This is a genomic window from Pseudomonas sp. Pseusp21 (assembly GCF_059492145.1).
Genome location: NZ_CP168520.1, coordinates 6,224,057 through 6,277,979, shown reverse-complemented (window position 1 = coordinate 6,277,979; position 53,923 = coordinate 6,224,057). Strand labels below are relative to the sequence as shown.

The following is a 53,923-nucleotide window of genomic DNA, read 5'->3' as shown; positions in this document are numbered from 1 at the left end:
TTTGAATTCAATCACTTGCGCTAGAAGCAACTCAAGTTGCTCGCTAGCGGGAGGCGAATAATACAGGATCAAAACAGGTGGTCAACCCCCGTGTGAAAATTCTTTTCCATACTCAACAGGCCAGGTCGCGTTTGCGAAAACTACCCCCCGTACCGGCTATATAAGGTAGCAATCATCCAATCACCCCCGCATAGATCGCTCGATCAACATTTCCCCCGGATAGAATCACACCGACCGTTTTCCCCTCCCGCCTTTCATGCTCCTGCATCAAGGCCGCCAACGCGGACGCGCCCGCCCCTTCAGCAAGGTTATGGGTATCGGTGTAATACACGCGCATGGCCTCGGCGATTTCATCTTCGCTTACCGAGACGATCCGCGCTGCCCCCTTCCTATAAATGTCGAACGCCTCGGCAACAGGCCTGCGCACGGCAAGGCCGTCGGCAAAAGTGTTGGCCGACGCGGTTTCACAGATCGTTTTCGCTTCGAAAGACAGTTTGGCGGCCATTGCTTCCGTCGACACCACCCCTACTACCTCGGTACTCAGGCCCAACACATCCCGGGCAGCAATCACACCGCAGATTCCCGAACCACAGCCGATGGGTACATAGACGGTGTCCAGCTCTGGCGCTGCACTGAACAGCTCAAGCGCATACGTCGCAACGCCCTTGACCAGTTCGGCATGAAATGGCGGCACCAGGTACAAGTCATGTTCCTGCGCCAGGCGAGCAGCCTCTTCGCGAGCTTCATCGAAGTCACGCCCGTACTCGACCACCTCACCGCCGAACCCGCGCATGGCGTTGTTCTTTTCCTGCGAGTTGCCCTGTGGCACAACGATCAATGCCCTCAGCCCCACGGCACTGGCTGCCAGTGCAAGACTTTGGCCATGATTGCCACGCGTCGCAGAAACGATGCCTTTGACGCTCGGGTACTCACGGCGCAGCCAGTTCATGAAGGTAATGCCGCCGCGCACCTTGAAGGCACCGGTCGGCGTGTGGTTTTCGTGCTTGACCCAAACGGTGCATCCCAATCGCTCGGCCAGCAGAGGCCAGCGATACTGGGCGGTAGCTGGCATCACCTGGTAAACCTGGCGAGCAGCGTGTTCGAGGTCATCGCGACTGAGTGTATGCATGAGCGTCTCCTTGGCTTTGCCCCAGTCTAGGCACGCAGGCGGCGCGTCGGCTTTCAAAAAACGAACCTGACTTTTATGCCATCCCTTCACTACTATGACGCTCATGAGTCATCGAAACCGTCAGCACATCACACCCCTTGCGGAACCGGTCCGTCGCATCGAGGCAGGTTCGTGGACGATCGAATTGCTGCCCGGCGCAGCCTACTCGGCACGCTACGTGGCGACCCAGTCAGCGATTGGCTTTGCCTTCGACAGCCAACGCGGCCTGCATGCCATCGGTACTGACCGGGTACGTCCCTTCGACGCGATGCCCAATGGCCTGGCGTTTGTCCCGGTCGGCTGTGATGTGTTGTCCGAGTCCCCCGTGGGCGGTGAATACCTGCGGGTCATCCGCACCAAAGGGGGTGTGTTGGCCGGAGATCGGCCATTCAACAACCGCATCGACCCGCAGGCCATTCTTCTTGCCCAGCGAATGCGCAGCGCGCTGTTGCAGCCCAAATGGGACGATGACTTGGAAACCTGGGCGCTTGCGCTGGCTGAGCGCGCCGCAGTTCAGGACGTGCCAGTGCACCGCGGCTCGATCACCGACAGCCGAATGCGAAGGCTGGATGAGTTCATTGACGCAGGTCTCAATGGCCCGCTCGATGTACTGTCGATGGCACACCTGCTCGAATTGTCCGAAGGCTATTTCACTCGCGCCTTCAAACAAGCCACGGGCAAAAGCCCCCATAGCTATTTGATCGACCGGCGCCTGGCCAGGGCTCGGGCGATGATATGCGACGGGAAAACGGCCTTGTCGCAGGTCGCCCTGGCCTGTGGATTCAATTCCCAGGCGCACCTGGCAAGCGCCTTCAAACAACGACTTGGCGTGAGTCCGGCACAATTACGCAAAAGTACTTGCCACAGCGCCAGCACCGGTAAAAAACATCCGTCGTGATCGCTGTCTTCTGATCCGAAAAATCACGCCCACAACCCTTCGGGTCGTGTTCTGCAATGCCGATTGCACGTCGTTCATGCAGGCTGCACGACCTCCCTCAGCCCTGCTATCGCACAACCCCTGATCCAGACGCCTTTGGCCGAGACGCGCGACTGGCATGGCAAATGCGTTGTTCTTCGGGAATCCACGGCGCCGAGAGACATCGGACTGTGTTCTAACCCTGAATAGCAGAGGCAACCAACATGAACGCGATCGACCTTCTGAAAGCCGACCACGAGAAAGTCAAAGGGATTCTGAGCCAACTCAGCGAATCGACGGACCGGGCCCTGAAAAAACGTGTCGAGCTACTGGGCAAACTGGAAATGGAGATCTCGATCCACACCCGACTCGAAGAGGAAATCCTTTATCCGGCCTTCAAGGAAGCCGGCACCAAGGAACAGGACATCATGTACTTCGAAGCCAAGGAAGAGCACCGCACCGTGGATTCGCTGGTACTGCCAGACCTCAAACTGACTGATCCGGGTACGCCCGAGTTCGCTGGCCGGGTCAAAGTGGTCAAGGAGCTTCTGGAGCATCACATCGAAGAGGAAGAAACCGAGATGTTTCCGCAGGCAAAAAAACTCCTCGGCAAAGCGAAGCTCGATGAACTGGGCGAACAAATGGAAGCAATGAAAGCCAGCTACAAAAAAGAAATGATGGCCGGCAACGTGGCGGCGTGATGCTCCCGAAACCCAGAAAGCCCGGCATCTGCCGGGCTTTTCTTTGGGTTGATATCACGCTCGAGTCCCGCGAATTTTCATCCGCCCGCCGGTGGCATTCAAACGCCGTTGTGTGGTGTGCTGTTCGTCATGAGCCCGCTGTTCCCATTCGGGCTCACAACATTCCGGCCATTAACCGATGAGGTCCGTTTCATGAGCAATACGTCTTACGTGCCACCCAAGGTCTGGAAACACAGCGCGCCTTCCGGCGGCCAATTCGCCAATATCAATCGCCCGATTGCCGGGCCGACGCATGAAAAAAAGCTGCCGATCGGCAAGCATCCGCTGCAGCTCTACTCGCTGGCCACGCCCAATGGTGTGAAGGTGACCATTCTGCTCGAGGAATTACTGGCGCTTGGCTACACCGACGCTGAATACGATGCCTGGCTGATCCGCATCAACGAAGGAGACCAGTTCTCCAGCGGTTTTGTCGAGATCAACCCCAACTCGAAAATTCCGGCTTTACTGGACCGCAGCGTGGAGCCGGCCATTCGCGTGTTCGAATCTGGCTCGATCCTGTTGTATCTGGCGGAGAAATTCGGCGCCTTCCTGCCCTCCGATCCGGCGGGTCGCACCGAAACCCTGAACTGGCTGTTCTGGCAAATGGGTGCTGCGCCGTATCTGGGCGGTGGCTTCGGGCATTTCTATGCGTATGCGCCGGAAAAACTCGAATACCCGATCAATCGATTCACCATGGAAGCCAAGCGTCAGCTGGATGTACTCGATCGCCGCCTGAGCGAAAGCCCTTACCTTGCCGGCAACGACTACACCATCGCCGACATAGCGGTCTGGCCGTGGTACGGACAACTGGTGCGCAACAATGTGTACTCCGCCGCCGAGTTTCTGAGCGCCCATGAATACACCCACGTGCAGCGCTGGGCGCAAGAGATTGCCGAACGACCTGCGGTTATTCGCGGCCAGCGCGTCAACCGGACGTGGGGCGATGAAGCGAGCCAGGTTCCGGAGCGACATCAGGCGAGCGATCTGGATTGACATTGGCCTTATCCGATACAGCGCCTGTAGCCTCCGGCATCAGGCGTTGTGTCTGATAAATCGCTCCCACCGCCCCACGGACCGCTACGCTTTATTTCCAGGTGTCAGCGGCCCAGCGATGAAAGTGCGACACCCGACCTCGAACAACAACGGAGGGTCGTCCACCCGCATGAACATTCTCTACGACGAACAGGTCGATGGCGCCTTGCCCGACGTCGACAAAGTCGCGCTTCTGCAAGCCCTGCAGCACCAATGGCCAGACCTGGACGTGCTGCATCAGCGCGAGGAACTGAAACCGTACGAGTGCGATGGCCTCTCGGCCTACCGCACCACGCCGCTGCTGGTGGTACTGCCACGGCATATCGATGAAGTTCAGGGCGTGTTGCAGATCTGCCATGAACGACGGGTGCCGGTGGTGGCCAGGGGCGCGGGGACCGGTTTGTCCGGCGGTGCTTTGCCGCTGGAAAAAGGCGTGCTGCTGGTGATGGCGCGCTTCAACAACATCCTGCAGATCGACCCAAAGGCCCGCACTGCACGGGTTCAACCCGGTGTGCGCAACCTGGCGATTTCCCAGGCCGCCGCGCCGTTCGGGCTGTATTACGCACCTGACCCTTCCTCGCAAATCGCCTGCTCAATCGGCGGCAACGTGGCGGAGAACGCCGGTGGTGTGCATTGCCTCAAGTACGGCTTGACCGTGCACAACCTGCTCAAGGTCGAGATCCTCACCGTCGATGGCGAACGCCTGACGCTGGGGGCGGACGCACTGGATTCCCCCGGTTTCGACCTGTTGGCGCTGTTCACCGGTTCCGAAGGCCTGCTCGGGGTCATCACCGAAGTCACGGTCAAACTTTTACCCAAACCGCAGACGGCCAAAGTGCTGCTGGCGGCGTTCGACTCCGTGGAAAAGGCTGGCCGCGCCGTGGCGGATATCATCGCGGCCGGCATCATTCCCGGTGGCCTGGAAATGATGGACAACCTGGCGATCCGCGCTGCCGAAGACTTCATCCACGCCGGTTATCCGGTGGATGCCGAGGCCATTCTGCTTTGTGAACTCGATGGCGTTGAAGCCGATGTCCACGATGATTGCGCGCGGGTCCGGCAAGTGCTCGAACACGCCGGCGCCACCGAACTGCGCCAGGCCCGAGACGAGGCCGAGCGCGTGCGATTCTGGGCCGGGCGCAAGAATGCCTTCCCTGCCGTGGGCCGGTTGTCGCCGGACTATTACTGCATGGACGGCACCATCCCGCGCCGCGAGTTGCCTGGCGTACTGCATGCGATTGCACAGCTTTCAGCCGAATACGGCCTGCGAGTCGCCAACGTATTCCATGCCGGCGACGGCAACATGCATCCACTGATTCTGTTCGACGCCAACCTGCCCGGCGAGCTGGAGCGTGCCGAAGCGCTGGGTGGCAAGATCCTCGAACTGTGCGTCAAGGTCGGCGGCAGCATCACCGGAGAACACGGCGTGGGCCGGGAAAAAATCAACCAGATGTGCGCGCAGTTCAACAGCGATGAGCTGACCCTGTTCCACGCCGTCAAAGCCGCGTTCGATCCCGGCGGCCTGCTCAACCCCGGCAAAAACATTCCGACCCTGCACCGCTGCGCCGAATTCGGCGCCCTGCACGTACACCACGGGCAACTGCCCTTCCCCGAACTGGAGCGGTTCTGATGGGCGACGCGATGGATTTCGATGACAGCGCCGCGCTGCTCGAACAGGTCAACCGGGCACTGGAAAACGCTACCCCGCTGCGCATCCAGGGCGCCAACAGCAAGGCGTTTCTCGGGCGCATCGTCGGTGGCGAGATTCTCGACACTCGCGCCCATCGCGGCATCGTCAGCTACGACCCGACCGAACTGGTGATCACCGCACGCTGCGGCACTCCACTAGTGGAACTGCTGGCCGTGCTGGACGCTTCGCAACAGATGCTGGCGTGCGAACCACCCGCCTTCGCCGACGATGCCACGGTCGGCGGCATGGTCGCCACGGGCCTGTCCGGGCCGCGTAGGCCCTGGTCGGGATCGGTGCGCGATTTCGTGCTGGGCACGCGAATCATCACCGGTCATGGCAAACACCTGCGCTTCGGCGGCGAAGTCATGAAGAACGTCGCCGGTTATGACCTGTCACGCCTGATGGCCGGCAGTTACGGCTCGCTCGGGGTGATCACCGAAGTCTCGCTCAAGGTGCTGCCCAAACCGCGAGCGTGCCTGAGCCTCAGCCTGGAAATGACCGGTGATCAAGCTTTGCAGCGTCTGGCCGAATGGGGCCAACAACCGTTGCCGATCAGCGCCGCGTGTCACGATGGCCGGCAATTGCACTTGCGCCTGGAGGGTGGCGAAGGTTCGGTGGCGGCCGCCCATGATCGCCTTGGCGGCGAGCCGCTCAACAGTTCGTTCTGGGCCGATCTCAACGAACAACACCTGGGCTTCTTCGACGAAGACCAACCGCTCTGGCGTCTGTCCGTGCCGCTGAACACGCCGCCGCTGAACCTGCCCGGCGAGCAGTGGCTTGACTGGGGAGGCGCGCAACGCTGGCTCAAATCGACGGCCGAAGCTGCGGTCATTCGCAAAGTGGTCGACGAAGTCGGCGGGCATGCGACCTGTTATAGCCACGGTCTGATCGACGAGCCGTTCCATCCTCTGGCGCCCGCCCTGCTGCACTATCACCGCCAACTCAAACGACAACTCGACCCCCGGGGCATTTTCAATCCCGGGCGTCTGTACGCGGAGCTTTGAGCCATGCAGACCACCCTCAGCCCGCAAGCCCGGCAACTGCCCCGCGCCGAAGAGGCCGAAAGCATCCTGCGCACGTGCGTTCATTGCGGATTCTGCAATGCGACCTGTCCGACTTATCAATTGCTCGGCGATGAACTGGACGGCCCGCGCGGACGCATTTACTTGATCAAGCAAGTGCTTGAGGGCAACGAAGTCACGGCGAAAACCCAGCAACATCTGGATCGCTGCCTGTCATGCCGCAACTGTGAAACCACCTGCCCTTCCGGCGTGGACTATCACAACCTGCTCGACATCGGCCGAGCGGTGGTGGACGCCGCCGTCCCGCGTCCGCTCGGGCAGCGCCTGTTACGTGAAGGGCTGCGAAATATCGTGCCCAATCCACGGTTGTTCAAAGGGTTGATCAACGGCGGTCAGATGTTGCGCAGATGGTTGCCCGACGCCTTGCAAGACAAGCTGCCACGCAACGCGGTAATGCCTGCATCAGATCCTGGCATCCGCCATGCCCGGCAGGTGCTGATGCTGGAGGGTTGCGTGCAACCGGGCCTGTCACCCAACACCAATGCCGCAGCGGCGCGGGTGCTGGATCGTCTGGGCATCAGCGTGATTCCTGCCCGCGAGGCTGGCTGTTGCGGCGCGGTGGATTATCACCTTGACGCCCAGGCCACCGGCCTTGAGCGCGCCCGCCACAACATTGATGCGTGGTGGCCGGCCATCGAACAGGGTGCCGAGGCGATCGTGCAGACCGCCAGCGGTTGTGGTGCGTTCATCAAGGATTACGGGCATTTGCTTCGCGCCGATCCAACTTATGCCGAAAAGGCCAAAGCCGTCAGCGCGCTGGCAAAAGATCTGGTTGAGGTGCTGCGCGAAGAGCCGCTCGAATCCTTAGGCATTCACGCCAATCAACGTGTGGCTTTCCATTGCCCCTGCACTTTGCAGCACGCGCAGAAACTTGGCGGTGTGGTGGAGTCGGTGCTGGTCCGACTGGGCTTCGACCTGACTGCCGTCCCCGACGCTCATCTGTGCTGCGGCTCGGCAGGTACTTACTCGATCACCCAACCGGCGCTGGCCAGGTCACTGCGCGACAACAAACTCGCTGCGCTGGAGAGTGGTCATCCCGAGATCATCGCCACCGCCAACATCGGCTGTCAGGCACACCTCGACGGCGCCGGCCGCACGCCCGTCAGGCACTGGATCGAACTGGTGGACGCGCATTGCCGCTGTATGTCCGGAGTGCCTGCTACCCTTCAAGCGGTGGCGCAGACAAGTCTTCCTGACGGATAAAGATGTGGCCTGCATCGCGCACCAACTGCCGCCACTCGGAAGCGTTGATAAGTCCCTGCTCCAGCATCTCGTCGGCCCCCTTGAGCAACTCATCGTATTGATCCTGAGGGTCGAGCTGCTCCCGGGACTGTGTTGCCAGATTGCGCCAGGCCGACAGGGACTCTTTTTTGCGTTGATCAAACATATCGAATGCCTCGCGAAGATGACATCGGGTAGAGCCGGTTCGGTTCTGCGTCGTTCGATACATGCGACGAGTGGAAGGCAATGCGGTTGCGGCACTCAATGTTCGTTATGAGCTAATAACCCCTTCATTAAACGGTCGCTCAAACGTTGTACTAGGATAGGATCCAAATTTCCCGATTTGAGGTCGCCGGCCAAGGATATCCGCAGGAGACTCGGGAAAGCGCAATTCCCCCATTGCTACTCATGGATGAAACACATGAACTCACACCTGTTCCCTCACATCGGCAAAGTCATCGCCAGCACCGGCAGCCGGCATTTTCCGCGGATGCTGCACGACCTGATCCTCACCCAACTGGCCGTGGATGCCACACACATCCGGCAGATGCGCGTGGAGCCGGTCGCACGTACGCAACCGCGCACCGAGCCGGAATGCCCCAAAGAGGCAACCCTGACGGCCGAGACGGTGTATTCCGAACTGAGCACCGATCCCGGCAACAGTGACGTGCCCGCCCCCGAACCCTCCACGGTCACCGATGCTTCGCAGTTGCACCTGACCCGGCGCAAGGACGGTTACCGTTATGTGATTTCCGTGTACCGCTGCGGACCGTCGAAGCGCTTCTCCGCGCGCGAGCGCAGTCTGTTGCAGGACATCTCCCCGGTGTTGCTGCCGATGGTGGAAAAGCACATCCACGCGCTGCAACCGGCGAGTGCGGATCCCGAGGCGCAAGCCGCAGCGACCGAAGCATCGCTGCAAGGACTGGAAACCCTGCGCCTGCGTTTTTGCGAACGCGTGCAGCAACTGGGCCTGAGCCTGTCCAACCGTGAACTGGAAGTGTGCGTCGGTCTGCTGGCCGGGCGCACCGCGCCTGAACTGGCCGAGCAATTGCAACTGAAGGTCAATACCGTCGAGAGCTACCTCAAACGTGCTGCCATCAAACTGGGAATCAGCGGCCGCCATTCGCTGATGCGCTGGATGTATTCACCTGAAGACTGCCCGGCCGCCTGCGACCCGTCCAACGCGGCCTGATCGATCACACGCCGGTAAAAAACCGCCGTCCTGCCAGGGACGGCGGTTTTTTTCATGTCCGGCCCTCAGTCCCGCGCCAACGCCTCGATCGGGTCGAGCCGCGATGCATTGCGCGCCGGCACAAAGCCGAACACGATGCCGATCAGCGTCGAGCAGATCACCGCCGTCAACACCGAGCTCAACGAGAACACCATTTCCCATTCCTTGATGAACAGCGAAAACAGGTGGCCGATGGCGTAACTCAACGAGATTCCAATCGCCCCGCCCAGCAGACAGACCATCACCGCCTCCACCAGAAACTGCTGACGAATGTCCGACTGCCGCGCCCCGACCGCCATTCGGATACCGATCTCGCGGGTCCGTTCGGTGACCGACACCAGCATGATGTTCATCACCCCGATGCCGCCGACCACCAGCGAAATCACTGCAATCAGCGATAGCAATAGCGCCAGTGAGCGGCTGGTTTTCTGCACCGTCTGCATGACACTGTCGAGGTTGTTGGTGAAGAAATCCTTGGTGCCGTGGCGCTGCAGCATCAGCTTGTTGACGTTGTCCTCCACGACCTTGCTCGGTTGGCCGTCCTTGATCCGCACGCTGATGCTGTCCAGGTAGCGCTGGCCCAACAGTCGACCGGCTGCGGTTTCGTAAGGCACCCAGACATTGAGCGACTTGCTCGACGAGAAAATGTTCTTCTTTTCTGCTGCCACACCGATCACGGTGCACGGCAGGTTGCCGATCAGGATCACCTGTCCCAGCGGATCGACTCCCTCGCCGAATAACCGTTGGCGGGTGTTGTGATCGATCACCACCACCTGCGCCTGGCGTCGGGCATCGTTTTCGCTGAACGCAATGCCCGACTCCATCTTGATTCCGCGCACCTGGAAGTACAGATCGCTGACCCCGTTGACCTGCGCATCGAGGTCGATATTGCGATAGCGCAGCAACAGATTGCGCCCGACCACCGGCGTGGCGCTGTCGACGTAGTACAGCTGGTTGAGCGCCGTTACATCCGCCGGCACCAGGGTTTCGATGGCCGCCGAACGGCTGTCGCCGAAACTGGTGCCGGAATAGATATCGATGGTGTTGCTGCCGATGGCCTGAATGTCCTTGAGTACATAGCGCTTGGCTCCTTCGCCGATGGCCGAAATCGACACCACCGAGGTGATGCCGATGACGATCCCGAGCATGGTCAGCAGTGTGCGCATCCGATGGGAAATCAGCGCGACCCAGGCCATGTTGAAGGCCTCCTTGAACAACCCGAGGCTGGCCACCAGACGCCGCGCCCCCGTGGATTTGGGGACCGCGTCCTCATTGCTCAATGCCGTGCTGTCGCGCTCGTTGCGACGGTCGCTAAGGATTTCGCCGTCACTGACCTCAATGATGCGCTCGGCATTGGCCGCGACCTTGGGGTCATGGGTCACCAGAATCACCGTGTGCCCGGCCGCGTGCAGCTCCAGCAGGATGCGCATCACCTCCTTGCCACTGGTGGTGTCGAGGGCGCCGGTCGGCTCGTCCGCGAGGATCACTTCGCCGCCGTTCATCAGGGCCCGGGCGATACTGACCCGCTGCTGCTGACCGCCCGACAGCTGGCTCGGGCGATGGGTCAGGTGCCCTTCCAGCCCAAGGCGCGCCAACAATTCACGGGCTCGCGCATGACGTTGTGGTTCCGGCGTGCCGGCGTAGATTGCCGGCATCTCGACGTTGTGCATCGCGCTCAAGTGCGGCAGCAAGTGGTAGCGCTGGAAGATGAAGCCGAAATAGTCGCGACGCAGTTCGGCCAGCGCCTGACTGTCCAGATCGCGGGTTTCCCGGCCGTTGATCCTGTAGCTGCCGGCCGTAGCGTAATCGAGGCAGCCGAGGATGTTCATCAGGGTCGATTTGCCGGAACCCGAGGCGCCGATGATCGCGACCATTTCCCCGGCATTGATCGTCAGGTTGATGTTCTTCAGCGCGAGGAATTCGCGATCGCCAGCCGTGAAGCTGCGGCTGATGCCGGTCAGTTGCAGCAGAGGTTCGCTCATGCTCATGCCCCTGCCACTTTCGTCACCGGATCACCGATCACCACCCGGTCGCCTTCGGCCAGGCCTTCGTTGACCTGCACCTTGACGTTGTTGTTGATCCCGGTCTGCACATTGCGCGACTGCGCCTGGCCCTTGGCGTCCAGCACCCGCACCGGGAAGCTGCCATCGCTGTTGCGTGGGCCCAGCGCGGCGACCGGAATCGTCAGCACCGATTTGGCGGTGTCGAGCACCACCCGCACCTGAGCGGTCATGGAAATACGCAAACGGTGATCGGGATTCGGCACCTCGAACAGCGCGTTATAGAACACCGCGGTGTTCTGCTTCGGCGTGCCGGCGGGCGGGGTTTCGAGGAAGTTCTGCGGCGCAGGCTCAGTGCCGCGCAGTTTGCCGTAATAACGTTTGTCCTCACCAAGAATGGTGAAGTACACCTCCTGCCCCGGTGCAATGTGAATGACATCGGCCTCCGACACCTGAGCCTTGACGGTCATGGTGTCCAGGTCCGCCAGTTTGAGCAGGATCGGCGCCAGCTGGTTGGCGATCACGGTCTGGCCTTCCTGGGTCACGATGCCCACCACATCGCCGTCGATGGGCGCGACGATCCGCGTGTAGGCCAGATTGACCTTGGCCGTGTCGATCTGGATATGCGCACTCTTGATCTGCGCGTCCAGCGACAACAGATTGGCCTGCTGCACTTCGTAGTTCGATTGCGCGGTTTCGAAATCCTGCCGCGAGATCGAGGCGTCTTCCTGCAGATTCTGATAGCGCTCGTAGATGGCCTTGGTCTGGCGCAGCTGAGCCTGCGTCGCCCGGCGCTGGGCTTGCAGATTCTCCTCATCGACCTGTGCCTGACGCAGGGTGTTCTGCAGCACCAACGGATCGATTTCCGCCAGCCACTGGCCCTTCTTGACCTTGTCGCCGACCTTGACCTTCAGCGACTTCAACTGCCCCGAAACCTGGGCACCGACGTCCACCTGCTTGATGCCCTCCAGCAAACCGGTGGCCAGCACTGCGTTTTCAATGTCAGCGCGTTCGACCGTGGCGGTCAGGTATTGCGGTGCCTCGGCCGGCGCCTGCACCGTGTAGAACACCAACCCGGCCACCAGCGTCAACGCGATTCCCAGACCGACTTTGCGCACCTTCGACTGTTCCATAAATGACCACAATTCCGTTCAGGGTTGAGCCCGGCCAGCGGCCGGGTTCCAGGATAAACACTTCAATCAGGACAACACTTGGCCCGCCGCCACCGTCAGCCCGTCATGCCACCACGCCGCAAGACTGAAGACGTTGGGCGCCTTGAGGATCGTGAAGTGGTTGCCTGGGCCGTACCACACCGCCAGATCCCTGGCCTCACGCTGCCAGCCTTCGAGCATCGCCGCCTGTTCGCGCTGGTTGCCCGAGGCGTCCAGCGTCGGGTCGTCCACCAGCGCCAGACGCACCGGACCGGTGTAGGCCAGCGCCGGCCGATAGACCGTGCGCAGTGCGGCGGCGAACGTGCGCACCGGGCCCTGCATCGCATCGAGTGACGCGCGCTCCGACAGCACACCCGCGCGCACCATCCCCTCGTGCAGCAGGCGCATTTGCGTGCTGTCGTCGGCTTCGGCGAAGGTCAGCGCATCGATGCCCAGGGACTTGCCGCTGGACAGTTGCAGCGACTCGATCAGCCGCAACAGCGCCGCCGTCGTGGTGTAAGGCTTGCCCACCACACTGTTGCCGCCCGGCGATTCACTGTCGATCAGCGTCAGGGATGCCACTTCGCGCCCCGCCGCCTGCAACTGCGCCGCCATGGCGTAGGCCACCCAACCACCGAACGAATGCCCGATCAAATGCACCGGTCCTTGCGGATACAGCTGTTCAAGCGCCCGCCGGTAGAACGTGGCGGCGCTTTCGACCCGGCTGTGCGGCACCGTCGCGCCGTCCAGGCCTCGGGGTTGCAGCCCATGAATCGGCCACTCCGGCCCCAGCGCCTCAGTCAGGTGGAGGAACCCGGTAACACTGTCGCCGGCACCCGGCACGCAGAAAATCGGTGCATGTCCGGTGTGACCGGTCTGAATGGTCAGGATCGGCTGATAGGCCGTTGGCGCTGGCGCAGTTGCCGTTTCCAGCGCCTGAGTCAGGGCCTGCCCCAGAGCCTGAACGTGCGGTGCTTTCATCATGCTCTGGTGATCGCCCGGTACGTCGATGCAGTGCAACTCGGCACCTGGCAATTCTTCAGCCCAACCGCGCGTGGCGCTGAGTCGTGACATTTGCGCCGAACGCTCCGTGGCACGCAGCAGATGCAACGGCAGGCCGATCGGGTTGATCCGGTAATGCGCCAACGCATGCCCGTGGGCCACTTCCCGGTCGAGGTAATGCCAGGCATCCGCCGACGAGACAGCCGCCAGTTCGGGCCTGAGCAACTGTTGTTCGTGACAATGGTTGAACAAATCGGCGAACGCCCACTGCTCAAGTTCGGTCTGCAACATGGCCAGACGCGCCAGTGCCTGCTGCCCCTGCGTCTCGCGTCCGGCCCAATGCGCCGTGCAATGCAGAAGCAATTGGCGCTTGTGTACATGTGCATCGTTCCACAGCGCCTTATCCGGATCGGCCAGACGTGGCACGTAGGAGTCGATCAGCCCGACGAACGCCACTGACTCGTCCATCCCGAGTAGTTGCGCCGCGATTTCATAAGCCAGCACGCCACCGAACGACCAGCCGGCAAGCCGATAGGGGCCGTGGGGTTGTGTGGCGCGGATCACCTCGACCAGCCGGGTTGCCAGGCATTCCATGGTGCGCAGTTGCGCCATACCGGGATCGATACCCGGCAAGCCGTAAATCGGGAACTCGCCGCCGATATGCAGGCCCAGCGCCGGAAAATACAGGTCCCGACCACTGAACTCATGCACCAGGAACAACGGCGTGCCCCGCTCGCTTGCTCGCACCACGACCACACCGTCATGGTGTTGCACAGCGTCATCGCGCTGGCACAACAGCGTGGCAGCAGACTCGACAGTTGGATGCTGGAACAGCTCGGCCAACGAAACCGGCATGTCGGCCTTTTGCATCAGATCGACGAGCCGCACCGCCAGCAGCGAATGCCCGCCCAGTTCGAAGAAGTTGTCATGGCGGCCTACCCGCCCGACTTGCAACACTTCAGCCCAGAGCCCGGCCAGTGATTCCTCAAGAGGATTGGCCGGCGCCTGATAGTCACGCATGACCAGCGCTTGGTGTGTCGGCGCGGGCAAGGCTTTGCGATCGACCTTGCCGTTGTTGTTCAGCGGCAGGCTCTCCAGCACCACCCAGGCGGTCGGCACCATGTACTCCGGTAACCTGGCTTGCAGCAGCGCGCGCAGAGTAGCGCTCTGCAATGCAGGATCGTGCGCCGTGTAATAGGCCACCAGCCGCGTTGGCTCCTGGCCGTCGCGTCGGGCCACGACCACCGCTTCCTTGACCCCCGGACAGCTCAACAGACGGTTTTCGATTTCTCCGAGTTCGATCCGGAAGCCGCGGATCTTCACCTGGTCATCATTGCGGCCGAGACATTCCAGTCGCCCCGGCGCCTGCCAGCGGACCAGGTCGCCCGTGCGATACATCAAGGCTTGCGGGTTATCGCTGAACGGATCCCGGAGGAATTTCTCGGCACTCAGTTGAGGCCGATTCAGATAGCCCAGCGCAACCCCCTGACCACCGATGTACAACTCGCCGGTGACGCCGAACGGCACCGGTTGTTGCCGGTTATCCAGCACATACACGCGGGTATTGCCGATGGGGCCGCCAATCGAGACGCTGTCGGCATCCGGCGCCACCTCACGCACTTCGAAGGTGGTGGCGTACGTCGTGGTTTCGGTCGGGCCATAACAATGCACCAGGCGCAGGTCCGGTGCTTCGGCGAGCAGCTTTCGAAACGCTGCCGGATCGCCACGCTCCCCACCGCACAGCAGGATGCGCAGCCCTTTGAGCACCTCGGGAATCAATTGCACATACTGATTGAACAATGCGGTGGTGACGAAGAGGATCGTGGCCCCGCACCGGCTCAGCTCCCGGCCGAATGCCTGTGGGTCGAGCAAAATCCCATGATCGATCACGGCCACCTGGCCACCGTTGAGCAAAGCGCCCCAGATATCCATGGTGCTCGCATCGAACGCCGGGTTCGAAGCGAATGCCACGCGATCACTCGGGTTGAAATCGGCGTAGCCGCAGTCGATCACAAGGCGGGTAATGCCGCGATGCGGCACCATGACCCCCTTCGGCGTGCCCGTGGAGCCCGAGGTGTACATGATGTACGCCAGCGCCTCCGAGGACTGAGGCAGATCCGGGTTGTGCGAAGGACTCCCGGCAAGCGCCAGGGTATCCAGATCCATTCGTCGCACCGGGTACTCGAAGGCCTGATCGCTGCCGGTCAACAGCGCGACCGCCTGACAATCCTGCACCATGAATGCCTGACGCTCGGCGGGTGCGTTGATGTCCAGCGGCACATAGGCCGCCGCACACTTGATGATCGCCAACTGCGCGATCAACAGTTCCAGCGAGCGTGGCAACAGAATCGCCACATGATCGCCGGGCTGCACACCTTGAGCGATGAGATGATGAGCCAGGCCGTTGGCGCTGCGGTTCAGTTCTGCGTAACTCAACACCTGCGTCCCGTGCACCGCGGCAACGGCTTGCGGATGCTCGGCGGCCTGCATCTCGAAGATCCGGTGCACGGTAAGCACTTGCGGACAATCCCGTGCGGTGGCGTTGAATTCGTCGAGCAACTGCGTGCGTTCCTGATCCTCGATTATCTGCGCGTGTTCCAGCACTGCCTGGTCGTTGTTGACCATGGCCTGCAACAAGCGCTGGAAATAACCGACATAACGCCGTGCCGTCGCCTCATCGAAGAGCGCTGTGGCGTACTCCATCCAGCCATTTATCCCGTTCGGCGATTCACCCAGGGTCAGGGTCAGGTCGAACTTGGCGAAGTGACTCGGCTCCGCCACCGCTTCCAGGGTCAGATCCCCCAGCGCCAATACCGGCCCGTCGCTGTTGCGCCAGTTGAACATGGTCTGGAACAGCGGGCTGTGGGCCAGGCTGCGGGCCGGTCGGGCGATTTCCACCACTTGCTCGAAGGGCAGGTCCTGATGGGCCTGGGCCTGCAGGGTCAGCGCCTTGACCCGCGCCAGCAGCGCTTCGGTGCTCAACTCACCGGAAGTATCAATGCGTAACGCCAGGGTATTGACGAACAACCCGATCAATCCGTCGATTTCGGCCCGGAAACGGTTGGCCACCGGCGAACCGACCACCACGTCCGATTGCCCGGCCAAACGACTGAGCAGCATCGCCCACGCGCTCAGCATCGTCATGTACAGCGTCACGCCATGGCGCTGGCTCAAGGCTTTGAGGCCGGCGCTCAAGCGCTCGTCCAGGCACACTTCGACGCTGCTGCCGGCGTAATCCTGTTGCGGTGGTCGCGGTCGGTCGGCAGGCAACGTCAGCAAGGCTGGCGCATCGGCCAGCGTGCGTTGCCAATAATCGCTCTGGCGCTGCAAAACCTCCCCGCTCAGCCAGCGTCGCTGCCAGACGGCATAGTCGGTGTATTGCAACGCCAGCGGCGGCAAAGGGTCCGCCAACCCCTGACTGAAAGCCTGATACAACGCCATCAGCTCGCGGGTCAGCACCTCCATCGACCAACCGTCGGAGATGATGTGATGCAAGGTGATCAGCAACACATGGTGATCGTCCGCCATACGCACCAGCCGTCCGCGAATCAACGGATCATCCTGCAAGTCGAACGGGCCGGAAGCTTCCCCCTGAATCAGCGCCTGCAAGGCTTCATCGGCCTGCGGGTGCTGGCGCAGGTCCTCGACCCGCAGCAGCACACCGCCGTCGGGCGGAGTAATCAGCACCTGGGCTTCGCCGTTGTACGGCGTGAAACGGCTGCGCAGGCTTTCGTGGCGGGCGACAATCCGGGCCAGCGCCCGCTGTAGCGCATCGGCGTCGAGCACACCGCGCAGACGCAGACCGATCGGAATGTTGTAAGCCGTGTTGGCACCTTCCATCTGCGCCAGAAACCAGAAGCGCTGCTGGGAAAACGACAGCGGCAATGCGCCTTCCCGTGGCACCGGCAGGATCGGTGGCTGCGTCGAGCGTCCGGCCCGGGCAAGCGACTGCGCCACCGACGCCAGGTCGGCATTGGCGAACAACTCGCCGAGCGCAAGCTCCACGCCCAGTCGCTGACGCACCTGCGCGACCATGCGCATGGCCAGCAACGAATGGCCGCCCAGCTCAAAGAAATGATCCTGTCGGCCTATCCGTTCAACCTGCAGAATTTCGGCCCAGATCTGCGCCAGCGTGCATTCCAATTCGCCTTGCGGCGCCTCGTATTCGCGTGTGAGCAGCGCCGTGCGCTCCGGCAACGGCAAGGCCTTGCGATCCAGTTTGCCATTGGCGGTCAGCGGCAGGCTGTCGAGTCTGACGAACGCGACCGGCACCATGTACTCGGGCAACTGGCCCAGCAGATGCTCGCGCAGTTGCGCCACAGCCAGTGGCTGCACCTGCGCCTGCTCGGTGAAATAGGCCACCAGCCGTGGTTGTCCGGGCTCGTCTTCACGGGCCAGCAGCACCACTTCCTGAATGCCGGGAAGTTGCTGCAGACGGCTTTCGATTTCCCCCAGTTCGATGCGCATGCCGCGGATTTTCACCTGGTCATCGTTGCGCCCCAGATATTCGATCGTCCCGTCCGGGCGCCAGCGAGCAAGGTCGCCAGTGCGATACATACGCGCATTCGGTCGTTCACTGAACGGGTCCGGCAGAAAGCGTTCGGCGGTCAGTTGCGCACGGTTCAAGTAACCACGCGCCACGCCTCGGCCACCGATATACAGCTCGCCGGGCACCCCGATCGGCACCGGACGTTGTTGGCCATCGAGCAGATACACCGAGGTATTGCTCACCGGTTTACCGATGTGTAGCGCCTCCCCCGCCTCGATCCGTCCGGACGTGGCAACGACGGTGGCTTCGGTCGGGCCATAGTTGTTGATCACATCGAAATGCTGATTGCGCGAAAACTGACGCAAGCGGTCGCCGCCGATCAGCAGGGTACGCAATGTCGGGTGCTCGAGATGCCGGCTGAAGGCGTATTCGGCGACGGGAGTCGGCAGGAAACTCACGTCCAGCGGTTGCGCGCACCACCAGGCCAGCAGCCCGTCGACGTCTTCACCGCCGTCCTGCGCAGGCGCCAGGTGCAGGGTCGCGCCGACGCACAGAGCTGGCCAGACTTCCCATGCCATTGCGTCGAAGCCGAACCCGGCCAGACTCGACGTATGGCGACCGGTACGCAGGTCAAAGGCGTTGCAGTGCCAGTCGACCAGATTGGCCAGTGTCTGGTGTTCGACCATCACCCCCTTGGGCAAACCGGTGGAGCCCGAGGTGTAGATCACATAAGCCAAGTTCGCCTCGGACAGACCTGCTACCACTGGGTTTGCGTCATTGCCTGAGCGCCAGGTGCGCGGGTCGAGATCGAGTACCGGCAGCTCCTGTCCCGGCAGCCGTGCGAGCAGGTCACTCGAGGTCAGAATCGCCACTGGCTCGCAATCGCTCAGCAGATAATTCAAGCGTTCGGCCGGATGCGCGGGGTCGATCGGCACATACCCGGCGCCTGCCTTGAGGACAGCGAGCAATCCGGCCAGGGTATCCAGCCCTCGCCGGGCGACGATGGCTACCCGGTCATCCGGCTGCACACCCAGATCGATCAAGCGATGCGCCAGAAGGTTGGCCTGGCGGTTCAGTTCGTGGAACGTCAGTTGCTTGTCCAGATGCACCGCCGCCAGCGCTTGCGGTCGCGCGACGACCTGCGCCTCGAAGCGTTGATGAATCGTCTGTCCGCGAGGGTATTCGACATCGCTGGCGTTGAACTCTTTCAACAGCTGTTCGCGCTCCAGGCCGGGCAACACCGACAGTTGACTCAACGGCGTATCCGCCGCGTGCTCCAGCGCCTGCAACAGGTTTTCCATGGCACACAACATATAGCCGCAGATGCGCTGCGCCTCGACTTCACGGGTGGCCAGCAGCGTCAGGCTGAAGTGATCGCCAAAGTCATCGATGCTCAAGGTCAGCGGGTAATTGGTGCGTTCCTCCGCATGCAGGACGCTGATCCCCTCCCAGGCCGAGAGCGCTTCGGCACTGGCATTGGCACTTGAGGTGCTGTGCCGATAATTGAGCAGCGAACTGAATAGCGGCGATGACCCGACCACCCCACTGCAGCGCTGGGCCAGCACCAGCGGTGCGTGCTCATGGCGCATCAGGCTGGTCAGACGTGCATGGGTGGCCTTCACCGAGTCACTCGCTGCCAGCGCGCAGACCTCGACCCGGAGCGGCAAGGTGTTGATGAAAATGCCCAGCGCGCGGTCGGTCGACTCCGCCCCTTGCATTCGCCCCATCAGCACGGTACCGAACACAACGGCGGACTTGCCGGTGAGTGCATTCAGGACCTGCCCCCAGCCGAGATGGAACAGACTCGCGACACTCACCCCGAGCGACCGGGCACTGGCTCGCAGGCGCTGTCCCAGCAACGGGTCAAGTGGCACACCGCACTCTTCGATGTCGCTGCCGTCGCCATGTACGCCTTGCAGGCCGAACGGCAACGTCGGCTCGTCGATGTCACCGAGCATCTCGCGGAAAAACGCCTCGTGCTCGGACTCGCTGATGCCTAGCCGCGCCTGGGCGACATAATTGCGAAACGGTACGGGCGCTCCCAGTCTGGTGCTCTGTCCTGACAGGCACGCCTGCATTTCCTCGCTGACCACCGCGAGCGCCGAGTGATCCATCGCCATGTGGTGAAACAGCAACATCGCGACGATACGCCCGGTCTCTGAATCCCGGGCATGAGCCAGGCGCAATAGCGGCGCACGTGTCACGTCGAGACGGAAATGCCGGGCGTCGAATCGCGCATGCAACTGCTCAAGGACATCGCCCTCAGCCGCATCAAGCTGCACGTTCTCCAAAGGCAACTCGACACTTCGCAGGACGACTTGCACCGGCGTGTCCAGTCCTTCCCAGACGATGGCGGTGCGCAGAATGTCGTGGCGCTCGATGACAGTCTGCAGAGCCCGAACGAATGCCTCGAACCGCTCGGGTCCGCTGAACGCGAATTTCGCCTGCATCACATACGGATCACCCTGTGCAGCGCTCGCGTGGTGGTAGAGGATGCCCTCCTGCAACGGCGTCAGTGGATAGATGTCCTGGACATTGGCGCCGCCGCCAGGGATCTGCGCGACAATTTGATCGAGGGTGTCCTGGCTCAGGTCAACCATTGTCAGCATCGCCGGGGTGACCCGTGTTGTGCCCGGTGAAATGCCATTGACCGGCACTGCAACCTGCCCTTCCCGTGCGGGCGAGTAACCGCCCGCCTCGATCAGCTCGATCAATGCTGGTTTGTGCTCGCGCAATGCGGCCAGCAAGGCCGATTCACTCAGGGCCTGCTTGTTGCCATTGACCCGTAATTGCCCGTCCGTGATTGCCAACTGGATGTCTTTTGTCTTCAGCGTCGCCAACAGTTCATTCAGGTTCACAGGACGATCTCCATTCTTTCCGTGATGGCTGCGTAACCAGCCAGAGTCGGTTGCTCGAACAACGTCCGGACATCGGCTTCGATACCTGCCTGTTGCAGGCGCCCGATCAGGCTGACCGCCAGCAACGAATGCCCTCCCAGCTCAAAGAAATGGTCTTGCCGCCCGACGCGCTCGACTTTGAGCAATTCGCACCACAGTGCCGCGAGGAGGATTTCCATCTCGCCGACCGGCGCTTCGTATTCGCGAATGCTGACCGCAGCCAAATCCGGTCCGGGCAGCGCCTTGCGATCGACCTTGCCGTTGGGGCTCAGCGGCAGGCTGTCGAGCGCAACGAATGCCGACGGCACCATGTAATCGGGCAAGCGTGCGAGCAAGTGTTCGCGCAACGCCTCGATCCCCGGCTGCCCGGCTTCGGCGTGCCAGGTGAAGTACGCCACCAGACGCTCATCACGCACCAGCACCACGGCTTCGCGCAGCGCCGGATGGCTGAGCAATTGCGCCTCGATTTCACCCGGTTCCAGACGCAGGCCACGCAGCTTGACCTGGAAGTCGTTGCGCCCGATGAATTCGAGCTGGCCATCGGTGCGATAGCGCACCCGGTCGCCCGTGGCGTACAGCCGATCGCCGGCCACGAACGGGCTCGGGATAAACCGTTCGGCCATCAATTGCGGCAGGCCCAGATAGCCCCGCGCAACCCCGGCACCACCAATGAACAACTGACCGATCACGCCCATCGGCACCGGCCGCTGGGCGGCATCGAGGACATACAGACGGGTGTTGTTGATCGGCCGTCCGATCGGCAACGCGCTGTCCGGCACCGGCATCGACGGTTCCAGCGTCCACACCGTGCTGTCGACCGTGGCTTCGGTCGGGCCGTAAACGTTGTGCAAGCGCACTTGCGGCAAACGCACGCGCACAAGGCGGGCCAGCGCCGGCGTCAGGTCGCCGCCGCCACAGAACACATCGGTGAGGCTGCTGCACTGGCTGACGTCGTCCTGCTCCAGGAACTGTTGCAACAGCACCGGTACGAACTGGATCACGCTGATCCGTTGCTCGCGAATCACCTGCGCCAGATACGCCGGTTCGCGGTGTCCGTCGGGACGCGCCAGCACCAATCGCAGACCGGCGCTCAACGGCCAGAACAGCTCCCAGACCGAGGCATCGAAACTGAACGGGGTTTTCTGTAACAGGGCGCCGTCGGCCACGGCGGGACACAGCTGCGAACTCCAGTGCAGCAGATTGCCCACGCCGCGATGCTCGACCATCACGCCCTTCGGCGCCCCCGTCGAGCCGGAGGTGTAGATCACGTAGGCAAGGTTCGAGGCGCTCAGGCCCGGTACTTGCGGGTTGTCATCCGGGTTGGATGTCCATTGCGCCTGATCCAGATCGATCACCCGCGCGGTGCTCTCGTCGAGCAAAGCGCGAGTCGCCCCATGCACCAGCACCGCTACCGGCGCGCTGTCCTTGAGCATGTAATCCAGACGTTCCGCCGGGTACGCCGGGTCCAGCGGCACATAGGCACCGCCGGCCTTGAGGATGGCGAGCAGACCGACGATCAGCTCCAGCCCGCGCTCGACACAGATCGCCACCCGCGAATCCGGCCCCACGCCCAGCTCACGCAGGTAATGGGCCAGGCGATTGGCCTGTGCGTTGAGTTCGGCGTAGGTCAGCCGCTGTTCACCGGCCTGCAAAGCAACGGCTTGCGGCGTGCGTTGTACTTGCGCTTCGAACAGCCCGTGAACGGTTTGCTCCAGATCGTCGGCGGTGCCGGTGACATTGAGATCGTAAAGGACACGCTGACGCTCTGCGCCTTCAAGGATCGGCAAGCGGTTCAGCGGCTGATCCGGAGCCTGCTCCAGAGCATCCGCCAGTTGCTCCAGCGCGGTCTGCATGTAGTCGCAGATCCGCTGCGAACCGATGCTCGCCGGGGTCATGGCGGTGAGCATGAACCCGCTGCCCAGATCATCGACGCCCAGACTCAGCGGATAGTTGGTGCGCTCTTCGCTGCTCAGGGTCTCGATGCCTTGCCAGGCCTGACGAAGGTTTTGCTGTTGAGCTTCATCAGCGCTGTGCCGGTAGTTGAGCATCGAACTGAACAGCGGCGACGGCGCGGCCACGCCGCTGCAACGCTGGGCCAGCGCCAGTGACGCGTGTTCATGGCCAAGCAGCGCACTGAGCCGCGCATGCGTCGCCCGAGCCCCATCACGCACCGGGGTTGCTCCCAGATCGACCCGCAGCGGCAAGGTGTTGATGAACATCCCCAACGCCCGGTCGGCACCCTCGCCGCCCTGCATCCGGCCCATCAGCACCGTGCCGAACACCACCCGCTCCTGACCGGACGTCGCCGCCAACACCTGCGCCCACGCGAGGTGGAACAGGCTGGCCACGCTGATGCCCAGTTGCCGCGCGAGACTGCGCAGACGCTGGCCGGTGGCGGCGGTCAGGGCCTGTTGCGTTTCCTCAATGTCGCGACCGTCTCCCTGCACATCCTGCAAGCCGAACGGCAGGGTCGGCTCGTCGATGTCGCCGAGCATGTCGCGGAAGAACGCTTCGTGCTCCTGCTCGCTGACACCCAGCCGCGCCTGCGCTACGTAGTTGCGGTAAGGCACCGCCGCGCCCAGCGAGGCTTCGCGCCCTTGCAGGCAGGCGAGCATTTCGTGCTGCACCACGTCCAGCGCGGTGTGATCGAGCACAAGATGGTGGAACAGCAACATCGCGACCACCCGGTTGTGAGCCGGATCACGGGCATACACCAGGCGCAGCAACGGCGCCTGGCTGATGTCGAGCCGGTAGTGCCGGGCATCGAAACGCTCGTGCAACTGGTCAAGGATGTCGCCATCCGCCGGATCGAGCACTATTTCCTGCGCAGGCAAGTCTGCGTGACGCCAGACCACTTGCATCGGCTCGGCCAGCTTCTGCCAGATCACCGCCGTGCGCAGGATGTCGTGACGGGCAATGACCTGGCGCAGCGCCGCCGCGAACGCTTCCACACGCTCGACGCTGTCGAAGGCCAGCCGCGATTGGAGCAGGTACGGGTCGCCCTGCTCCGCGCTCAAGTGATGATAGAGGATGCCCTCCTGCAACGGCGCCAGCGGATAAATGTCCTGCACGTTGGCGGCGCCACCCGGCACGCTGGCGACGATCCGGTCGATGCTCGACTGATCCAGTTCGGTCAGGCTCAGCAGCTCCGGGGTGATGTGGGTGCAGTTGGCAGGAATGCGATTGGCCGGCACTTCGATTTCGCGACCGCTGCCCACCGCCGCAGCCAGTGCAGCCAGAGTCGGCTGGCTGAACAGCACACGCACGTCGGTGTTCAGGCCGATCTGGCGCAGACGCTCGATCAGGCCGACGGCCAGCAACGAGTGGCCGCCCAGTTCGAAGAAGTTGTCGTGGCGTCCGACCTGCTCCAGTTTCAACACGTCGGCCCAGATCTGCGCCAGCGCGGTTTCCACCGGGCCTTGCGGGGCTTCGTATTCGCGGCTGAGCCAGGCGCTTTGATCCGGCTCCGGCAAGGCCTTGCGGTCGAGTTTGCCGTTGGCGGTCAGCGGCAAAGTGTCGAGTCGCACATAAGCCGCCGGGATCAGCGCTTGCGGCAACCGGGTTTGCAGATGATTGCGCAGAGCTTCGATATCAGTCGGCGCTCGCTCGGTGAACCACACCAGCAACTGCCCGTCGCGCACCAGCGCTACTGCGTCCTGCACTGCCGGATGGGTACTCAGGGCGGCTTCGATTTCCCCCAGTTCAACCCGCACGCCGCGCAGTTTCACCTGATCGTCGTTGCGGCCCAGGTACTCGATGTTGCCGTCCGCCAGCCAGCGTGCGAGGTCGCCGGTTCGGTACATGCGTCCTTCGTTGAACGGATCATTCAGGAAGCGTTCGGCGGTCAGATCGGGACGGTTCAGGTAACCGCGCGCCACGCCAGCGCCGGCGACGTACAACTCACCCGTCACACCCACGGGCACCGGACGTTGCTGGTCATCGAGCAGATAGATTCGGGCGTTGGCCATCGGCCGACCGATGTGCAGCGGCTGGCCGACTTCGACCCGGCCGGACGTCGCGACCACCGTGGCTTCGGTCGGGCCGTAGTTGTTGATCACCGAGAAGGTCTGTTCACGGCTGAACTGACGCAGCTTGTCGCCACCAATCAGCAAGGTACGCAGGGTCGGATGTTGCAGTTCGCGGCTGAACGCATATTCGGCCACTGGAGTTGGCAGGAAGCTGACCTGCAACGGCTGCGCCCGCCACCAGTCAAGCAGTTCGTCCAGATGCTCGTTGCTCACCGATTCCGGCGGCAGATGCAACGTCGCACCGACGCACAACGCCGGCCAGACTTCCCAGGCCATCGCATCGAAGCCGAACCCGGCCACGCTGGCGGTGTGGCTGCCAGCCTGCAGGTCAAAGGCTTCGGCGTGCCAGTGCACAAGGTTTTCCAGGGTCGCGTGTTCGACCATCACGCCTTTCGGCTGGCCGGTGGAGCCTGAGGTGTAGATCACGTAGGCCAGGTCGTCCGGCGTAAACTCGGCAACCTGCGGATCAGCAACCGACAGGTCTTGCCAGGTCTCATGGGCAAGATCAATCACAGGTACGCCAGCCTGATTCGGCAAAGCTACATCGCGAACCAGTACCACCCTCGGCGCACTGTCGGCCAGCATGTAAGCAATTCGCTCGGGCGGATAAGCCGGGTCGACCGGTACATAAGCGGCGCCGGCCTTGAGGATCGCCAACAGCCCGACCAGCATGTCCGGGCTGCGTTTGAGACAGATCGCCACTCGTGTCTCGGTAGTGACCCCCAGCCCCTGCAGATGATGGGCCAGGCGATTGGCGCGCTGGTTCAATTGCCTGAACGTCAGGCGCTGCGTGCCCGCCTGAACCGCCACGGCATCCGGCGTGCGCGCAACCTGCGCTTCGAACAGACGATGAACACCTTGCGCTGACGGGTAAACCGCCGTGCTCGCGTTGAAGTCGCCAAGCAGCTGCGCGCGCGCCGCCGCTGACAGGACGTTGAGACGTTCAAAGGCCTGTCCGGGGTTGTCAGCCAACGCTGTCGCCAGCTCCGTCAGAGCGCTGTGCATCAGCTCGCAGACCCGCTGCGCCCCCACATGATCCGGGGTCAGCACCGACAGATTGAAGCCATCGCCCCGGTCGTTGATGCTCAAGGTCAGCGGATAATTCGTGCGCCCGTCCTGGGCCAGGAATTCGATGCCTTGCCAGACCGGGTCAACCGTCTGTCGCGCAGCGTCGTGGCCGCTGTGTCGATAGTTGAGTACCGCGCTGAACAGCGGCAAAGGGGCGGCCACGGCGCTGCAACGCTGAGCCAGTGCCAGCGACGCATGCTCATGTCCCAGTAAAGCCGCCAACCGCTCATGAACCGTTCGAACCGCTTCGCTCACACTTTGCCCGGCAACTTCCACGCGCAACGGCAAGGTGTTGATGAACATCCCCAAAGCCCGATCCGCGCCCTCGCCGCCTTGCATCCGCCCCAGCAGCACGGTGCCGAACACCACGTCCCGGCGTCCGGAAGTCGCCGCCAGCACCCGCGCCCAGGCGAGATGAAACAGGCTTGCGACGCTGACCCCGTATTGCCGCGCCTGTCGGCGCAAGTGCCGATTCAATTGCACCGGCAGCGCCAGCGAATGCTCCTCGATGTTGCGGCCGTCGCCCTGTACGTCCTGCAAGCCGAATGGCAGGGTCGGCTCGTCAATATCACCGAGCATCTCGCGAAAGAAGCTTTCGTGTTCTTCCTCGCTGATGCCTTGGCGAGCCTGATGTACGTAGTTGCGGTAGGGCGCGGCAGGCGGCAAAGACTCAACCTGCCCCGGCAGATACAATTGCATTTCCCGGCGAACCACCTCCAGCGCGGTGTGATCCAGCACGACGTGATGAAACAACAGCACACCTGCCACCCGGTCATGCAGCGGATCTTCGGCATATACCAGACGGATCAGCGGTGCCTGACCGAGGTCGAGGCGATAATCCCGGGCATCGAAGCGTGCACGCAACTGATGGAGGATATCGCCATCCAGTGGATCAAGAGCCACCGGTTGCACCATCAGCGCAGCTTCTCGCCATACCACTTGCTGCGGGCTCGGCAATCCTTCCCAAACCACGCTGGTGCGCAGGATGTCGTGACGCGCAATCACCTTTTGCAAGGCGTTGGCAAAAGCGCGCAGGCGCTCGATGCTGGCAAAGGCCAGACATGACTGTAATAAGTAGGGATCGCCCTCGGCGGCGCTCAGGTGGTGGTAAAGAATGCCTTCCTGCAACGGCGCCAGCGGATAAATGTCCTGCACGTTGGCGGCGCCGCCCGGCACGCTGGCGACGATCCGGTCGATGCTCGACTGATCCAGCTCGGTCAGACTCAGCAGTTCCGGAGTGATGTGGCTGCAATCAGCGGGAATGCGATTGGCCGGCACTTCGATTTCGCGACCGCTGCCCACCGCAGCCGCCAGGGCTGCCAGGGTCGGCTGGCTGAACAGCACGCGCACATCGGTGTTCAGACCGATCTGGCGCAAGCGTTCGATCAGGCTCACGGCCAGCAACGAGTGGCCACCCAGTTCGAAGAAGTTGTCGTGGCGTCCGACCTGCTCCAGTTTCAACACGTCAGCCCAGATCTGCGCCAGCGCGGTTTCCACCGGGCCTTGCGGGGCTTCGTATTCGCGGCTGAGCCAGGCGTTCTGATCCGGTTCCGGCAAGGCCTTGCGGTCGAGTTTGCCGTTGGCGGTCAGCGGCAAGGCGTCGAGGCGCACGTAAGCCGCCGGGATCAGCACTTGCGGTAGACGCGTTTGCAGATGATTGCGCAGGGCTTCGATATCGGTAGGCGCATGCTCGGTGAACCACACCAGCAATTGCCCGTCGCGCACCAGCGCTACTGCGTCCTGCACTGCCGGATGGCTGGCCAGCGCCGCTTCGATTTCCCCCAGTTCAACCCGTACGCCACGTAGTTTCACCTGATCGTCGTTGCGGCCCAGGTATTCGATGTTGCCGTCTGCCAACCAGCGCGCAAGGTCGCCGGTGCGGTACATGCGCCCTTCGTTGAACGGATCATTCAGGAAGCGCTCGGCGGTCAGATCGGGACGGTTGAGGTAACCCCGCGCCACGCCCGCACCTGCGACATACAACTCGCCCGTGACGCCCACCGGCACGGGCCGTTGCTGCTCATCCAGCAGATAGACCTTGGCGTTGGCAATCGGCCGGCCGATGTGCAGCGGTTGCCCAACTTCGACCGGGCCGGACGTCGCGACCACCGTAGCCTCGGTCGGGCCGTAGTTGTTGATCACCGCAAAGCTCTGCTCACGATTGAACTGCCGCAGCTTGTCGCCGCCGATCAGCAAGGTGCGCAGGGTCGGATGTTGCAGTTCGCGGCTGAAGGCATATTCGGCCACCGGCGTCGGCAGGAAGCTGACCTGCAACGGCTGCGCGCGCCACCAGTCGAGCAGTTCGTCCAGATGCTCGTTGCTCACCGATTCCGGCGGCAGGTGCAATGTCGCGCCGACGCACAGCGCCGGCCAGACTTCCCAGGCCATCGCATCAAAACCGAAACCGGCCACGCTGGCGGTGTGACTGCCGGCCTGCAGGTCAAAGGCATCGACGTGCCAGTGCACGAGATTTTCCAAGGTCGCGTGTTCGACCATCACGCCTTTCGGCTGGCCAGTGGAGCCCGAGGTGTAGATCACATAGGCCAGATGCTCGGGGGTCAGGTTCGGCAGTCGTGGATTGCTGTCCGGCAGATGCTGCCAGGCGTCGCTGTCAAGATTGATCACCGGCACGGCACCCAGCAGGTCGCGAGTGGCCGTCTGTGCCAGAACCGCCACCGGATCGCTGTCCTGCAGCAGGTAAGCGATCCGTTCCGCCGGATGTGCCGGATCGACCGGAACATAACCGGCGCCAGCCTTGAGGATCGCCAGCAGCCCGACCAGCATCTGCGGACCCCGCTGCACACAGAGCGCGACGCGATCGTCCGGTTGCACACCGAGGCCGATCAGGTGATGGGCCAGACGATTGGCGCAGCGGTTCAAGCCGTCGTAGCTCAGACTTTGCCCGCCCTGCACCACTGCCACAGCATCGGGTTGGCTCGCCGCTCGCGCTTCAAACAATTGGTGCACCACATGGCCGTGAGCAAAGTCGCGACCGGTGACATTGAAACCGACCAGCACGCGCTGGCGTTCGGCCGCCGACAGAATCGACACCTGATTCAATGGCGCATGGCGATCCTGCTCCAGCGCGCTCAGCACATTGTGCAGTGCCGTTTGCAGGTAATCGCAGACCCGCGCGCCATCCACTTCGGGCACTGCCTGCACAGCAAGCCGGAAGCCCTGTCCAAGGTCGTCGACGCTGACCACCAGCGGATAGTTGCTGCGCTCACGAGAATCGAGAATCCGGATGCCTTCCCATCCCGGCGTCGCCGTCTGTTGCGCACTGTGGCGATAGTTGAGCAAGGTATTGAACAGCGGTTGCGAACCCGTCACGCCACTGCAACGTTGAGCCAGCATCAGCGGCGCTTGCTCATGCACCAGCAGTTGCGCCAGACGCTCGTGGGTAGACCTGACACCCGCCTCCACCGTCGTTGCCCCGACATGGACCCGCAGCGGCAGGGTGTTGATGAACATGCCCAACGAACGATCGGCGCCCTCGCCACCCTGCATGCGCCCCAGCAACACCGTGCCGAATACCACTTCCTCACGCCCGCAGACCTGGGCAAGTACCTGGCCCCAGGCCTGATGCACCAGACTCGCAACACTGATGCCCAGCGTGCGGGCCTGTTGGCGCAGGCGCCCGGCAAGATGCTCATCCAGTGCCAGTTCGCTGTCCACGATGTTTGTGCCATCGCCGAGTACGTCCCGCAGGCCGAACGCCAGGGTCGGTTCAGCGATGTCGCCAAGCATCTCGCGAAAGAATGCTTCATGGGCCTCGGCATTCGAACCGAGACGGGCCTGAGCGACATAGTTGCGGTATTGCACGGGCGGCGGCAGCACGCCGACTTGCCCGTCAAGGGCGTCGCTCATCTCGGCCACCAACACCTCAAGCGCGGTGTGATCGAGCACGATGTGGTGCAACAGCAGGATCCCGACCCAGCGGTTTTGCAAAGGGTCCTCGGTGTAGGCGAAGCGCATCAACGGCGCACGCTGCAAGTCCAGGCGATAGTGTCGCGGATCGAAGCGCGCCTGCATTTGCTGTAACACATCACCGTCCTGCGGATCGGCATCCACCCGCTCCAGTGCCAGCGGCGCCGAACGCCACACCACTTGCACTGGCTCGTCGAGGTTTTCCCTGACCACACTGGTACGCAGGATGTCGTGCCGGGCGATGACACTGTTCAACGCGCGGACGAACGCCTTGATCTGCGCCAGTCCGTCGAAGGCGAACTGCGCTTGCAACACGTACGGGTCACCGTCGGCAATGGCCAGATGGTGATAGAGGATTCCTGACTGCAACGGTGCCAGGGCGTAGATGTCCTGCACGTTGTCGATACCGCCCTCGACGGTCTCGACGATACGGTCGATGGCCGCTTGATCCAGCGTGGCCAGCGGCAGCATGTCCGGGGTGATGCGGGTGCAACCGGGTTCGATGCGGTTGGCCGGCACGCTGACCGTGGCGTCCCCTCCCAGCGTCGCGGCGAGTGCAGCCACGCTCGGCTGGCCGAACAGCACGCGGACGTCGCACTGCATGTTTTGCTGACGCATGCGTTCGATCAGCTTCACCGCCAGCAGCGAATGACCGCCCAGCTCGAAGAAATTGTCATGCCTGCCCACCCGCTCCAGCCCGAGCAAGGTCTGCCAGATCACAGCGATGCGGGTTTCGATTTCGCCAAGCGGTGCTTCAAACGCCCGCCGGGCGAAGGCTTCGCTGTCCGGCTGCGGCAACGCCCGGCGATCGAGTTTGCCGTTGGCCGTCAGCGGGAAGGCATCGAGGCGCACGAACGCGCCCGGCACCATATGCTCGGCCAGCGATGCCAGCAGGTGATCGCGCAATTGCGCAACGCTCGGTTCGACACCTTCGGCGGCCAGCCAGTAGGCCACCAGACGCGTGTCGCCAGGGCTGTCCTCGCGGGCGATCACCAGCGCATCGCGCACGCCGTCGCAGGCTGCAAGACGTGCCTGAATCTCGCCAAGTTCGATACGGAAACCACGGATTTTCACCTGGTCATCGTTGCGTCCCAGGTATTCGAGTTCGCCCTCCACCGTCCAGCGTGCCAGATCGCCGGTCTTGTACAAACGCGCTTCGGCATGCTCGCTGAACGGATCGGCGATAAAGCGCTCGGCGGTCAACGCCTCACGATTCAGGTAACCACGGGCAACCCCGGCGCCACCCACATACAACTCACCGGTCACTCCGGCCGGTACGGGTTCCCGCCGGGCATCGAGGACGTACAGCTGCAGGTCGGGAATGCGCACGCCGATCGGGCTGCTGGCGGTCAGTTGCGCGTCTGCCACCACCAGCGGGCGATAGGTCACATGCACCGTGGTTTCGGTGATGCCGTACATATTCACCAGCCGGGTGCCGGCGTTGCCGACCCGCGCATACCAGGGCTTGAGCGATCCCGGCTCCAGCGCTTCACCGCCAAAAATCACCTCGCGCAGCGAATGCTGCAACGGGCTGCGGCCTTGGGCGGCGACCAACTGCCGGAACGCGCTTGGCGTCTGGTTGAGTACGGTGACGCCCGAGCGGCAGAGCAACGCGTAACACTCGTCCGGCGAGCGACTGATGTGTTGCGGCACCACCAGCAACTGTCCGCCGTACGCCAGCGCACCCCAGATTTCCCAGACCGAGAAATCAAAGGCAAACGAATGGAACAACGCCCAGACGTCTTGCGCATTGAACCGGAACCAATCGTGGGTCGCGCCAAACAGGCGTGCCACGTTGCGGTGCTCGACCATCACCCCTTTGGGCAGCCCGGTGGAGCCAGAGGTGTAGATCACGTAGGCCAGATGCGCCGGATTCAAGTCCGGGATCTGTGGATTGAACGCCGGTTCATTTTGCAAACCTTGTTCGTCGAGGTCGATCTGCGGCACGGATAGCCCGGCAATCCGATCCAGAGTCGCGGCCTGCATCAGCACCGCCACCGGCGCACTGTCTTGCAAAGTGAAGGTGATGCGCTCCAGCGGATAAGCCGGATCGATCGGCACATATCCGGCACCCGCTTTGAGCACGCCGAGCAGGCCGGCGATCATTTGCGGGCCGCGCTCGACGCAGATCGCTACCCGGTCATCCGGACGGATGCCAAGGGCGAGCAAACGATGGGCCACCTGGTTGGCCTGTCGGTTGAGTGCTCCATAGCTGTAAGTTCGCCCCTCGAACAGCAACGCGACCGCCTCGGGCCGAGTGTGCGCATGCGCTTCGAATTGCTGATGGATCAACGGCGTGTCGAGAAAACTCGCCCTCGGTGTATTGACGCCATACAGCCAGTGTTCACGCTCCGCGGGCGGCAGGATGTTGAGGCTGTGCAATGCGGCTTGCGGGTTGTTCTGCAGCGCATCGACGAGACTGTCCAGTGCCGTGCGCAGGTAACCGGCGATGCGTGAGGCGCCAAGCGTCGCGTCGGCCAGCACCGTGATGCGCAGGTCCTGACCGAGGTCATCGATGTTGACGGTCAGCGGGTAATTGGTGCGCTCGCGGGCGCCCAGCACCTGCACTCCCGGCGACAGCTCGATCACTTCGGCGACTTCCTCCACACTGCTGTGGCGGTAGTTGAGCATGGCGCTGAACAGCGGCGTCGGTACCGCCACGGCGCTGCAACGCTGGGCCAGTGCCAGGGACGCCTGCTCATGGGCGAGCAGCGCGGTCAGGCGCCGGTGCGTCGCCAGCACGCCGTCATGAACGCTCGACGCGCCGACATCCACCCGCAAAGGCAAGGTATTGATGAACATCCCCAAGGCCTGTTCGACACCGTCGGCCGCGTTCATCCGTCCCAACAGAACGGTGCCGAACACCACCGCCGAGCGCCCGCACAGCTGACCCAGCACCCGCGCCATGGCCAGGTGCATCAGGCTCGCCACGCTCACCCCCGATTGTCGCGCGTGGGTACGCAGGCGCTGGCTCAGATCGCTGTCGAGCATGCACGAGACTTCCTCGATGCCCTGCCCGTCACCTTGTACATCGTGCAAGCCACCGGGCAGTGTCGGCTCGTCGATTTCGCCGAGCATCTCGCGGAAAAAGTCTTGATGCGCTTGCTCATCCGACCCCAGACGTGCCCTCGCCAGGTGGTCGCGAAACGGCACCGCCCTCGCGACTTCGGCATCGCGGCCGGACAGGTAGGCCTGAATTTCCCGGCGCACCACATCGAGCGCGACGTGATCCATGATCATGTGATGGAACAGCAACAATGCGACCACCCGGTCGTTGACCGGATCCTCGGCGAACACCAGCCGCAGCAACGGGGCCTGTTGCAGGTCGAGGCGGAAATATTGTGGGTCGTGGCGTGCCAGCAATTGCGCGAGTACATCCTCACGGTCATTCAGATCGACTTCCTCACAGACCAGCGGGGCTTCACGCCAGACCACCTGCACAGGTTCGTCCAGATGCTCCCAGAGGATGGAGGTGCGCAAAATGTCATGGCGCTCGATCACCCGACGCAACGCTTCGGTGAATGCCTCCAGCCGTTCGCGACTGTCGAACGTGAACCGCGCCTGCGACACATAGGGATCCCCCTCCGGCGCGGAGAGATGGTGATAAAGCAGCCCCTCCTGCAGCGGCGCCAGCGGATAGATGTCCTGCACATTCGCCACGCCGCCCGGCACGGTGGCGACGATGCGGTCGATAGCCGGCTGATCCAGTTGCACCAGCGGCAGCATGTCCGGGGTGATGCGCAACGCCGGGCTCGACCAGTCGCCGCCGTGGCTCGCCACCAGTTCCAGCAACTGCGCCTTGTGTTTGGCGAGGCTGTCCCACAACGCATCGTCCAGTGCGTCGTCATCGCCCAGAATGACCAGGTCTTCATCGTCCTGTTGAAGGCGGATCGCATGGGTGGAAATAACAGCCATCAGCTCGCGAAATTGCATGGGGGTAACCTGCTGTAAATTCGGGAAAAAGGAGCGCGCAGCGGCGAGTCCGTACGGCGGCGCGCAGCCTGGAAAAGCTAAAACATCGGGGCTTGGGTGTCTGACATGGGAAGCGGGGACAAGACCCGTGACCGGCCAGTCATGGCGTCGATCCGCGGGAACCGCGAATCGACGCCGGTGTCGGCTCAGAGCCGGCGTTTGCGGTTGAGCGTCGGTATGGTGGTTGGTGGGACTTCCACCTGTTTTGCCTGGTCCGAGGTTTGCGCCGCCAGCGCGGCCAGAGTCGGCTGGCTGAACAGCGTTCGCGCATCGACGTGTAGCCCGGCCTGACGCATGCGCGCCACCAGGCTGACCGCCAGCAACGAATGCCCGCCGAGTTCAAAGAAGTGATCGTTGCGCCCGACCTGCTCCAGTTGCAGCACTTCGGCCCAGATCTGCGCCAGCCGGATTTCGACTTCGCCCTCGGGCGCCTCGTAGCGGCGACTGAGCACCGCCTCAGCCCCAGGTGCCGGCAAGGCTTTGCGGTCAACCTTGCCGTTCGGGGTCAGGGGCAATGCGTCGAGTTTTACGTAAGCACCCGGTGCCATGTACTCCGGCAAACGCTCGAGCACATGGGCGCGCAAGGTTTCGATGGGGGGCGCGTCGAAGCCTTCGCGCACGGTGAAATACGCCACCAGCCGCTCGTCCCGCACCAGCACTACCGCTTCACGCACGGCGGGATGCTCGATCAGCCGTGCTTCGATTTCCCCCGGTTCCAGACGCAGGCCGCGCAGCTTGATCTGGAAGTCGTTGCGACCGAGGAATTCGAGGTTGCCGTCCGCCCGGTAGCGCACCAGATCGCCGGTGCGATACAGGCGATCACCGGCCACGAACGGGCTGTCGATGAAGCGTTCGGCCTGCATCTCCGGCAAGCCCAGATACCCCCGCGCGACCCCGACCCCGCCGATGTGCAGGTGACCGCTGACACCGAATGGCACCGGTTGATCGTGGGCGTCCAGCACGTAGAGCCGGGTGTTGCAAATGGCCCTGCCAATCGGTAGCACGGAGTCGGGTACAGGCATGTACGGTTCCAGCGTCCATGCGGAGCTGTCGACCGTGGCTTCGGTTGGACCATAGACATTGTGCAAGCGCACCCATGGCAGTTTTTTGCGCACCGCTTGGGCCAGTGCAGCGGTGAGTTCGCCACCCCCACAAAACACATCAGTGAGAGTGGTGCACTGACTGACATCGTCCAACTCAAGAAACTGTTGTAACAGCGCCGGGACGAATTTGACCACGCTGATCTGCTGCTCGCCGATCGCTTGCGCCAGATAGGCCGGTTCACGATGGCCGCCGGGACGTGCCAGAACCAGTCGCATACCGACTGTCAGCGGCCAGAAAAACTCCCACACTGAGCCATCGAAACTGAACGGTGCTTTCTGCAACAACGCACCATGCGTCCTCGGGGGACTGATCTGCGACCCCCAATGCACCAGATTGCATAACCCCCGATGTTCGATCATCACGCCCTTCGGCGTGCCGGTGGAGCCCGAGGTGTAGATCATGTAGGCCAGGTTTGAAGCGCTCAAACCCGGTACTTGCAGGTTTTCAGTCGATCCGCCCTGCCAGGTGCAGCGGTCGAAATCGATGACCGGCACACCCGGATCGTCCAACAGATTGCGGGTGGCCTCATGCACCAGCACCGCCACCGGCGCGCTGTCCTGCAGCATGTAATGCAGGCGTTCCAGCGGATAGTCGGGATCCAGCGGCACATACGCACCGCCGGCCTTGAGAATGCCGAGCAAGCCGATCACCAGATCCAGGCTGCGTTCGACACAGATCGCCACTCGTGAATCGGGCTGCACGCCTTGCTCGCGCAGATGATGCGCCAGACGGTTGGCCTGTTCGTTCAGTTGTCGATAGGTCAGTTGCTGCTCGCCAGCCTGCAATGCGATGGTGTCGGGTCTGCGCTGTACTTGTTGCTCGAACAACACCTGAAGCGGCTGATCGAGCGGACAATCGACTTCGCTGGCATTGAACTCGACCAGCAGTTGTTCAAGCTCCGCCGCCGGCAGGATCGGCAAGCGATTCAGCGGCTGTTGCGGGGTTTGCTCAAGGGCATCGACCAGTGCCTGCAACGCGCTTTGCACGTAGTCGCCGATGCGCTGCGCACCGATGCTCATCAGGGTTCGCGTGGTGATCTGCAAAGCGCTGCCCAGATCATCGACGCTCAGGGTCATCGGGTAGTTGGTGCGCTCTTCGTTCTCCAGGGTCTGAATGCCTTGCCAGGCTGGCTCCGACGCCGATTCCTGCGCCTCAAGGTCGGTGTGCCGATAGTTGAGCAACGCACTGAACAGCGGTGCCGGTGACGCAACCCCGCTGCAACGCTGGGCCAGCGCCAGTGACGCATGTTCGTGCCCGAGCAAATCGGTCAGTCGGGCGTGGGTGAGCAGCACCGCATCGCGCGCGCCACGGTCCATGTCCACCCGCAATGGCAAGGTGTTGATGAACACCCCGAGCGCCCGATCCGCGCCCTCGCCGCCTTGCATCCGGCCCATAAAAACGCTGCCAAACACCACGTGTTCCTGCCCCGAGGTCGCCGCCAGCACCTGCGCCCAGGCCAGGTGAATCAGGCTGGCCACGCTGACGCCGGCCTGCCGCGCCTGAAGACGCAAGCGCCGATCCAGTTCAGGCGCAAGCGTTCGCACGGCTTCGTCGATACCGCGACCGTCGCCCTGCACATCCTGCAAGCCGAACGGCAACGTCGGCTCGTCGATGTCGGCGAGCATCTCGCGGAAGAACGCTTCGTGTTCCTGCTCGCTGACACCGAATCGGGTCTGGGCCACGTAATTGCGATACGGCACCGCTGGCGGCAGCGGTTCGCGCTGCCCAAGCAAATTGGCGCGCATTTCATGACGCAGGACTTCCAGCGCGATGTGATCCAGCGCCAGGTGATGGAACAACAGAATCGCCACGATCCGCCCGTGGGCCGGATCGCGCGCATACATCAGCCGGATCAGCGGCGCCTGACTGACGTCGATGCGATAACGCCGGGCATCGAAGCGCTCATGCAGTTGCGCGAGGACATCGCCCTCGACCGGATCAAGATTGACTTCCTGTACCGGCAACTCGGCTTCGCGCCAGACCACCTGCACCGGAGTGGTCAAACCTTCCCAGACCACCGCAGTGCGCAGAATATCGTGGCGCGCCATGACCTGACGCAGCGCCGCCGCATAGGCCTCGACCCGCTCGACGCTGTCGAACGCCAGCTGCGACTGCAGCAGGTACGGATCACCCTGTGCGGCGGTGATGTGGTGATAAAGGATGCCTTCCTGCAACGGCGCCAGCGGATAAATGTCCTGCACGTTGGCCGCCCCACCCGGCACCGTGGCGATGATCCGGTCGAGGGTGGCCTGATCCAGTTCTACCAACGGCAACAGATCCGGGGTGATCTGCGTGCAACCTGGCGGAATACGGTTGGCCGGCACTTCGACCTCGCGACCAGTGCCCACCGATGCGGCCAGTGCCGCCAGCGTCGGCTGGCCGAACAGCACGCGCACATCGCTGCTCATGCCGAGCTGGCGCATGCGCTCGATCAGGTTGACCGCCAGTAACGAGTGCCCGCCGAGTTCAAAGAAGTGATCGTGACGCCCGACCTTTTCGACTTGCAGCACCTCGGCCCAGATCTGCGCCAGGAGAATTTCGACGTCGCCTTGCGGGGCTTCATATTCGCGGCGGATCAACGCCTCCGGCCCCGGCGCCGGCAACGCCTGGCGATCCAGTTTGCCGTTAGCCGTCAGCGGCAGCGCCGTCAAACGCACATAGGCCGATGGCAGCATCGCGCTGGGCAGACGGGTCTTGAGGTGAGCATGCAGCTGCGTGATGTCCAGCGGTTGGCGTTCGGTGAACCAGGCCAGCAATTGCCCGTCGCGCACCTGCACCACCGCATCGCGCACCGATTCATGGCTGCTCAACGCGGCTTCGATTTCACCGGGTTCGATGCGCACGCCACGGATTTTCACCTGATCGTCGTTGCGGCCCAGGTACTCGAGGGTGCCGTCCGGGCGCCAGCGTGCGAGGTCGCCGGTGCGGTACATCCGCGCGTTGGGCTGGCGGCTGAAAGGATCGTCGAGAAAGCGTTCGGCGGTCAGCTCCGGCCGGTTGAAGTAACCCCGCGCCACCCCGGCGCCTCCGACGTACAGTTCACCGGCCACGCCAATCGGCACCGGGCGTTGTCGGTCATCCAGCAGATAGGCCGTGGCATTGCTCACGGGTTTGCCGATGTGCAGCGTCCGGCCCGGTTCGATTCGCCCCGAGGTCGCGACCACTGTCGCTTCGGTCGGGCCATAGTTATTGATCACCGCGAACGTCTGCTGGCGATTGAACTGGCGCAGGCGATCGCCGCCGATCAGCAGTGTGCGCAGGGTCGGGTGTTCGAGGTGGCGGCTGAAGGCGTACTCGGCAATCGGGGTCGGCAGGAAACTCACGTCCAGCGGTTGCGCACGCCACCAGTCGAGCAGCGCGTCGATGTCTTCGCCGCCATCACGGGACGGCGCCAGGTGCAGGGTCGCGCCGGCACACAGCGCCGGCCAGACTTCCCAGGCCATGGCGTCGAAGCCGAAGCCGGCGAGGCTTGACGTGTGGCAACCGGCGCTCAGGTCGAAGGCCGTGCAATGCCAGTCGACCAGATTCGATAGCGTGTGATGCTCGACCATCACGCCCTTGGGCTGGCCGGTGGAGCCGGAGGTGTAGATCACGTAGGCCAGATGTGCAGTGGTCAGACCCGAAACATCAGGGTTGAGATCGTTGATCGGCCAGCCGCGCGTGTCGATTTCAATCACCGGCACGTCGAGCATCGGCAAACGTTCGCGCAGATCGTGCTGGGTCAGGACCACGGCCGGAGCACTGTCGCGCAATAAATAGCTCAGCCGTTCCGCAGGATGAGCCGGATCGACCGGCACATAACCGGCGCCGGACTTGAGAATCGCCAGCAGCGCGACCAGCGTGTCCAGCCCTCGGCGCGCGACCAGCGCCACGCGGGCGTCGGGTCGTACGCCAAGCCCGATCAAATGATGGGCCAGGGCGTTGGCCTGTCGGTTCAGCTCGGCATAGGTCAGCCGCTGTCCCTGAAGTTCGACCGCTACCGCATCCGGGCGTGTCGCCACTTGCGCTTCGATGCGCTGGTGGATGGTCAGGTTTTGAGGGTATTGCGCGCGTGTGTCGTTCCACTGCTGCAAGAGCGCCGATTCGGCCGGCAGGCTCAGGCTGAAATCACCCACCATCAGCGCCGGGTCTTCAAGCCCCTGCTCCAGCACCCACAGCAAGCGCCCGCTCAGCACCGCGATTTCATCGGCGTCAAAGTAGGCCTCGTTGTACACCATGTACAAACTGTCCTCGTAGTCACCACGGCTGCTCAGCAGGTGCACCGACAACGGCGTGCCCTCTTCGTGGTTCGACACTTTGACCACCCGCCCCTGCGCCTCGCCGTAGCGGTACTCATGCGCGTCGCGCTCGTAGGACACGGTCACCTCGAACAGCTGCGAGCGATCCTCGCGCAGCAAGCCGAGGGCACGGTTCATTTCGCTCAAGGGAAAACGCTGATGGCGAAAGTCTTTTTTCAACTCGTCGTGAATCGCCTTGACCAGCGTCTTGAATGACAACTCGCGGCCAAACCCCATGCGCACCGCGCTGACCTGGGTGAACAGCCCCAGGGTCGATTTGAACCGGGCGCCGGAGCGGTTGAGCAGCGGCACGCCCACCACCCATTCGTCACGCTGGGCGCTGCGGCTGAAATACACATGGATCGCTGCCAGCAGCACATGAAATGCCGATGCGCCGTATTCTCGGGCCACGTGCGTCATGCGCTCGTGCAAACGCGCCGGAAACACTTGCGAGAAAATCCGGGTCGGTGCCGCAGCACTGGCAAAGCGCTCTTGATAACGCGGCAGCAACAGAGGCTCGGGCCGATGTTGGTATTTGTCCAGCCAATACGCCCGGTCACGGGCGTAACGGTCGGACTGAAAATACCGCGCATCGTCACGGATGAAATCGACATAGGACGGCGCCGAATCGGGCGGCAATTGCCCGAGCGCCAGCGCGTTGTAGATCTCGTCGAGGGATTTGAGCATCTCGCCGAAACCCCAGCCATCGACGATCAGGTGGTGGGCCTGGAGTGACAGCCAATGACGGTCGTCATCGAGCCAGAGCAGACGAAACCGGAACAACGGCCCGCCATCCAGCGTAAACAGTTGCTCGATGTTTTCCTGCGTCAGTTGGCGCGCTGCGGCGTATGGATCGGGATGGCTGCGTAAATCGTGTACCGGCATCGGCACCGGCATGGACCGGGCAAAACGTTGCAACGGCAGCCCATCCTCGCCGGCCCCCGGCAGCAGGCTGGTGCGCATCGCGTCATGCCGGGCCACGAGACCTTCAAGCGCCGCCTGCATCAGCGCCGGATCCAGCGGCCCGGTCAGTTCGACATAGCCACCGATGTTGTACATCGGCGAGTTCCCCTGACGCAGTTGATCAAGCCAGATGTCGCGCTGGGCGGCAGTCAGCGGAAAGGCCTCGGAAATCGCGGACAGACCGTCCGCCGCATCGGCAGCAAATTGGTTCATAAGATCCATCTCACGTGATTTGGCGCGTATTCAAGCATCGGCCCCGAAATCCGCGTGACACGTAAAACCCGGACAGCACTCCCCACTTTGTACAGTTGTGCGAACCAACAGGGCCTGAGAAGTCAGCTAATCCCCTAAAAGTTCGGAAAGAAATGACTGAAAATCCTGTAGGACAATCGCCACACTCGACTACCCGTTAGTGCCCCGCAATGGCGGGGCACCGCGGTCCGAGCCCCGGAATCCGGGGTTCGTACTAGATCGTACAGTCATAGACTACGAGTCCGTACACATTGATCTGACAGAAACGTGACGCCATTTTTTCGGAAATGGTGGCACTTTGTGTCCCTGTTTTCCCCTACAGACGTAGGACAAATGCATAGGCTTAAATCCCGTTCCAGATCGATTTTCAGGAGAAACAACTGGGTGGGCGTTTCACGGGTGCATGCACGGCAGACGATTCGGCAATGGCTCTAAATCAAGGATGACAAGGATATGAACCTGACCGGCAGTCTTCGCAACATGGAAAATCCGCACTTTTACTGGCAACTGGGAGAACTGATCGCCAGCACCGGCAACGAGCGTTTTGCCACCAACATGTTCCAGCTGGTCGACAACCTCGTTCCGGTCAATCGCGTCGATCTCAGTGAGTGGACCCTGGACGAACGGGAGTCCAGTGTGGTCGAGATCAGGGCATTGGGCAGCGCCGGTTTGCCGGACACCTTCCCGCCCCCAGCCCCGTCGCAGCACCCGGACGACCACCCGCTGCTGCAACAGATGATCGAGATGAACGACTCGCTATTGATTCAATTGAAAGCCTCGCTCCAGCATCGACACCCGCACCACAGCGTCCACCAATGCAATCTGGTGTCCCGCACGTCCAACCGCCGTTGCGTCATTTCGTTCTACCGTCCCCACACGCATCGGGTGTTTTCCCTGCCGGAGCTGTCGTTTCTCAAGCGCCTGTCCGACACCCTGTTGCCCTTGATCGAGCGCCACGCGCACATCAGTCGACAAGCCATCGCCCGCCAACCCCGCGCGCCACAAGCCGATCAACCCCAGACGCCGTTGCAACAGGTGTTCGACGAACGCCTGGCGTTGGGCGACATCACCTTGTCGGTGCGTGAGAAAGAGGTCTGTCTGGGCCTGCTGACCGGCGGCACCGTGCCGCAGATGGCGGAAAAGTTGCGGGTCAAGAACAGCTCGATCGAGACCTACCTCAAGCGCGCGGCCGCCAAGCTTGGGGTCAGCGGCCGTCACGGTCTGGCGAAATGGATGGCCGGGGCCTGATCCGGCATTTTTCTCATTCCGGGCGCCCGGCGTCCGCCCTCATTCGTGAACGAGGCTGTTTGATGTTCAGGTTGCCGATTTCCCTGCTGTCCGCTGCGCTGCTGGGCGGTTGTTCGTTGATCCCCGATTACCAGCGACCGGCATCGCCGAGTGCCGCGCAGTATCCGCAAGGTCCCGCGTATGCCGCGCAATCCCCGGTCACACCCCGCGCCGAGGACTGGCGCGCACTGTTCAATGACCCGGCGTTGCAGCAATTGATTGAAAGCGCGCTGGTCAACAACCGCGATCTGCGGGTGGCCGCGCTGAATGTCGAGGCGTTTCAGGCGCAATACCGCATCCAGCGCGCCGATCTGCTGCCGGCGGTCTCGGCCAATGCCAACCAACTGCGTCAGCGGGTGCCGTCCAGCGTGACCCGAACCCAAGCGGCGATCACCTCGACCTACTCGGTGAATCTGGGCATCAGCGCCTATGAACTGGACTTCTTCGGCCGGGTGCGCAGCCTCAGCGAGCAGGCGCTGCTGACCTGGCTGTCCACCGAAGAGGCCCGGCGCAGTGCGCAATTGAGTCTGGTGGCCAACGTCGCCAACGCTTACCTGACCTGGCGCGCCGATCAGGAGTTGCTGGCGCTGGCCCGGGAAACGCTGGCCGCCGACGAGCGCAGCCTGCACCTGACCACCCGCAACCGCGAGGCCGGCAAATCCTCGGCGCTGGATCAGATTCAGGCGCAAACCAGCGTCGACAGCACCCGCGCAAGCCTGGCCCGCTATCAGCGTCAGGTCGCCCAGGACTTGAACAGCCTGACGCTGCTGGTGGGTGCGCCGGTGCCCGAGCACCTTCCGGCGCGTCCGCTGGACAGCGACCTGGTGGCATCCGTGCCGGCCGGGTTGCCGTCCGATCTGCTGCAACGTCGGCCGGACATTCTCCAGGCCGAATACAAGCTGCGCGCTGCCAATGCCAACATCGGCGCGGCGCGGGCGGCGTTTTTCCCGAGTGTCAGCCTGACCGCCAATGCCGGGACGTCCAGCCGCGACCTGTCCGGGCTGTTCAAGGGCGGCTCCGGGGCCTGGACATTCCAGCCGCAGATCAACCTGCCGATCTTCAACGCCGGCAGTCTGCGCGCCAGCCTGGACTACGCGAAGCTGCAAAAAGACATCAGCGTCGCCGAGTATGAAAAGACCATTCAGACGGCATTTCAGGAAGTATCCGACGGCCTCGCGGCGCGCCAGACCTACGAACAACAACTCCAGGCCCAGCGCGATCTGGTGCAGGCGACTCAGGATTATTACGACATGGCGCAGCATCGCTATCGCAGCGGCGTCGACAGCAGCCTGACGTTCCTCGATGCCCAGCGTTCGTTGTTCAGTTCTCAGCAAGGGCTGATTACCGATCGGTTGGCGCAGCTGGTGGCGCAAGTGAATCTGTACACCGCGCTGGGCGGTGGCTGGAGCCCGGTCGAGCCGCTACCGCCAGCACCTTGAGTCATGTTTTCTTACACCTTTTGTCGCCTGTTCCGACATTGACAGGTGATCAAAAACCGACCTGCCGGATCATTTTGGTATCATGCGCCGCTTTTACGGTTAACCCCCCGCCTGTCCTGCCGACTGGCGGGCTCCAAAGGGCGGTATGAAATGACGGCTTTGTTGACTCGCCGCAAGGTGCTTGCGGGAATGGGCGTACTCGGTCTCGGCCTGCTCGCCGGCTGCGACACCCGCGGCGAACTGTCGTACAAGTACGGCAAGGATCTGAGCGACAAGATCCTCGGACGCACCTTCAAGCTCAAGGACACCGAAGGCAACACCGTGACGCTGTCGAGCTTTCGCGGCCTGATGCCGATGATCTTCTTCGGCTTCACCCAGTGCCCGGCGATCTGCCCGACGACGCTGGCCCGCGCCGCGAAAATCAAGAAGCTGATGGGCAAGGACGGCGACATCCTGCAAGTGGTGTTCATCACCCTCGACCCGGAACGCGACACCCCGGAAATCCTCGACGCCTACGTCAAGACCTTCGATCCAAGCTTCGTCGCCCTGTACGGCACCCTCGAAGAAACCAAGGCCACCGCCAAGGAATTCGACGTGTTCTACGAAAAAGTCCCGGCCGGCGACACCTATACCCTTTCCCACACCGCCACCAGCTATGTCTACGACACCCGGGGCACGTTGCGTGTGGGCCTGTCTCAATCGCTTTCTGCACAAGAGTGCACGGAAGATTTGCTTACCGTCATGGAGGTCTGCTGATGAACCCCTTTCTGAACAACATCAAACGTGCCGCACTGGGCCTGTCCCTGCTGGGCCTGGCGTTCCAGGTATCGGCGCAGACCAGGGTCGACGACGCCTGGGTGCGTGCGACCGTGCCGAACCAGTCGGCCAGCGGCGCGTTCATGAGCGTCACCGCCGACAGCGACAGCAAGCTGCTCAGCGTTGCTTCGCCGGCGGCCAAGGACGTGCAGATTCATGAGATGACCATGAAGAACGACGTGATGAGCATGGGTCCGGTGAAGTCGGTCGACCTGCCGGCGGGCAAAGCCGTCAACTTCGACCCGAATGGCTACCACGTGATGCTGATGGGCCTGACCGCTCAGCTGAAGGAAGGCGACAGCGTGCCGCTGACCCTGACTATCGAAAACGCCAAGGGCGAAAAGGAAACCGTGGAAGTGAAAGCGCCGGTCAAGGCGCTGACCATGGAAGGCCACGATCACAGCAAGATGCATTGATCGCTGACTGACAGATCTACGGCTTCAAAAACAAAAGGGGCGGCATGATCAATGATCATGCCGCCCCTTTTGCATCCGGATGTCAGACCAGTTTCAATTCGACCTCGATATTGTTGCGCGTGGCCTTGGAGTACGGGCACACCTGATGCGCCGCATCCACCAGCTGCTGCGCCGCTCCGCGCTCCATGCCCGGCAGGCTTACATTCAGTCGCGCCTGCAACAGATACCCTCCCGAGTTGGTACCCAGGTCCACTTCGGCATCCACCGCCAGGTCCGCTGGCAGGCTGATTTTCTGCTGCCCCGCCACCGCTTTCATCGCACCGATGAAACACGCCGACCAGCCTGCCGCGAACAATTGTTCCGGATTGGTCCCGCCGCCACTGGAACCGGGCGACGACAGTTTTACGTCGAGGATCCCGTCGGAACTGCGCGAGGCGCCGTCACGTCCGCCGGTGGTGTGGGTTTTCGCGGTGTAGAGGACTTTTTCGATCTGACTCATGGCGTTCTCCTGAATGAATAACAGCAGATTGTTCACTCGGCGCCTCTCCCCGCAGCCTTGAGGTGCGCCACCGGTTTCACACAGCCCTCTCACTATAGACGTGGGTTTGTCGCTTACCCGGTCGGCGGACGTGCGGGTTGTTCAGAAATGACGGCCGTTCAACTCCCCGCCCCACCATGCGCCTCTTCAAAGAAATAATCCTTCCAGCTGTCCGCCTTGTTTTTCAGCACGCCCAGCTCCTGCAATTTCTCGGCATAGATAAAGGTGCGCTGCGGCACCACGGTGAAATCGATTTCCGGATCGGTGACGATTTTCTCGACCAGCGCCAGCGGCAGCTTTGACTGTTCGACCCGAATGTAAGCTTGAGCCGCCGCAGGCTTGTCGGCCTTGATGATTTTCTCGGCCTCGGCCAGCGCGTCGTAGAACGCCTTGTAGGTTTTCGGGTTTTCGTCGTGGAATTTTTCCGTGGTGTAGAGCACGTTGAACGTGGCCTGGCCGCCGAGCACGTCGTAGGAGCTCAGCACTTTATGCACGTTGGGATTCTGCAGTGCCTGATACTGGAACGGCGGGCTGGAGAAATGCGCGTTGATTTCCGAGCCGCCAGCGATCAGTGCAGCCGTCGCATCCGGGTGCGGCAGGCTGACGGAAATATCGTCGAATTTCTTGTATTGGTCATTGCCGAATTCCTTGGCCGTTTCGATTTGCAGCGTGCGCGACTGGAAGCCCACACCCGCCGCCGGCACGGCGATGCGATCCTTGTCGCTGAAGTCCTTGAGGGTTTTGACGTTCGGGTTGTTGGTCAGCAGGTAGTTGGGCATCGAGCCCAGCGAAGCGATGGCCTTGACGTTCTGTTTGCCTTTGGTGCGATCCCACACGGTGAGCATCGGCGGCACGCCCGCCGAGACCACGTCCAGCGATCCGGTGAGCAGCGCTTCATTCATGGCGGTGGCGCCGGAAATGCTGTTCCAGTCGACCTTGATGTCCAGGCCCAGGGCCTTGCCGTGTTTCTCGATCAACTGCTGATCGCGCACAACATCCAGAATCAGATAACCGATACCGAATTGCTGGGCAATGCTGATCTTGCCTTCGGCTTGTGCAGTGTTGCCGAGCAACGCGCCGGCCAGCGAGGCCGCCAGCAGCGTCAGTGCAGAACGTTTGAACGGTAGGGCCATGACAACCTCGCAACGATTTATAGAGAAATCTGTGAGGCCGGACTTTATCGCTATAAAAAACGAAATTTAAATACCGTTATCGCATATTGATATCACTGGAAAACCAGCTTCGAAAAACTGATGAACAGGCTGATACCGAAGTTCAAGGCGTACGCTGATTGAACCGGGTTCTAAGACCGTCGGCGTTCAACGACAGGCGCTTCGCGGTGTCCACGAACGGCGTGACGATCAGGCTGTACAGCGTCAGATAACGCGTGCGGTCCTGCTCGCCCGTGCCGAAGCGCAAGGCTTCGGGCTTTGAAGTGGTGACGTAAAGTGTGCCGAACAGCCAGTCCCAGAGTGACAGATTGATCGCGAAATTCTTGTTGAAATGGCGCGGTGCGTCGCTGTGGTGAATCTGGTGCTGGGCCGGGCTGCTGAGCACATGCTCGACTGCCGGCCCGAACGACAGCCAGACATGGCTGTGGCGCAGATTGGAGCCCAGGCTGTTGATGATCAGCACCAGCCAGGTCACGCCGAACAGCGTGTAGCGGCTGACCTCGCCGCCGCAGGCGTACCAGACCGCCCCGGCAAACGCGCCGAGGCCGGCGGTGATGACGATTCGTTCAACGATCGATTCGGCAATGTGAATCCGGCTGGCCGTGGCCGGCACCAGCACCGGCGCCGAATGGTGAACCTTGTGGAACTCCCACAGATAGCGGGAATGAAAGGCACGGTGAATCCAGTAATGCAGAAAGTCCCTGAGCAGGAACACGCCCAGTCCGTAGAACAGCGCGATCATCGGGTGAACCGGCACTTGCTCGCGCGCGCCCCACAGCTGAGTGAAAAACTGTGCGTAGTCGCCCGAACGCAGAATATGCGGGTCGACGAGGCCGACCACGGGCAACACCAGCGTCACCCGAAGAATCGCCTTGATGAAGTAATAACGGTAATCCAGCCAGGCCGAACGATGCCCGTGAACACGACCGCCGCCGACAAATTGCCAGAAGGATCGGGCTTGCGTCAGGTGCCGGGATTTTCGGTGGCGATAAAGGCCGTATGCCACGCCGTAGGACGTGAGCAGAAACACCACACCGAGGCGGCCGTTCAAATCGAACAGGCCAAGGAACCGTTCGGTGACCGGATCGATCACCCAGCGGCTGAGCTGCGCGTGAAGTTGCGCGAGTAAATCCACGACGAACGACTCCATCAAGGGTCGCGCATTGTAAATCGCACTGGTTCGCAAATGCAGCACGAACGGATCAAAGGCCGGTTAAACAGCCTGAAACAATAAAACCGGCGCCTCGCTCAGGTCGGAAAACCGCCAGGACGTACGCCGATCAAGGTCCCGCCCCTTGCGGATGGTTCACAGCGCTCTTCGGGACCGGATCATCCAGCCGTTTAAAAAGGCGATCAGACTGCCGACGCTTGGTATCATCGCCCACACTTTTATGACGGTTTAATGGCTGGAAGGTCTTTTTTTGTGAGCGCTCTTTTTCAACGGCTGCGGTGCCTGGATGCCCGCCTTCTCTCTCTGGTTTTTCTGGTACTGATCGTGCCGGTGTGCCTGCGGGCGGCACTCGGCTGGTCGAGCCTGTTTGGTTACCTGTCGGATCTGGCCATCGGCAGTCTGCTGGTGGTGGTGTTGCACCGCCGCCCCTGGTGGCTGGCGCTGCCGGTGCTGCTGTTCTGGGGATTGCTGGCGGTGGCGACCGCGGAACTGGTCAGCGCGGTCGGCCGCCTGCCGACCGTGGCGGACCTGCATTACCTGATCGACCCGCAGTTCGTGGAAAACTCCACCGGCGGCGGCTTCGCCCATCCCGGCGTAGCGGTTGCGCTGCTGGTGGCTTTGGCCTTGTGGTTGTTGAGTCACTGGACTCGACGCGCGACAACCGCCCCCGCGCTGCCCCGCGCAGCCTGGGCGACGCCGATGGTGTTGTTCTCCGCGTACTGGGGCGCGCAACACCTGAATCCGAGCGATGCCGATCCGTGGCGTCTGTACAACCTGCCGCACCAACTGCTGGCCGCGCAGGTTGCCGACGTGCAGATGCAGGCTGAAGAATGGCTGGACGGCAACACTCAAGTCGCGCCTCCACCGATGGCCGGGCTCACCGATGTCGATCTGAACGGTCACCCGTTGCTGGCGGCCAAGGGCCAGGCGCGCAATGTGCTGATCGTCGCCCTCGAAGGCATTCCCGGCGCTTACATCGGCGCCAATCGCCAGGCCATCGGCAGCCATTATCAGGAAGACCTGATGCCCAACCTCAGCCGCTGGGCCGAGCGCGGCATGAACACCCCGGATTACGTGCTGCACACCCACCAGACCATTCGCGGTCTGTACGCCATGCTCTGCGGCGATTACGACAAACTCGACAACGGCACGCCCAAAGGCGTGGAAATGCTGACCCAGCACGAACGCAATCAGGCCTGTCTGCCGGCTCAGTTGCGTCAGCATGGTTTTGCCACTCACTACCTGCAAGGCGCAGGGCTGCGGTTCATGGCCAAAGACAAGATCATGCCGCACATCGGGTTCGATGCGACCCATGGCTTGGAATGGTTCACCAACGCCAACTACCTGGAATTCCCGTGGGGCAAAGATGACAAGGCGTTTTTCGAAGGCGCACTGAAATACGTCGGCGAACTGAAGAAGCAGAAACAGCCGTGGATGCTGACGCTGCTGACCGTCGGCACCCACCAGCCCTACTCCGCGCCGGAGGAATACCTGCAACGCTACGACACACCCAAGCAGGCCGCCGTCGGTTATCTGGACGATGCACTGGAACAGTTTCTCAGCGGCCTCGAACGCCAGGGCGTGCTGAAAGACACGCTGGTGGTGATCACCTCGGATGAATCCCACGGCATCGACGGCGTACGCCTCGCGTCGTCCTGGGGCTTCAACCTGACCCTCGCGCCGGAGCAGGCGCAGCTGCCGCGCCTGAACGCCGGGGTCTACGGTCACGTCGATCTGAGTGCGTCGATTCTGGATTACTTCGACTTTCCGGTGCCCTCCGCTCTCAGCGGTCGTTCGCTGTTTCGCGATTACGATTCGGGCCGCGAAATCATGTCGTTCACCAACGGCAAGCTGCGTTACCACGACGGTCGCGGCCTGCTGACCGAATGCGACATGCCGCGCCGCTGCCGCAATTACGCAAGCAATGGATTCATCGCCGAAAGCGCCACATTCAAAGGCAACGCCAGCAGCCAGAATGCCCGGGACATCGCCGCCCGCGCCTCGGCCCTGGATCTGTCGCTGCTGCGCACCCCGCTGAACCAGCGTTATCAGTTCGGCAGCGCCAACGTCATTCCGCTGCAAGCGCAGATCAAGGACGACTGGGCCGACAACCTGATCGGCGCGCAATACCTGGAGATGCCTAAAGGCTCCCACACCCGCGTACGCCTGACCGTACGTTCGGTCGATCCGCAGCAGGCAGCGTACATTCAGCTCAAGGCCAAGGAATTCGAACAGGACGTGCAACTGGGCCTGCCGACCGAGATGGTCGCCACGGCGGATCAGCCGCTGGAGATGGATTTCAGCTTCGACAACCCGCAACCGCGCAAGGCGTTCTCGTTTCACTTGTTGGGGTATGGCCTGGGCGCCGTGGAGGTCAGTGATTTCAGCGTGATCACCGAACTGCCAGGGCAACAGGATCTGCTGGACGAGATCCCGGAAGAAGACACCGCTCAATCGAGTTGAGGTCGACGCCAGCGTCGCAACGACGCTGGCGCCTGTCCGATGTGACCGATCAGAACGTGGTGCGCAGCCCTACCTGAATGCTGCGCCCTTCTGCCGGCGCAATATCGCGCAGGATCGAGCTGGCATAACGCACGGTCTGGTTGGTCAGGTTCTCGGCATTGACGAAGGCCAGCCATTTGCTCTGGCCAACATCAAAGTGATAACCCACATTCGCCCCCAGCGTGGTGTAGCCGTCGGTGCTGCTTTCATTGTCCGGCACCCGGTGCTGGGAACTGGCGTGTTCCACATCGATCCGCGCCTGCCAGCGATCCAGCTCCCACAACAGACCGGTGTTCAACCGCAGCGGTGCGATGCGCGGCAGGTCCTGGCCGTTGTCGAGGTTCTTGGCGCGGGTGTAATCGCCCGACAGTTCCAGAGCAAACTTGCCGTAGGCGTTTTCGCCGAGGGTCCAGCGATCCTGCGCTTCGATACCGCTGAAGCGCGCCCGCACGCCGGAGTAGGTGTATTCAGGAATGCCGTCGGCGTCTTCCTCGCCTTCGTCGTTGAGCGTGCGCCCGGTTCCGAGCAGGCCGATGTAGTTGGAGAAATGGCTATAGAACACGCCAACGCTGCCCTTGTGCGTACCGTTGTCGAAACGCAGGGCCAGGTCGCTGGAGACGGCTTTTTCTTTCGACAGCCCCGCGTCCCCGACTTCATAAGTGCCGGTGGCGACGTGGGCGCCGTTGGCGTAAAGCTCATAGAACGTCGGCGCGCGTTCGGTGTAGCCCAGCGTGGCGGCGACCGACCAGATCGGCGTCAGCGTGTACACCGCGCCGGATGACAGGCTGCCGGCGGTGAAACTGCTGGAGCGATCGGCATTGGCGAAACGCTCGTTGCCTTTGGCGTCCGGGTCGACCGTGGTGTGTTCGAGGCGTCCGCCGAGGGTGAACAGCAGACGATCCGTGGCTTGCAGCTCTTCGAGAATGAACAGTGCACCGGCGTCGGTATCGGTGTGCGGCACGAACGCTTCTTCGCCCAGCGCCGAGAACTCGTTGCGACTGACTTGCGCGCCAATCACCCCGTTGAACGGCCCGAGCGGCTGATGCCGGGCCTCGACCCGCGCCTCGTAGCCCTTGTTCTTGAACGTGGTGCCGACTTCGCCGCCCTCGATTTCGCGGTGCTGGTAATCGGTGTAGCCGGCGTCGAGTTTCACCGAGCTGAACGGGCCGTCGAGGTTGCGGATTTCCGAGGCGAACGCGTAGTGCTCCTGCTCCATGCGGATGCGCACATCGTCTTCGGCCGGCGACCCGTAGTTGGAATCGTAATTGCTGTACGACAGCCCCGCGTAACCGTCATCCCAGGTGTACGACCCACCCACCGCACCGCCGTCCTGACGACCGTCGCTGTTGGCCAGCCGATGTTTCTTCGAATCGCCATCGTCGTTCGCCCGTTCACGGCCGGTCTTGGCGTAGCCGGGGATTTTCAGGTCATTGAACTCGCGGGCGCTGGCGTCCAGGTGCAAGGCGAACTGGCCGTTACCGGCTTCAAGCTTGCCGGCGCTGCTGCGGGTGGTGTCGGCGCCGCCGTAGCGCAACTCGCCGGCACCGTGGATGCCTTCAATGGCTTCGGTCGGGATGCGGTTGTCGAAGGTGTTGACCACCCCGCCGATGGCGCTGCCGCCGTACAGCAAGGCCGCCGGGCCACGGACGATTTCGATGCGCTCGACATTGACCGGGTCCAGCGGCACTGCGTGATCGTAGGACAACGACGACGCGTCCAGCGCGCCGACGCCGTTGCGCAGGATGCGAATGCGATCGCCGTCCTGCCCGCGAATGATCGGCCGACTGGCACCCGGGCCGAAGTAGGACGACGACACGCCCGGCTGCTTGTTCAGGGTTTCGCCGAGGCTGCCCTTTTGTTGCAGCGTCAGGCTGTCACCGCTCAACACGGTCGAGGGCGAGGCCAGGGTCTGACTGCCCAGCGGATTGCCGGTGATGACTTGCGGTTGCAGTTCCAGCGGGTCGGCGGCGAATGCGGGCGAAGCGATCAGCAGCGCCGAGGCCATGAGCGTCAGGCGGGGTTGGAAGGTGTGGAAGCGGGAAGGCATTTCAGGAATCCGTCAGGCAGAAAAGTGAGGATCGATGCCAGCGCTACACAGGGGTGTATTACCGGCATCGATCAGATGAAATCATTTTTATGTTATACAATAACATTTCCAATGACCATCCCGTTTCGCCCAGACACATGCAAACCAGCGCTCAAGCACGGGCATTTCAGCGCCCTGCCCCTGCAGGTTCCCTGCGCTTCGCGTAAGAGACTGCGCCTATCAGGCACCAATAGTCGGCCTATTAGCTGACTTGCCAAGTCGGGTCTAGCCTTACTAGTCCGAAGTCGGCACGAGCCGGCCGCAGAAGACCTGATAAGGATCCCGAACATGGCAAATGAATCGAAATGCCCGTTCAATCACGCCGCCGGCGGTGGCACGACGAACCGCGATTGGTGGCCGAATCAACTGAACCTGAAAATCCTGAGTCAGCACTCGCCCGCATCCGATCCGATGGGCAAGGACTTCGACTATGCCAAGGCTTTCAAGAGCCTGGATTTCCAGGCCCTCAAACGCGATCTGACGGCGCTGATGACCGACTCCCAGGAGTGGTGGCCAGCGGACTTCGGCCACTACGGCCCGCTCTTCATCCGCATGGCCTGGCACAGCGCCGGCACCTATCGCACCGCTGACGGCCGTGGTGGCGCCGGCTCCGGCCAGCAACGCTTCGCCCCGCTCAACAGCTGGCCAGACAACGTCAGCCTCGACAAGGCCCGACGGCTGCTGTGGCCGATCAAGCAGAAATATGGCCGCAACATTTCCTGGGCCGACCTGATCGTGCTCACCGGCAACGTCGCGCTGGAATCCATGGGCTTCAAGACCTTCGGTTTCTCCGGTGGCCGCGCGGACGTCTGGGAACCCGATGAAGACGTGTACTGGGGCTCGGAAAACAAGTGGCTGGGCGGCGACAACCGCTACGGCAAGGATCCGGAATCCATGCAGCCGCCGGGCGAAGGCACACTGGTCGCGGAACCCGCCGAACACGGCAATGAGGAAAGCCGCACCAACCAAGGCGAACGCAACCTGGAAAACCCGCTCGCCGCCGTGCAGATGGGCCTGATCTACGTGAACCCGGAGGGCCCCGAAGGCAATCCCGACCCGGTGGCCTCGGCCAAGGACATCCGCGAAACCTTCGGCCGCATGGCCATGAACGACGAGGAAACCGTCGCCCTGATCGCTGGTGGTCACGCCTTCGGCAAGACCCACGGCGCCGGCCCCGCCGACAACGTCGGCCCGGAACCGGAAGCCGCCGGCCTCGAAGAACAGGGCCTGGGCTGGAAAAACAGCTTCGGCACCGGCAAAGGCGCCGACACCATCACCAGCGGCCTGGAAGTGACCTGGACCACCACCCCGACCAAGTGGAGCAACAACTACCTGGAAAACCTGTTCGGCTTCGAGTGGGAACTGACCAAAAGCCCGGCTGGTGCCCATCAGTGGAAACCGAAAAACGGCGCCGGCGCCGGCACCATCCCCCACGCCCACGACCCGAACAAACGCATCGACCCGACCATGCTCACCTCTGACCTGGCCCTGCGCTTCGACCCGGCCTACGAGAAGATTTCGCGGCGCTTCCTGGCCAATCCCGATCAACTGGCCGATGCCTTCGCCCGCGCCTGGTACAAACTGATTCACCGCGACATGGGCCCGCTCTCGCGTTATCTCGGCCCGGAATTGCCCCTGGAAGAACTGCTGTGGCAAGACCCGATTCCCGAAGCCAAGCATCCACTAGTGGACGACAGCGATATCAGGGCGTTGAAAGGCAAAGTACTGGCGTCGGGGCTGTCCGTTTCGGAGCTGGTCTCCACCGCCTGGGCGGCCGCATCGACCTTCCGGGGTTCGGACAAACGCGGCGGCGCCAATGGCGGACGTCTGCGTCTGGCACCGCAGAAATTCTGGCAGGCCAACCAGCCTGAGCAACTGGACAAGGTGCTGAAAGTTCTTGAAGGCATTCAGAACGAGTTCAACGCCGGGGCGTCGGGCAAGCAAGTCTCGCTGGCGGACCTGATCGTTCTGGCCGGTAACGCCGGTGTCGAGCAAGCGGCGCAAAACGCCGGGCATACGGTGACCGTGCCGTTCAATCCGGGGCGCACCGATGCGACTCAGGAGCAAACCGACGTCGAGTCGTTCGGCTTCCTCGAGCCGCATACCGACGGCTTCCGCAACTACGCCGCCAACACGTACCGCGTGCCGGCCGAAGCGTTGCTGATCGACAAGGCGCAACTGCTGACCCTTTCCGCCCCGGAAATGACCGTACTGATCGGCGGCCTGCGCGTGCTGGACACCAACGTCGGTAAAACGAAACACGGCGTGTTCACCGACAAACCCGGC

The 53,923-nt window shown here is 62.5% G+C and carries 24 protein-coding genes (1 of these 24 only partly in view); 13 read left to right on the top strand and 11 right to left on the bottom strand.

The annotated features are described in order from the left end of the window. Window positions 1-172: 172 nt before the first annotated feature. Window positions 173-1,129 carry a threonine dehydratase gene (locus ACEN93_RS28490; RefSeq protein ID WP_074687884.1) on the bottom strand — a complete coding sequence of 319 codons (957 nt, stop codon included), beginning with the start codon at window positions 1,127-1,129 and terminating at the stop codon, window positions 173-175. Window positions 1,130-1,223: 94 nt separating this feature from the next. Between ACEN93_RS28490 and ACEN93_RS28485 the strand changes: the two genes are divergently transcribed. The 6 genes from ACEN93_RS28485 to glcF all read left to right on the top strand — a co-directional run bounded on the left by ACEN93_RS28485 (window position 1,224) and on the right by glcF (window position 7,831). Next, complete coding sequence (locus ACEN93_RS28485; protein ID WP_495610812.1) at window positions 1,224-2,066, top strand: helix-turn-helix transcriptional regulator; 843 nt, start codon at window positions 1,224-1,226, stop codon at window positions 2,064-2,066. Window positions 2,067-2,308: 242 nt separating this feature from the next. Then, window positions 2,309-2,785, top strand: a complete 477-nt coding sequence (locus tag ACEN93_RS28480) for a PA2171 family ribosome-binding persister protein (protein ID WP_039770748.1) — start codon at window positions 2,309-2,311, stop codon at window positions 2,783-2,785. Between the two features lie 192 nt (window positions 2,786-2,977). Then, entirely contained in the window at window positions 2,978-3,817 is an 840-nt protein-coding gene (gene yghU, locus ACEN93_RS28475) for a glutathione-dependent disulfide-bond oxidoreductase (RefSeq protein WP_495610811.1), read from the top strand. A 169-nt stretch (window positions 3,818-3,986) separates the two neighbouring features. Beyond that, on the top strand, window positions 3,987-5,486 hold the full coding sequence (gene glcD / locus ACEN93_RS28470; RefSeq protein WP_495611569.1) for a glycolate oxidase subunit GlcD: 1,500 nt from the start codon (window positions 3,987-3,989) through the stop codon (window positions 5,484-5,486). Continuing rightward, window positions 5,486-6,550, top strand: a complete 1,065-nt coding sequence (glcE, locus tag ACEN93_RS28465) for a glycolate oxidase subunit GlcE (RefSeq protein ID WP_134333556.1) — start codon at window positions 5,486-5,488, stop codon at window positions 6,548-6,550. The genes glcD and glcE overlap by 1 nt, the downstream gene beginning before the upstream one ends. A 3-nt stretch (window positions 6,551-6,553) precedes the next feature. Next, on the top strand, window positions 6,554-7,831 hold the full coding sequence (gene glcF / locus ACEN93_RS28460; protein ID WP_495610810.1) for a glycolate oxidase subunit GlcF: 1,278 nt from the start codon (window positions 6,554-6,556) through the stop codon (window positions 7,829-7,831). Here glcF and ACEN93_RS28455 read toward each other — a convergent pair. Beyond that, on the bottom strand, window positions 7,788-8,015 hold the full coding sequence (locus tag ACEN93_RS28455) for a hypothetical protein (protein WP_134333558.1): 228 nt from the start codon (window positions 8,013-8,015) through the stop codon (window positions 7,788-7,790). The genes glcF and ACEN93_RS28455 overlap by 44 nt on opposite strands. 255 nt (window positions 8,016-8,270) lie before the next feature. Here ACEN93_RS28455 and ACEN93_RS28450 point away from each other — a divergent pair, with 255 nt between their 5' ends. Beyond that, window positions 8,271-9,041: a helix-turn-helix transcriptional regulator gene (locus ACEN93_RS28450; protein WP_074687879.1), complete on the top strand. Its 771-nt coding sequence runs from the start codon at window positions 8,271-8,273 to the stop codon at window positions 9,039-9,041. 65 nt (window positions 9,042-9,106) lie between these two features. Here ACEN93_RS28450 and ACEN93_RS28445 read toward each other — a convergent pair whose 3' ends face one another. From ACEN93_RS28445 to ACEN93_RS28425, 5 genes are all read right to left on the bottom strand, one after another. After that, on the bottom strand, window positions 9,107-11,062 hold the full coding sequence (locus ACEN93_RS28445) for a MacB family efflux pump subunit (RefSeq protein WP_085667792.1): 1,956 nt from the start codon (window positions 11,060-11,062) through the stop codon (window positions 9,107-9,109). 2 nt (window positions 11,063-11,064) lie between these two features. Next, on the bottom strand, window positions 11,065-12,213 hold the full coding sequence (gene macA / locus ACEN93_RS28440) for a macrolide transporter subunit MacA (RefSeq protein ID WP_074687877.1): 1,149 nt from the start codon (window positions 12,211-12,213) through the stop codon (window positions 11,065-11,067). A 66-nt stretch (window positions 12,214-12,279) separates the two neighbouring features. Further along, window positions 12,280-20,580: an amino acid adenylation domain-containing protein gene (locus ACEN93_RS28435; RefSeq protein WP_495610809.1), complete on the bottom strand. Its 8,301-nt coding sequence runs from the start codon at window positions 20,578-20,580 to the stop codon at window positions 12,280-12,282. Then, on the bottom strand, window positions 20,577-33,575 hold the full coding sequence (locus tag ACEN93_RS28430) for an amino acid adenylation domain-containing protein (RefSeq protein WP_495610808.1): 12,999 nt from the start codon (window positions 33,573-33,575) through the stop codon (window positions 20,577-20,579). The genes ACEN93_RS28435 and ACEN93_RS28430 overlap by 4 nt, the downstream gene beginning before the upstream one ends. A gap of 185 nt (window positions 33,576-33,760) precedes the next feature. Beyond that, the gene (locus ACEN93_RS28425; RefSeq protein WP_495610807.1) at window positions 33,761-40,171 is read right to left on the bottom strand and encodes an amino acid adenylation domain-containing protein; all 6,411 of its coding nucleotides are present in this window, start codon (window positions 40,169-40,171) and stop codon (window positions 33,761-33,763) included. 492 nt (window positions 40,172-40,663) lie between these two features. Between ACEN93_RS28425 and ACEN93_RS28420 the strand changes: the two genes are divergently transcribed. The 4 genes from ACEN93_RS28420 to ACEN93_RS28405 all read left to right on the top strand — a co-directional run bounded on the left by ACEN93_RS28420 (window position 40,664) and on the right by ACEN93_RS28405 (window position 44,168). Beyond that, window positions 40,664-41,458, top strand: coding sequence for a helix-turn-helix transcriptional regulator (locus ACEN93_RS28420; protein ID WP_074687873.1), 795 nt, complete (start codon window positions 40,664-40,666; stop codon window positions 41,456-41,458). Window positions 41,459-41,520: 62 nt separating this feature from the next. Continuing rightward, on the top strand, window positions 41,521-42,936 hold the full coding sequence (locus tag ACEN93_RS28415; RefSeq protein ID WP_495610806.1) for an efflux transporter outer membrane subunit: 1,416 nt from the start codon (window positions 41,521-41,523) through the stop codon (window positions 42,934-42,936). A gap of 150 nt (window positions 42,937-43,086) precedes the next feature. Then, a complete protein-coding gene (locus tag ACEN93_RS28410; RefSeq protein ID WP_039770777.1) occupies window positions 43,087-43,692 on the top strand; it encodes an SCO family protein in 606 nt (201 codons plus the stop codon). Continuing rightward, window positions 43,692-44,168: a copper chaperone PCu(A)C gene (locus tag ACEN93_RS28405; RefSeq protein ID WP_495610805.1), complete on the top strand. Its 477-nt coding sequence runs from the start codon at window positions 43,692-43,694 to the stop codon at window positions 44,166-44,168. Before ACEN93_RS28410 ends, ACEN93_RS28405 begins: the two co-directional genes overlap by 1 nt. Before the next feature lie 82 nt (window positions 44,169-44,250). Here the strand turns inward: ACEN93_RS28405 and ACEN93_RS28400 are convergent, their stop codons facing one another. The 3 genes from ACEN93_RS28400 to ACEN93_RS28390 all read right to left on the bottom strand — a co-directional run bounded on the left by ACEN93_RS28400 (window position 44,251) and on the right by ACEN93_RS28390 (window position 47,013). After that, entirely contained in the window at window positions 44,251-44,667 is a 417-nt protein-coding gene (locus ACEN93_RS28400; protein ID WP_007956881.1) for an organic hydroperoxide resistance protein, read from the bottom strand. Between the two features lie 158 nt (window positions 44,668-44,825). Further along, entirely contained in the window at window positions 44,826-45,839 is a 1,014-nt protein-coding gene (locus ACEN93_RS28395) for an ABC transporter substrate-binding protein (RefSeq protein ID WP_495610804.1), read from the bottom strand. 142 nt (window positions 45,840-45,981) lie between these two features. Then, on the bottom strand, window positions 45,982-47,013 hold the full coding sequence (locus tag ACEN93_RS28390; RefSeq protein ID WP_495610803.1) for a sterol desaturase family protein: 1,032 nt from the start codon (window positions 47,011-47,013) through the stop codon (window positions 45,982-45,984). A 288-nt stretch (window positions 47,014-47,301) separates the two neighbouring features. Between ACEN93_RS28390 and ACEN93_RS28385 the strand changes: the two genes are divergently transcribed. Further along, complete coding sequence (locus tag ACEN93_RS28385) at window positions 47,302-49,512, top strand: LTA synthase family protein (RefSeq protein ID WP_495610802.1); 2,211 nt, start codon at window positions 47,302-47,304, stop codon at window positions 49,510-49,512. A 49-nt stretch (window positions 49,513-49,561) separates the two neighbouring features. Here the strand turns inward: ACEN93_RS28385 and ACEN93_RS28380 are convergent, their stop codons facing one another. Beyond that, complete coding sequence (locus ACEN93_RS28380; RefSeq protein ID WP_495610801.1) at window positions 49,562-51,598, bottom strand: TonB-dependent receptor; 2,037 nt, start codon at window positions 51,596-51,598, stop codon at window positions 49,562-49,564. 327 nt (window positions 51,599-51,925) lie between these two features. Here ACEN93_RS28380 and katG point away from each other — a divergent pair, with 327 nt between their 5' ends. After that, window positions 51,926-53,923, top strand: partial view of a catalase/peroxidase HPI gene (gene katG, locus ACEN93_RS28375; protein WP_495610800.1) — the 5' portion only. 270 nt of this gene lie beyond the right edge of the window; 1,998 of the gene's 2,268 nt are visible here — the first part of the coding sequence; its start codon is at window positions 51,926-51,928; its stop codon lies off the right edge, out of view.

Coding starts and splice junctions, on each gene's coding strand:
- ACEN93_RS28490 (WP_074687884.1), bottom strand. CDS start 1,129: ATGCATACACTCAGTCGCGATGACCTCGAACACGCTGCTCGCCAGGTT.
- ACEN93_RS28485 (WP_495610812.1), top strand. CDS start 1,224: ATGACGCTCATGAGTCATCGAAACCGTCAGCACATCACACCCCTTGCG.
- ACEN93_RS28480 (WP_039770748.1), top strand. CDS start 2,309: ATGAACGCGATCGACCTTCTGAAAGCCGACCACGAGAAAGTCAAAGGG.
- yghU (WP_495610811.1), top strand. CDS start 2,978: ATGAGCAATACGTCTTACGTGCCACCCAAGGTCTGGAAACACAGCGCG.
- glcD (WP_495611569.1), top strand. CDS start 3,987: ATGAACATTCTCTACGACGAACAGGTCGATGGCGCCTTGCCCGACGTC.
- glcE (WP_134333556.1), top strand. CDS start 5,486: ATGGGCGACGCGATGGATTTCGATGACAGCGCCGCGCTGCTCGAACAG.
- glcF (WP_495610810.1), top strand. CDS start 6,554: ATGCAGACCACCCTCAGCCCGCAAGCCCGGCAACTGCCCCGCGCCGAA.
- ACEN93_RS28455 (WP_134333558.1), bottom strand. CDS start 8,015: ATGTTTGATCAACGCAAAAAAGAGTCCCTGTCGGCCTGGCGCAATCTG.
- ACEN93_RS28450 (WP_074687879.1), top strand. CDS start 8,271: ATGAACTCACACCTGTTCCCTCACATCGGCAAAGTCATCGCCAGCACC.
- ACEN93_RS28445 (WP_085667792.1), bottom strand. CDS start 11,062: ATGAGCGAACCTCTGCTGCAACTGACCGGCATCAGCCGCAGCTTCACG.
- macA (WP_074687877.1), bottom strand. CDS start 12,213: ATGGAACAGTCGAAGGTGCGCAAAGTCGGTCTGGGAATCGCGTTGACG.
- ACEN93_RS28430 (WP_495610808.1), bottom strand. CDS start 33,575: ATGCAATTTCGCGAGCTGATGGCTGTTATTTCCACCCATGCGATCCGC.
- ACEN93_RS28425 (WP_495610807.1), bottom strand. CDS start 40,171: ATGAACCAATTTGCTGCCGATGCGGCGGACGGTCTGTCCGCGATTTCC.
- ACEN93_RS28420 (WP_074687873.1), top strand. CDS start 40,664: ATGAACCTGACCGGCAGTCTTCGCAACATGGAAAATCCGCACTTTTAC.
- ACEN93_RS28415 (WP_495610806.1), top strand. CDS start 41,521: ATGTTCAGGTTGCCGATTTCCCTGCTGTCCGCTGCGCTGCTGGGCGGT.
- ACEN93_RS28410 (WP_039770777.1), top strand. CDS start 43,087: ATGACGGCTTTGTTGACTCGCCGCAAGGTGCTTGCGGGAATGGGCGTA.
- ACEN93_RS28405 (WP_495610805.1), top strand. CDS start 43,692: ATGAACCCCTTTCTGAACAACATCAAACGTGCCGCACTGGGCCTGTCC.
- ACEN93_RS28400 (WP_007956881.1), bottom strand. CDS start 44,667: ATGAGTCAGATCGAAAAAGTCCTCTACACCGCGAAAACCCACACCACC.
- ACEN93_RS28395 (WP_495610804.1), bottom strand. CDS start 45,839: ATGGCCCTACCGTTCAAACGTTCTGCACTGACGCTGCTGGCGGCCTCG.
- ACEN93_RS28380 (WP_495610801.1), bottom strand. CDS start 51,598: ATGCCTTCCCGCTTCCACACCTTCCAACCCCGCCTGACGCTCATGGCC.